General features: G+C 46.6%; 60 protein-coding genes and 1 tRNA gene (2 of these 61 cut by a window edge). 29 read left to right on the top strand and 32 right to left on the bottom strand.

Annotated elements, in window-relative coordinates; translation table 11 throughout:
- Positions 1-41, top strand: the end of a protein-coding gene (locus tag RE469_06880) for a threonine--tRNA ligase (protein WMT43926.1). Its footprint begins 1,978 nt before the window's first position; the window shows 41 of its 2,019 coding nt (coding positions 1,979-2,019); the start codon falls outside the window, past its left edge; the stop codon is at positions 39-41.
- Here RE469_06880 and RE469_06875 read toward each other — a convergent pair whose 3' ends face one another.
- From RE469_06875 to RE469_06855, 5 genes are all read right to left on the bottom strand, one after another.
- Positions 42-197, bottom strand: coding sequence for a hypothetical protein (locus tag RE469_06875; GenBank protein ID WMT43925.1), 156 nt, complete (start codon positions 195-197; stop codon positions 42-44).
- A gap of 106 nt (positions 198-303) precedes the next feature.
- Entirely contained in the window at positions 304-1,386 is a 1,083-nt protein-coding gene (locus RE469_06870) for an electron transfer flavoprotein subunit alpha/FixB family protein (GenBank protein ID WMT43924.1), read from the bottom strand.
- Positions 1,379-2,176, bottom strand: coding sequence for an electron transfer flavoprotein subunit beta/FixA family protein (locus RE469_06865; protein WMT43923.1), 798 nt, complete (start codon positions 2,174-2,176; stop codon positions 1,379-1,381). Before RE469_06865 ends, RE469_06870 begins: the two co-directional genes overlap by 8 nt.
- Positions 2,177-2,181: 5 nt before the next feature.
- Complete coding sequence (locus RE469_06860) at positions 2,182-2,454, bottom strand: ferredoxin family protein (GenBank protein WMT43922.1); 273 nt, start codon at positions 2,452-2,454, stop codon at positions 2,182-2,184.
- Entirely contained in the window at positions 2,455-3,747 is a 1,293-nt protein-coding gene (locus RE469_06855) for an FAD-dependent oxidoreductase (protein ID WMT43921.1), read from the bottom strand.
- A 146-nt stretch (positions 3,748-3,893) separates the two neighbouring features.
- On the opposite strand from RE469_06855, the gene RE469_06850 reads away from it, so the two are divergent.
- Positions 3,894-4,559 (top strand): endonuclease III domain-containing protein, encoded by a 666-nt coding sequence (locus RE469_06850; GenBank protein WMT43920.1) that lies wholly within the window; start codon positions 3,894-3,896, stop codon positions 4,557-4,559.
- Here the strand turns inward: RE469_06850 and eif2g are convergent.
- The 4 genes from eif2g to RE469_06830 all read right to left on the bottom strand — a co-directional run bounded on the left by eif2g (position 4,548) and on the right by RE469_06830 (position 10,478).
- The gene (gene eif2g / locus RE469_06845) at positions 4,548-5,777 is read right to left on the bottom strand and encodes a translation initiation factor IF-2 subunit gamma (GenBank protein WMT43919.1); all 1,230 of its coding nucleotides are present in this window, start codon (positions 5,775-5,777) and stop codon (positions 4,548-4,550) included. The two genes, RE469_06850 and eif2g, sit on opposite strands and share 12 nt — an antisense overlap.
- Before the next feature lies 1 nt (position 5,778).
- Positions 5,779-6,162 carry a 30S ribosomal protein S6e gene (locus RE469_06840; GenBank protein WMT43918.1) on the bottom strand — a complete coding sequence of 128 codons (384 nt, stop codon included), beginning with the start codon at positions 6,160-6,162 and terminating at the stop codon, positions 5,779-5,781.
- Positions 6,163-6,357: 195 nt separating this feature from the next.
- Positions 6,358-9,027, bottom strand: coding sequence for a formate dehydrogenase subunit alpha (gene fdhF, locus RE469_06835; GenBank protein ID WMT43917.1), 2,670 nt, complete (start codon positions 9,025-9,027; stop codon positions 6,358-6,360).
- Positions 9,015-10,478: an NADH-ubiquinone oxidoreductase-F iron-sulfur binding region domain-containing protein gene (locus RE469_06830; GenBank protein WMT43916.1), complete on the bottom strand. Its 1,464-nt coding sequence runs from the start codon at positions 10,476-10,478 to the stop codon at positions 9,015-9,017. Before RE469_06830 ends, fdhF begins: the two co-directional genes overlap by 13 nt.
- Before the next feature lie 224 nt (positions 10,479-10,702).
- Here RE469_06830 and RE469_06825 point away from each other — a divergent pair, with 224 nt between their 5' ends.
- Genes RE469_06825 through RE469_06815 form a run of 3 tightly spaced genes read left to right on the top strand, consistent with a single transcriptional unit; the run spans position 10,703 to position 13,297 of the window.
- Positions 10,703-12,301 (top strand): bifunctional N(6)-L-threonylcarbamoyladenine synthase/serine/threonine protein kinase, encoded by a 1,599-nt coding sequence (locus tag RE469_06825; GenBank protein ID WMT43915.1) that lies wholly within the window; start codon positions 10,703-10,705, stop codon positions 12,299-12,301.
- Entirely contained in the window at positions 12,298-12,864 is a 567-nt protein-coding gene (locus RE469_06820; protein WMT43914.1) for an XTP/dITP diphosphatase, read from the top strand. The genes RE469_06825 and RE469_06820 overlap by 4 nt, the downstream gene beginning before the upstream one ends.
- A gap of 58 nt (positions 12,865-12,922) precedes the next feature.
- Positions 12,923-13,297 carry a DUF3198 domain-containing protein gene (locus RE469_06815; GenBank protein WMT43913.1) on the top strand — a complete coding sequence of 125 codons (375 nt, stop codon included), beginning with the start codon at positions 12,923-12,925 and terminating at the stop codon, positions 13,295-13,297.
- 192 nt (positions 13,298-13,489) lie between these two features.
- Here RE469_06815 and speE read toward each other — a convergent pair whose 3' ends face one another.
- On the bottom strand, positions 13,490-14,314 hold the full coding sequence (gene speE, locus RE469_06810) for a polyamine aminopropyltransferase (GenBank protein WMT43912.1): 825 nt from the start codon (positions 14,312-14,314) through the stop codon (positions 13,490-13,492).
- A 301-nt stretch (positions 14,315-14,615) separates the two neighbouring features.
- Here speE and RE469_06805 point away from each other — a divergent pair, with 301 nt between their 5' ends.
- Positions 14,616-15,818, top strand: a complete 1,203-nt coding sequence (locus RE469_06805) for an MFS transporter (protein ID WMT43911.1) — start codon at positions 14,616-14,618, stop codon at positions 15,816-15,818.
- Between the two features lie 301 nt (positions 15,819-16,119).
- Entirely contained in the window at positions 16,120-16,392 is a 273-nt protein-coding gene (locus RE469_06800; protein WMT43910.1) for an HU family DNA-binding protein, read from the top strand.
- Between the two features lie 20 nt (positions 16,393-16,412).
- Here RE469_06800 and RE469_06795 read toward each other — a convergent pair whose 3' ends face one another.
- Both RE469_06795 and RE469_06790 read right to left on the bottom strand, forming a co-directional pair.
- Positions 16,413-16,706, bottom strand: coding sequence for a DUF5611 family protein (locus tag RE469_06795; protein WMT43909.1), 294 nt, complete (start codon positions 16,704-16,706; stop codon positions 16,413-16,415).
- A 10-nt stretch (positions 16,707-16,716) separates the two neighbouring features.
- Positions 16,717-17,739 (bottom strand): TIM barrel protein, encoded by a 1,023-nt coding sequence (locus RE469_06790; protein WMT43908.1) that lies wholly within the window; start codon positions 17,737-17,739, stop codon positions 16,717-16,719.
- A 196-nt stretch (positions 17,740-17,935) separates the two neighbouring features.
- On the opposite strand from RE469_06790, the gene dnaG reads away from it, so the two are divergent.
- Together dnaG and RE469_06780 are read left to right on the top strand one after the other, a co-directional pair.
- Positions 17,936-19,327 carry a DNA primase DnaG gene (dnaG, locus tag RE469_06785; protein ID WMT43907.1) on the top strand — a complete coding sequence of 464 codons (1,392 nt, stop codon included), beginning with the start codon at positions 17,936-17,938 and terminating at the stop codon, positions 19,325-19,327.
- Positions 19,309-20,808, top strand: a complete 1,500-nt coding sequence (locus tag RE469_06780) for an ATP-binding protein (protein ID WMT43906.1) — start codon at positions 19,309-19,311, stop codon at positions 20,806-20,808. The genes dnaG and RE469_06780 overlap by 19 nt, the downstream gene beginning before the upstream one ends.
- Before the next feature lie 374 nt (positions 20,809-21,182).
- Here RE469_06780 and RE469_06775 read toward each other — a convergent pair whose 3' ends face one another.
- Positions 21,183-22,829: an APC family permease gene (locus tag RE469_06775; protein ID WMT43905.1), complete on the bottom strand. Its 1,647-nt coding sequence runs from the start codon at positions 22,827-22,829 to the stop codon at positions 21,183-21,185.
- Between the two features lie 200 nt (positions 22,830-23,029).
- Positions 23,030-24,058, bottom strand: coding sequence for a proline racemase family protein (locus RE469_06770; protein WMT43904.1), 1,029 nt, complete (start codon positions 24,056-24,058; stop codon positions 23,030-23,032).
- A gap of 205 nt (positions 24,059-24,263) precedes the next feature.
- Here RE469_06770 and RE469_06765 point away from each other — a divergent pair, with 205 nt between their 5' ends.
- Together RE469_06765 and RE469_06760 are read left to right on the top strand one after the other, a co-directional pair.
- Positions 24,264-25,463 carry an FAD-binding oxidoreductase gene (locus RE469_06765; protein ID WMT43903.1) on the top strand — a complete coding sequence of 400 codons (1,200 nt, stop codon included), beginning with the start codon at positions 24,264-24,266 and terminating at the stop codon, positions 25,461-25,463.
- A gap of 99 nt (positions 25,464-25,562) precedes the next feature.
- Positions 25,563-25,841, top strand: coding sequence for a hypothetical protein (locus RE469_06760; GenBank protein ID WMT43902.1), 279 nt, complete (start codon positions 25,563-25,565; stop codon positions 25,839-25,841).
- A gap of 183 nt (positions 25,842-26,024) precedes the next feature.
- On the opposite strand, the gene RE469_06755 is transcribed toward RE469_06760, so the two are convergent.
- Positions 26,025-27,392 carry a hypothetical protein gene (locus tag RE469_06755; protein ID WMT43901.1) on the bottom strand — a complete coding sequence of 456 codons (1,368 nt, stop codon included), beginning with the start codon at positions 27,390-27,392 and terminating at the stop codon, positions 26,025-26,027.
- Between the two features lie 331 nt (positions 27,393-27,723).
- On the opposite strand from RE469_06755, the gene RE469_06750 reads away from it, so the two are divergent.
- From RE469_06750 to RE469_06730, 5 genes are all read left to right on the top strand, one after another.
- Positions 27,724-28,617, top strand: a complete 894-nt coding sequence (locus RE469_06750) for a heme o synthase (GenBank protein ID WMT43900.1) — start codon at positions 27,724-27,726, stop codon at positions 28,615-28,617.
- A gap of 143 nt (positions 28,618-28,760) precedes the next feature.
- Positions 28,761-30,530 carry a PDZ domain-containing protein gene (locus RE469_06745; GenBank protein ID WMT45649.1) on the top strand — a complete coding sequence of 590 codons (1,770 nt, stop codon included), beginning with the start codon at positions 28,761-28,763 and terminating at the stop codon, positions 30,528-30,530.
- 130 nt (positions 30,531-30,660) lie between these two features.
- Positions 30,661-31,260, top strand: coding sequence for a regulator (locus RE469_06740; GenBank protein WMT43899.1), 600 nt, complete (start codon positions 30,661-30,663; stop codon positions 31,258-31,260).
- Between the two features lie 83 nt (positions 31,261-31,343).
- A complete protein-coding gene (locus RE469_06735; protein ID WMT43898.1) occupies positions 31,344-32,294 on the top strand; it encodes a transcriptional regulator in 951 nt (316 codons plus the stop codon).
- Positions 32,294-32,959, top strand: coding sequence for a hypothetical protein (locus tag RE469_06730; protein WMT43897.1), 666 nt, complete (start codon positions 32,294-32,296; stop codon positions 32,957-32,959). Before RE469_06735 ends, RE469_06730 begins: the two co-directional genes overlap by 1 nt.
- Here RE469_06730 and RE469_06725 read toward each other — a convergent pair.
- A complete protein-coding gene (locus RE469_06725; protein ID WMT43896.1) occupies positions 32,947-33,555 on the bottom strand; it encodes an RlmE family RNA methyltransferase in 609 nt (202 codons plus the stop codon). The two genes, RE469_06730 and RE469_06725, sit on opposite strands and share 13 nt — an antisense overlap.
- The gene (gcvH, locus tag RE469_06720) at positions 33,545-33,919 is read right to left on the bottom strand and encodes a glycine cleavage system protein GcvH (GenBank protein ID WMT43895.1); all 375 of its coding nucleotides are present in this window, start codon (positions 33,917-33,919) and stop codon (positions 33,545-33,547) included. Before gcvH ends, RE469_06725 begins: the two co-directional genes overlap by 11 nt.
- 200 nt (positions 33,920-34,119) lie before the next feature.
- Between gcvH and RE469_06715 the strand changes: the two genes are divergently transcribed.
- The gene (locus RE469_06715; protein ID WMT43894.1) at positions 34,120-34,482 is read left to right on the top strand and encodes a hypothetical protein; all 363 of its coding nucleotides are present in this window, start codon (positions 34,120-34,122) and stop codon (positions 34,480-34,482) included.
- A gap of 25 nt (positions 34,483-34,507) precedes the next feature.
- Positions 34,508-35,029 carry an RNA 2',3'-cyclic phosphodiesterase gene (gene thpR / locus RE469_06710; protein ID WMT43893.1) on the top strand — a complete coding sequence of 174 codons (522 nt, stop codon included), beginning with the start codon at positions 34,508-34,510 and terminating at the stop codon, positions 35,027-35,029.
- Here the strand turns inward: thpR and RE469_06705 are convergent.
- The 3 genes from RE469_06705 to RE469_06695 all read right to left on the bottom strand — a co-directional run bounded on the left by RE469_06705 (position 35,017) and on the right by RE469_06695 (position 36,561).
- Positions 35,017-35,334, bottom strand: a complete 318-nt coding sequence (locus tag RE469_06705) for a hypothetical protein (GenBank protein WMT43892.1) — start codon at positions 35,332-35,334, stop codon at positions 35,017-35,019. The two genes, thpR and RE469_06705, sit on opposite strands and share 13 nt — an antisense overlap.
- Positions 35,335-35,373: 39 nt before the next feature.
- Entirely contained in the window at positions 35,374-35,826 is a 453-nt protein-coding gene (locus tag RE469_06700; protein ID WMT43891.1) for a helix-turn-helix domain-containing protein, read from the bottom strand.
- Between the two features lie 87 nt (positions 35,827-35,913).
- Positions 35,914-36,561 (bottom strand): MarC family protein, encoded by a 648-nt coding sequence (locus tag RE469_06695; protein WMT43890.1) that lies wholly within the window; start codon positions 36,559-36,561, stop codon positions 35,914-35,916.
- Between the two features lie 91 nt (positions 36,562-36,652).
- Between RE469_06695 and RE469_06690 the strand changes: the two genes are divergently transcribed.
- Positions 36,653-37,336 (top strand): DUF47 family protein, encoded by a 684-nt coding sequence (locus RE469_06690; GenBank protein ID WMT43889.1) that lies wholly within the window; start codon positions 36,653-36,655, stop codon positions 37,334-37,336.
- Between the two features lies 1 nt (position 37,337).
- Entirely contained in the window at positions 37,338-38,237 is a 900-nt protein-coding gene (locus RE469_06685) for an inorganic phosphate transporter (protein ID WMT43888.1), read from the top strand.
- Between the two features lie 17 nt (positions 38,238-38,254).
- Here the strand turns inward: RE469_06685 and RE469_06680 are convergent, their stop codons facing one another.
- Genes RE469_06680 through RE469_06670 form a run of 3 tightly spaced genes read right to left on the bottom strand, consistent with a single transcriptional unit; the run spans position 38,255 to position 40,336 of the window.
- Positions 38,255-39,046 carry a hypothetical protein gene (locus tag RE469_06680; GenBank protein ID WMT43887.1) on the bottom strand — a complete coding sequence of 264 codons (792 nt, stop codon included), beginning with the start codon at positions 39,044-39,046 and terminating at the stop codon, positions 38,255-38,257.
- Positions 39,039-39,860 carry a hypothetical protein gene (locus tag RE469_06675; GenBank protein ID WMT43886.1) on the bottom strand — a complete coding sequence of 274 codons (822 nt, stop codon included), beginning with the start codon at positions 39,858-39,860 and terminating at the stop codon, positions 39,039-39,041. The genes RE469_06680 and RE469_06675 overlap by 8 nt, the downstream gene beginning before the upstream one ends.
- Before the next feature lie 47 nt (positions 39,861-39,907).
- Entirely contained in the window at positions 39,908-40,336 is a 429-nt protein-coding gene (locus RE469_06670; GenBank protein ID WMT43885.1) for a hypothetical protein, read from the bottom strand.
- 122 nt (positions 40,337-40,458) lie between these two features.
- On the opposite strand from RE469_06670, the gene RE469_06665 reads away from it, so the two are divergent.
- Both RE469_06665 and RE469_06660 read left to right on the top strand, forming a co-directional pair.
- A complete protein-coding gene (locus RE469_06665; protein WMT43884.1) occupies positions 40,459-41,709 on the top strand; it encodes an Nre family DNA repair protein in 1,251 nt (416 codons plus the stop codon).
- Position 41,710: 1 nt separating this feature from the next.
- Positions 41,711-42,550: a radical SAM protein gene (locus tag RE469_06660; GenBank protein WMT43883.1), complete on the top strand. Its 840-nt coding sequence runs from the start codon at positions 41,711-41,713 to the stop codon at positions 42,548-42,550.
- A gap of 6 nt (positions 42,551-42,556) precedes the next feature.
- Here RE469_06660 and RE469_06655 read toward each other — a convergent pair whose 3' ends face one another.
- The gene (locus RE469_06655; protein WMT43882.1) at positions 42,557-43,246 is read right to left on the bottom strand and encodes a YfcE family phosphodiesterase; all 690 of its coding nucleotides are present in this window, start codon (positions 43,244-43,246) and stop codon (positions 42,557-42,559) included.
- Between the two features lie 222 nt (positions 43,247-43,468).
- Here RE469_06655 and RE469_06650 point away from each other — a divergent pair, with 222 nt between their 5' ends.
- Positions 43,469-44,248, top strand: a complete 780-nt coding sequence (locus RE469_06650; GenBank protein ID WMT43881.1) for an SDR family oxidoreductase — start codon at positions 43,469-43,471, stop codon at positions 44,246-44,248.
- Between the two features lie 61 nt (positions 44,249-44,309).
- On the top strand, positions 44,310-45,722 hold the full coding sequence (locus RE469_06645; GenBank protein WMT43880.1) for a hypothetical protein: 1,413 nt from the start codon (positions 44,310-44,312) through the stop codon (positions 45,720-45,722).
- Here the strand turns inward: RE469_06645 and RE469_06640 are convergent.
- The 3 genes from RE469_06640 to RE469_06630 are packed head-to-tail and all read right to left on the bottom strand — an operon-like array spanning position 45,715 to position 47,966.
- On the bottom strand, positions 45,715-46,458 hold the full coding sequence (locus tag RE469_06640; protein WMT43879.1) for a protein phosphatase 2C domain-containing protein: 744 nt from the start codon (positions 46,456-46,458) through the stop codon (positions 45,715-45,717). The two genes, RE469_06645 and RE469_06640, sit on opposite strands and share 8 nt — an antisense overlap.
- Positions 46,455-47,300 (bottom strand): VWA domain-containing protein, encoded by an 846-nt coding sequence (locus tag RE469_06635; GenBank protein WMT43878.1) that lies wholly within the window; start codon positions 47,298-47,300, stop codon positions 46,455-46,457. The genes RE469_06640 and RE469_06635 overlap by 4 nt, the downstream gene beginning before the upstream one ends.
- A gap of 33 nt (positions 47,301-47,333) precedes the next feature.
- Positions 47,334-47,966, bottom strand: a complete 633-nt coding sequence (locus RE469_06630) for a winged helix-turn-helix domain-containing protein (protein WMT43877.1) — start codon at positions 47,964-47,966, stop codon at positions 47,334-47,336.
- 51 nt (positions 47,967-48,017) lie between these two features.
- Between RE469_06630 and RE469_06625 the strand changes: the two genes are divergently transcribed.
- A complete protein-coding gene (locus RE469_06625; GenBank protein ID WMT43876.1) occupies positions 48,018-49,220 on the top strand; it encodes an MFS transporter in 1,203 nt (400 codons plus the stop codon).
- 36 nt (positions 49,221-49,256) lie between these two features.
- Here the strand turns inward: RE469_06625 and RE469_06620 are convergent, their stop codons facing one another.
- The gene (locus RE469_06620; protein ID WMT43875.1) at positions 49,257-50,396 is read right to left on the bottom strand and encodes an MFS transporter; all 1,140 of its coding nucleotides are present in this window, start codon (positions 50,394-50,396) and stop codon (positions 49,257-49,259) included.
- A 212-nt stretch (positions 50,397-50,608) separates the two neighbouring features.
- On the opposite strand from RE469_06620, the gene RE469_06615 reads away from it, so the two are divergent.
- A complete protein-coding gene (locus RE469_06615) occupies positions 50,609-52,072 on the top strand; it encodes an NADP-dependent isocitrate dehydrogenase (protein ID WMT43874.1) in 1,464 nt (487 codons plus the stop codon).
- 294 nt (positions 52,073-52,366) lie between these two features.
- Here the strand turns inward: RE469_06615 and RE469_06610 are convergent.
- Positions 52,367-52,508, bottom strand: a tRNA-Trp gene (locus RE469_06610).
- Between the two features lie 321 nt (positions 52,509-52,829).
- Between RE469_06610 and RE469_06605 the strand changes: the two genes are divergently transcribed.
- Positions 52,830-53,171, top strand: coding sequence for a nitrite reductase (locus tag RE469_06605; protein WMT43873.1), 342 nt, complete (start codon positions 52,830-52,832; stop codon positions 53,169-53,171).
- Between the two features lies 1 nt (position 53,172).
- Here the strand turns inward: RE469_06605 and RE469_06600 are convergent, their stop codons facing one another.
- Positions 53,173-54,591: a DNA-directed DNA polymerase II small subunit gene (locus tag RE469_06600; protein ID WMT43872.1), complete on the bottom strand. Its 1,419-nt coding sequence runs from the start codon at positions 54,589-54,591 to the stop codon at positions 53,173-53,175.
- Positions 54,592-54,687: 96 nt separating this feature from the next.
- On the opposite strand from RE469_06600, the gene RE469_06595 reads away from it, so the two are divergent.
- Both RE469_06595 and RE469_06590 read left to right on the top strand, forming a co-directional pair.
- Entirely contained in the window at positions 54,688-55,593 is a 906-nt protein-coding gene (locus RE469_06595) for a DMT family transporter (GenBank protein WMT43871.1), read from the top strand.
- 69 nt (positions 55,594-55,662) lie between these two features.
- The gene (locus RE469_06590; GenBank protein ID WMT43870.1) at positions 55,663-56,280 is read left to right on the top strand and encodes a uracil-DNA glycosylase; all 618 of its coding nucleotides are present in this window, start codon (positions 55,663-55,665) and stop codon (positions 56,278-56,280) included.
- A 93-nt stretch (positions 56,281-56,373) separates the two neighbouring features.
- On the opposite strand, the gene RE469_06585 is transcribed toward RE469_06590, so the two are convergent.
- Both RE469_06585 and guaB read right to left on the bottom strand, forming a co-directional pair.
- Positions 56,374-57,231, bottom strand: a complete 858-nt coding sequence (locus tag RE469_06585; protein WMT43869.1) for a hypothetical protein — start codon at positions 57,229-57,231, stop codon at positions 56,374-56,376.
- Positions 57,232-57,284: 53 nt separating this feature from the next.
- Positions 57,285-57,671 carry the end of an IMP dehydrogenase gene (gene guaB / locus RE469_06580; GenBank protein WMT43868.1) on the bottom strand. Its footprint extends 1,071 nt past the window's final position, so only the last 387 of its 1,458 coding nucleotides appear in the window; its start codon lies beyond the right edge, outside the window — the gene reads right to left on this strand; its stop codon occupies positions 57,285-57,287.

The raw sequence follows: 57,671 nt of genomic DNA, 5'->3' as shown, positions 1-57,671 counted from the left end.
TGAAGGAAATTGAGAAATGCAGCGTTGAACAGACCATCTGATCATTTCTTCACATAGCAGAGGGCAAACCTGTCCCCGTCGAAGAATATGTCCCTGGTTGGATGGGTGTCCCTGTAATCTTCCATGTAGCGCATGACCTGATGCAGCGTCAGTTTGGAGTCCTTTCCGAAACGCTGAACCACAACAGTTTTTGCCAATGGTATGTCATAATCACTGTAATTAAAATTATTTTGATTGAACGTGGTGGAAAAACAGAATGCAGTTATGAATAAAAGATTGGTAAAATGGTATGAAAATCTATAATTACTGTGCTGGTGTGCTGCTGGCTTCCTGAACCAGTGGTGGGGGCGACTTCTTCAGTTTCTTTATCTCCTCCAGAAGCACAGGGACAGCTTTATACAGATCCTCAGTTATGACATAATCCGAGTATTTTGTTATCTCCGCATTGGGATCTGTGTTTACGGAAACTATTGTCTCGCTGTTCTTCATGCCCATGATATGCTGAATCTTCCCTGATATGCCCACGGCAAGGTACAGTCTCGGCCTCACAGTCTGCCCCGTCTGGCCCACCTGGTGATCGCGTGTGATCCAGCCCATATCCACTGCCGGTCTGGTTGCACCAACAACACCATTCAACTCACTGGCAAGCTGGCCTATGAGTGAGAAACCCTGAGGTTTGCCAAGGCCCATGCCGCCGGATACAACGACTTTTGCCGCCGTGAGGTCCACAACTTCTTTTTTCCTGAATTCCAGCACTTCTTTCTTGAGCATTGATTTGTCAACAGTGACTTCCTTTATGCGTATCTCCCCCTTGTGGGATTTGATCTTTTCCGGTACAGGGAATATGCCTGGTCTTGCTGTGGCCATCTGCGGCCTGTGCTTCCTGCACAGTATCTCGGCCAGCATGCTCTCCCCATATGTTGGACGGTTGGCGCTCAGTATCCTTGTGTCCTGCTCTATGTCCAGTTCCGTGCAGTCGGCCGTTACTCCGGCCTGGCAGCTCACTGCAATGCGAGACGCCAGATCACGCCCGTTCCTTGTTGCTGGAATCAGGAATATGTTTGGCTTCTCCTGCCTGACAAAGTCAGCAATGATGTGGGAATACGGCAGCGTCCTGTATGTGCTCAGAACGGGAGATTCAGCACCAAGGACAATATCACAGCCGTATGAAACGGCCTCCTTTGCCTGATCCTTTATGTCGCCGCCAAGAAGAACACATACAAGCTTTTCATTCACCTTTTCGGCCATCCTCTTACCCACACCTATCATTTCAAGGGCGGGGCGCATGAGCCTGTCTTCCCTGGTCTCAAGGAAAACGAACACATTCTTGTATTCATTGAGGTCAGCAGCAGGTGCTGCAAACTTTATTCCAGCCACTTTATTCACTCTCCACCTTTATGACGCCTTTCTGGTAAAGTTCCTTCACAAGGTCAGGTATGCCGGCAATGTCGACTTTCTTGGCCGCCCGCTCCTTCTCCTTGATGGGCCTCATTTTCCTGACAATTGTTGGTGAACCGCGGACTCCCACCCATTCGGGCTGCAGACCCACCTTGTCGTGATCCCAGCTTTCAAAACCCTGCCTTATGGCATCGATCTTCCTTCTCAGGGTCTGCCTCCTTGGAACATTTGAGTTCAGGAGCACTGTGACGAGAACAGGCGTTGGCACTCTCACAACTTCAGTTCCGTCTTCCAGTTCCCTCTCTGCTGTGACAAATCCGTCCTTGTACTCAACTTTGCTGGCATATGTGATCTGGTCTATGTCCAGGAATTCCGCAACTCCCGGCCCAACATGCCCTGTACTGGAATCTGAGGTTTCCTCACCGGCGAATATTATGTCGAATTTTCCTATGGCCTTTATTGTTGCTGCAAGTGTGAGGCCCGTAGGATATGTATCAGCCCCACCGAAGAACCGGTCTGAAGCCAGTATGGCCCTGTCTGCACCCCTGGCCAGGCACTCTATCATGGTGGTTTCGGCCTGCGGCGGGCCCATTGAAACTACCGTGACATGCGCATCGGTCTTGTCCTTGATCTGAAGGGCGGCTTCCAGTGCGTTCTCGTCCGCCCTGTTTGTAACATTTCTCGTGAGGCTCCTGTTAAGGTTCATTGTTACTGGGTCTATGACGACCTCCTGGCTGTCCGGAACCTGTTTCACCATTACGATTATTTCCAATGCCAACCTGATCACCCGAATTTGTACTTTATTCCGTGCCCGTCCTTGGGGTTTGTCCACATAACACTGCCATGTGCACATGCCACATCGCATGTGCCGCATTCCACACAGTCCTCGTACTTGAAGTTGATTCTGCCTTCAATGAGCGTGTAGCACTTTGCCGGGCAGGCAAAGGTGCAGAAGTGGTCCGGGCATGTCTCGCAAATCTTCGGGTTGATTGTAATGTGCTCATATTCCGGATCTGTTTTGTAGTTCAGTAAAGCAAGCTTCTCTTCTATTTCCATTTACATCCTCCTCATCAGTCTGTATCCCTGTAGCATCAGGTCTTTGCTGCTCATTCCTGATGATTTCAGGCTTTTCATCATTATCTGGCTAAGGTGTTTCTTGGGGTTTCCACTCTCGTAGAGCATTGAATACAGGGAGGATTCCAGAAGTGCAGGCATGGCCCTGTGCACCATCGGACTCCACACCACATTGCTTATGCCCTGGAAATTCTTCTTGTCCAGCACCGCTGGCGAATTGTCCAGCTTTTTCTGGTATCTTGAAAGGGATTCTGCACTGAAGTCGTTATCCTTCCTGGCCTCTATGGCTGCTTCTCCTGCCAGGATTCCCGAACTGATTGCATAGTTCATCCCCTGCAGAATCATCCCATTGCTGAAGGAAAATCCAGCCGTGTCGCCTACCAGCATGTAGCCGTTTCCATATGCCCTTGGCATATCCTCGTATCCACCCTCGTATACAAAGTGGGCACTGTATTCCTGCAGCTGCCCGCCCTCAACAAGGCTTGAAATGAATGGGTGCTGGGCAAACTTCTCCATTATGTCGAAGGAGTGTGTATTGCCATTCTTTCTCAGGGTTGCCATGTTTATCACCACGCCCATTGATACCGTGTCCTTGTTTGTGTACAGAAAACCTCCGGCATAGACGTCCCCCTCAAGGAAACTGAGAACGTATTCGCCTGCAAATCCCGCGTTTCCCCTGAGGTTGAATCTCTCGTTTATGACATTCTCGCCAAGCTTGTAAACGTGCTTTACCCCGATTCCCACGGTCCTGTCATTGGGTTTGCCCACCAGGCCCGCAGCCATTGCAACCCGCGGATTCGGGCCTTCAGCCAGGATCACGCAGTCCGCCGTAATTGTCTCGCCCTCATTGACAACTCCGATGACGCGCCCATCCTTCATGGCCAGGCTGTCAACGGTAACGCCTGTGACAACCATGGCTCCAGCCTGGGCTGCTTTCCTTGCCAGGAAACTGTCAAGCCTGGTCCTTAATACGGAATATCCGGTCTTTTTCTCCTGGAATTTTTTTGTCTTGAAATCTATGGCTATCTCGGAATCAGTTGTGAGGAATGAGGTTACCTTCCTTTCAACGTAGCGTTCCAGGGGGGCGCTTTTCTCCCAGTCAGGTATTATGGAAGCCAGATCGTTTCCCCAGAGTATGCCTCCTGAGACGTTCTTGCTTCCCACAGGATCACCTCTTTCAACAAGCAGTACCTTGAGACCCTGAGATGCCATTTTAATGGCGGCAGATGAACCTGCAGGCCCTGCCCCAACAACAATAACGTCGAATTCGCTCATTGATCCAGAATTGAAGATCGATTAATAATGCTTTTCCAATATCAAATGATCCATATACATTTTTCTGCACACAATGTCGGTTTTCGTCACACTTGGATACACTGCCATACCCAACAGTAATATTTCTGTTAGTTTTCTGCCATGCCATGGTTACTGCAGAGAATCTGTATAAAATTCTTTACGCCAGGTACGGTACAACGGGATGGTGGCCGGCAGATTCTCCTGATGAGGTGATAGTTGGAACAATACTAACCCAGAACACCTCGTGGACCAATGTGGAGAAAGCAATACAGTCACTGAAGGAAGGTGGGCCTGTAAGCCTGAAGCGGATATGTTCAATGTCAACTGAAGATCTGGAAGTTGCCGTGAGAAGCTCAGGATTCTACCGCCAGAAGGCTGCAAGGCTGAAGGATCTGGCATGTGCAATTCTCCGAAAATATGGATCGGTGGAAGCAATGGCAATGGAGGCATATGATGAAACATCAAATTTCCTGAAGAACATCAAGGGAGTCGGGCAGGAGACCCTTGATTCCATTCTTCTGTATGCCCTCGGCAAACCGGTTTTTGTGGTGGACAAATATACCACCAGGATTTTCCAGAGGACGGGCATCATGGACAGGCCGGATCTGAAAAGCATAAAGTCAGCGGTTCACCTTTTCCTGGACGGCGATACGGAGGCCCTGAAGAATTTCCATGGAATGATTGTATATCTTGGCAAGGATTACTGCCGCACCAGGCCGCTTTGCAGAGATTGCCCGGTAAATAAAGTGTGTGCCTATGCGGTCAGCAATGCAGATCAATCAGCTCAGTGATACAATGTTTCCATAGCCGATGAGGCGCCATCTGTTGCTTATGCGCCTTCCGATTGCTATGCGTTCCCCTTCGTAGGCGGCAACAGGATATTTCAGTGCGATCTCAATTTTTGAATCTTTTGCCGTCGTGACAACCCCAACCGTGTTAGCTGTACCAACTGTAAGCATGAGGTTCTCCTTTGACCTTATGGGATCAACCTTCTGCTCTTCCTGGAAGCCTACAACACGCTTCAGGAGATTGGAATCAACAAGCATGCCGAATACTGTTGGAGGAACATTTCCCTTCTTACCCACAACCCTGCCTGTGAATGAATCTCCCTTGGTAAGGTACGGATCAAGTTCTGTTCCTACAGCGGCCAGCCCTCCCGGCCTTATGGATTCGTAGCTGTTCTTTCCTGCCATAAGGGTCGTTATGGTTGTAATTACATTCTCCCACGATTGCTTTCCACCACGGCTCACCTGAAGGCCGGGGACTATTTCGATCTCGTCCCCCACTGATAGCATTCCCTGAACAAGTGATCCACCCAGCACTCCTCCCTTGAGTTTCTGCGGCGGAGTACCTGGCTTGTTCACGTCAAAAGACCTTGCAACATACATCCTTGGAGCATCCTTCTCGGAAAACTTCGGGTCCGGGATGTAATCAATGATTGCCTTTAGCAGCACATCTATGTTTGAGTTATGGTATGCACTAACTGGAATCACCGGGGAATTCTCAGCCAGGCTGCCCTTCAGAAACTGCTTGATTTCCCTGTAGCTTTCCTCCGCCCTTTCCCTTGTTACAAGGTCAATCTTGTTCTGAACAACAATGATGTTTTTAATCCCCATGATCTCAAGGGCGATCAGGTGTTCCCTGGTCTGGGGCTGCGGACATTTCTCATTGGCTGCAATAACAAGGAGTGCGCCGTTCATTATGGATGATCCCGACAGCATTGTTGCCATGAGAGTTTCATGTCCAGGAGCGTCCACAAAGGAAATGACCTTCACGAGCTTAGCATCAGGGCATGATTCTTCCCTTGAATAGAAAATCTCACCATTCTGGTCTGTGCAGGAATAAACAGGCGTCTCGGCGTAACCCAGCTTTATTGATATTCCTCTCTTTATCTCCTCAGAATGAATGTCAGTTTTTGTGCCGGTGAGTGCCTTTGTAAGAGTGCTCTTTCCGTGATCTACGTGGCCCACCATGCCAATATTGACAGATGGCTGTGGAAGCTTTTCCATCTTACTCCTTCTTCTCTGTTTCCGGTTCCAGAGGGTTTGGTCCGTACTGGACAACCTTCAGGTTGAGCTGGGCAACATCAGGCCCGATTATTGCTCCCCTGTAGGTAACTCTCTTTCTGTATCCGATCTTGGATCTCTTTCCCTGGCTGTATGTCCTGAGGATCTTTTTCTTACCGCTGATCTGAAGATCCTGCTTCATGGGAAAACCATCGTTTGTGCTGCCGCCTGTGATTTTAAGCTTATACCCGGGCAGCTCGAAAAAGACACCGTCCACCTCGTCGCCAATCTTCCTGCCGGTAAGCGAGTTCAGGTTCTCTGGACTTACTTCCCTCTTGTACGTCTTTCCGTTTTTTGAGTCAGCTATTATTGCAACTGAATTTGCCATATATTACCCCTTATGAATTCTTGAAGACCTTTAGGTCCTTTAAGGTTCTACTTTATGATAAACTCATTTATAATATCTTTGGGGCACCAACATTACCAGATACGGTGCCTTTGCTGGTGCTGAGCATGGCACATGGGCAACCGGCAGATTCACTGGCCCCTTATTTACAGACCGCGGTTCATAACGGCTGCGGGGTCAGATTTTATCAATTCTCACCGCAGTCACCTTGTATTCAGGAGTATGCTGAAGATTGTCTCTCTGGTCCCCGGTTATGCGGTTCAGCTCTGTCTCCGGCCTGTTGAATGTGGCAAATGCTGTCCCGGGCACAATACCCTCATCGATTGATGCCCTTATCCTGGAACTACCGTATGCGCTCACAACCTGAACCTCCTCTCCCTGGGAAATTGCCAGCTTTTTCGCATCTGCTGGCGATATCTGGATGATATCTGCATCCCTCAGACGATCATTTCCGGACCTGCCCGTCATTGTTGCCGCGTTGAACTGGAACAGTGATCTGCCAGTGCTCAGGAGAATAGGATAATCCTGTGAGACCTTCTCCGGCGTGGGACGATAGCTTATGGGCCTTATCCTGGTGGTTCTGCCAAGTGAGAAAGCATCCACATGGAGCACCTGTGTTCCCGGGGAATCTTCACTGTAGCACGGCCACTGGATTCCACCACTCTCCATCCGGGGATAGGATATTCCGCTGCCGGCATCCCATACTTTGCGGATTTCGTTCCAGATATCCTCTGGAGTTCCGTAATCAAACAGTCTTCCCTTTCCCATTCTTCCAGCCAGATCCCTTATGATTTCCCAGTCAGCTCTGGAGTTACCCCTGGGATTCAATGCCTTCCTGACGCGCTGCACCCTTCTTTCTGAATTCATGAATGTACCGTCCTTTTCGTAGGATGAAACAGCAGGCAGAAACACATTGCCGAATTTCCTGGCTGTCTCATTCATGAACAGATCCTGGATCACCACGAACTCCAGGTTTGAGAACGCCCTTGCTGTGGTGTTCATGTCGGGATTTGTCATGTACACATCCCAGCCTATGACCCACAGCGATTTCACTGTTCCTGCAAGTGAAGCGTCAATGAGTTCCATTTCATCCTTACCTCTGGTGGTTGGAATTTCCGCTCCCCATACTTCCTGGAATTTTTCCCTCCCGGCATCCAGCGTTACGTATCCCGTAAGCTTTGACGGTTCCACGCCCATGTGGGCGGAGCCCTGGACATTGTTCTGCCCTCTCAGGGGATTCACGCCCGATCCCCTTTTTCCAATGTTTCCTGTCAGGAGTGCCAGATCAACCAGCGACATCACTCCCTCTGTTCCCTGAACATGCTCGGTGATTCCGAGACCGTGGAACATCATGGCAGGTCCGCCAGTTGCATACAGCAATGCTGCTTCCCTTATGGTGTGAGCATCCACGCCACAGACCTCGGCAGCCTTCTCCGGTGTCCATCTGGATATTTCTGCCAGATAATCCTCAGAGCCAGAAACACGATGGTTCAGAAAATCCTGATCCATTGCTTTCGCCTCCACTATGGCGTTTGCCATGGCATTGATCAGCGGTATGTCAGTGCCTGGCCTGATCTGCAGGTGATAGTCGGCCATTGATGCAAGTTCGGTCTTTCTTGGATCTATAACTATGAGTTTTGAGCCTGAGAGAACCTGCTGCTTAATCCTGGCTCCCACTATTGGATGGTTTTCAGTGGGATTGGCGCCAACTATGAGGAATGTGCTGGCCATCTCGATGTCATCGAAAGAGTTGGTAGCAGCGCCCGTACCCAGAAGTGCTCCCATTCCGCCTGCGGTGGGAGCATGGCAGACCCGTGCACATCCATCAACGTTGTTTGTTCCTATGACTGTCCTGGCGAATTTCTGGGTCAGGTAGTTCTCCTCGTTTGTTGCTCTTGATGACCCCAGGATTCCTATGCTGTCAGGACCTGATTCCTTCAGTATTCGTGAGAATTCAGACGCAACCAGCTCCAGAGCCTCATCCCATGTGGCTTTCTGCCAGATGCCGTTCCTCCTGATCATGGGGTCGGTTACCCTGTCTGGTGAATCCACGAATCCAAATGAGTACCTGCCCTTAACGCAGAGATGCCCCTTGCTCACAGGGGAGTCAAGGACAGGCAGGATTTCCACAATCCTGTCATCCCGTGTGCCTATGCTGATCTCGCAGCCTGTCCCACAGTAGGGGCAGACGCTCCGTGTATATTTTTCCGGGTATCCATGCATTATGACCGACACGTCCTCAATTGCTCCTGTAGGGCATGTGTCAGAACAGGCTCCACAGCTGACACAGGAGCTTTCCAGAAGGCTGTTGCCCACATCGGGGCGGATTTCGACCTGGTGCCCCCTGTTCCACTTGCGCCATACAAACTGCCCCTGAACCTCATCGCAGATTCTCACGCACCGGTAGCAGTCAATGCACTTTGTCATGTCCACTGATATGAATGGGTGCCCAGTTGAATCCCGTGCTGGGGTCATATCTGCTCTGGAATCGTCACGCACAACACCGTAATCCACAAGGTACCTGTAGAAATCCTTCCTGGTGTCCAGCCCACCGGTATCCATGCCTTTTTCCTGAACCATCATTTCAAGGAGATTCCTGCGTGTCTCCCTTATGGATTCTGTGGAAGTGCTGATCTTCATGCCATCAGTTATGGTTGTGGTGCAAGAAGCATCAGGCCGCCCGTGGCCCTCCACCTGAACCAGGCAGAGCCTGCAGCCACCGTATGCTTCCAGCCTCTGATCATAACAAAGTGAGGGTATCTCAATTCCCGCTGTTCTGGCGGCCTCCAGTATTGACAGTGGTTTCTCGAATTCAAGATCCTTCCCATCAATCTTTACATGAAACATGATTTCACCTCATAACTGAACTTTATCTTGGCACTTCTTGCAAATTCTGCCATTCCGGTCCCAAGGCCACACAGGCTTCCGGTCGCAAGTGATTCCACATCTCTCTCGAACCTTGCGTAATCAAGACTGCTGCCGGAATCTTTTCGGAACATCCGGCTCAATTCAGCAGTCCCAAGACGGCAGGGCGTGCATTTTCCGCATGATTCATCTGCGGCAAATGTGGCCACATGTTCAAGGAGATCGCCTATTCCTGTGGCTTCATCGAAAGCGATTATTCCGCCATGTCCCAGGGAAGCCCCAGCCTTCCTTATCTCCTCATAGTCAAGTCTTGTCTTGAACTCATCCGGAACCATTATTCCGGACAGAGGACCGCCAACCATTACTCCCTTGATGGAGCCGTGCTTCATTCCTCCGCCGATCTCATAGAATATTGTCTCCAGTGGAGTGCCAAACTCCACCTCGTAAATTCCCGGATTAACAAATAGTGAGTTGAGGGAAAGAAGCTTCGTCCCCCTGCTCTTTCCGTATCCCAGTTCGCTGTATGCCTGGTGGCCATTCCGGATTATCCATGGAATATTTGCCAGTGTTTCAACGTTATCTATGACTGTAGGGTTTCCAAACAGTCCTTTCTCAGTGGGATACGGAGGCCTTACGGAAACTTCCGGCCTCAGGCCCTCTATGGATCTCATAAGGGCGGTTTCCTCTCCACATATGTAGCTGCCTTTTCCCTGCACAACTTCGAGATCAAATTGGAAACCGGAACCCATCACATCTCTGCCCAGAAATCCTGCAGAGGCCATTTCCCTTGCAGCACTGACAAATTTTCTTATGGCTTCAGGGTACTCAGCCCTGATGTATGCGTACCCCACTGAAGCACCAACTGCATAGCCGCAGATTATCATTGATTCAATCAGCGCATATGGGTTATACTCCATCAGGAACCTGTCGATATAGGATCCCGGATCTCCTTCGTCCCCGTTCATCACCACATACTTTTTTCCGGCCTTCTCCTTTGCCACTGATCTCCATTTTATCCCTGTAGGAAAACCGGCGCCGCCTCTGCCACGCAGTCCTGATTTCTCAACCTCGCTGATCACTGAATCCTGATCCATTGATAAGGCCACTTTCAGGCCGGACATCCCACTTTCACTGGTGTATTGATCCAGGGATTCGTAAGGATGTTTCATGAGTGGTTCCACCAGGACCGATTTCCTTGAGAAATTTGCAATTCTGGGAGCACCGGAATCCTCTGTTGAAGCTGGGGCACTGAAGCACTTTCCCAGGCAGTAAATTCTTTCATGCCCGCTGCCCTTATGGGGAAGCGGGATACCCATGGATTTGCTGGCCACAAAGCATGCAGTACCGGAACATTCTGCTTTCTGAGGAAGACCATCATTCAGCGTATAAAACGATCTTATCTCCTCACTGGATCTGGTTTGCAGGTGCATCATGGGTATAAATGCACGGGTCCATACTTAAAGAGTTAACTTAACATTTTAGGGTATCCTATCTTGATGTGAGGTATTGACGTTTACGCCTTCCAGTAAGATGGTGATGCGACCATAGAAATGGTGCTCAGTTTTGGGTTAAGTTCCGGCATGACCGCGGTTCTCAGGATAGACAGGCACAGTTTTTGCGAAACCTAATTACTCATGAGAAAATCCCTGCCAGAAGGATGATTGTTCTCGGAATAGAAGGAACTGCCCACACAATAAGCTGTGGCATTGTTGACCAGAAAGGAATACTTGCAAATTCTTCAAGAACCTATAAGAATCCCAATGGCGGGATACATCCGAGAGAGGCTGCCATCCATCATGCTGAGCATGTTTCTGAAGTAATATCTGAAGCTCTTTCCATGTCCGGTCTTTCCCTGAAAGACCTTGATCTCATTGCCTATTCAAGAGGACCCGGGCTGGGGCCATGCCTCAGGATTGCAGCAACTGCTGCAAGAACTCTTGCCATAAAATCCGGTAAGCCCATCATCGGTGTGAATCATCCCCTCGGTCACGTGGAGATCGGCCGAAAACTCACCGGATCGGAAGACCCCATGCTGCTGTACGTTTCAGGTGGAAATACCCAGATAATTGCCCATGTCAATGGAAGATACAGGGTTCTTGGTGAAACCATGGATATAGGGCTTGGCAATCTGCTTGACAAGATTGCAAGGGACATGGGGCATCCCTTTCCGGGAGGGCCTGTTATAGAGCGGCTTGCTCTCCACGGTAAAAGGCTTCTCCAACTTCCATATTCAGTCAAGGGAATGGACACATCATTCTCGGGAATGTACACTGCGGCCTTACATTATCTGAAGGAGGGGGAATCTCCTGAGAATGTATCGTTCAGCATACAGGAACATGCTTTTGCAATGCTTTTGGAGGTCCTTGAAAGAGGTCTCTACCAGACTGACAAGCAGGAGATCCTTCTGGCCGGAGGCGTCGCACGCAACCTTCGACTGAGGGGGATGATAGAGGAACTGGCCAGGGATCTTGGAATCAGAGCATTTCTAACCGACAGCCAGTACTGCATGGACAATGGAGCCATGATTGCCCAGGCAGGGATGCAGATGTTTCTCAACGGTTATTCCACCACCCTTGAAAATTCCACGGTTGATCAGAGGTTCAGGATTGACCAGGTTGAGGCTCCATGGATAAAACCTTCAGCGGTATTGCACCGGACCAACATGGGTGCTGAATCTCTCATAGAAATAGGCGACTACATGGGCAGAAAGGCTGTATTCAAGCACAGGATACCAAAGACCTACAGGAATCCTGAACTGGATTCGCAGATCAGATTGAGCAGAATGAGAAACGAAGCTACCATGATGATACATCTCAACGACCTTGGAATAGCTGTGCCAATGATATATGACATTGACTTTCCTGCCTCCCTTATTGTTTATGAGTATGTGGATGGTATACTTCTCAGGGAGAGGCTCCTGATGGAAGGAGCTATCAGTACGATGGAGTCCATCGCTGAAACCGCTACGAAAATGCACACTGGAGGACTTTCACATGGTGATTTCACTGCAGGCAATATAATAATGAAGAGCGATTCCAGCCCTTACATTCTTGATGCAAGCCTTGGAAAAACTGACGCCAGACCCGAAGACATGGCTGTTGATCTTTACCTGTTCATGGAATCACTGAGAACACATGTCCCGGATTCTGATGCATATTTCAAACGGTTCATTGATAGATACCGGGATGGCATGGATATCTTCCCGGAAATAATGGAAAGCTTCCGTGACCTTGAGAAAAGGAGGAGATATGTTTGATTTTTGTCACAAGCAACCAGCACAAGTATGATGAGATAAGCAGCATAATGGAGAAAGGCGGATTCAAAGTTCAGTGGAGGAAGATGAAGTACCAGGAGATACAGGCTGATACCACAGAGGAGGTATCTCTTGACAGCGCAAAGAAGCTGGCGCCGCTTCTTGGAGAGGAATTTTTCCTTGAGGATACCGGCCTCTATATTGCTGCCCTGAACGGTTTCCCCGGGCCCTATTCCTCATATGTGCAGGATACCATAGGCAATCCGGGGATTCTGCGGCTTATTGACGGCCTGAACCGGAAGGCTTTCTTCCTCACGGTGATAACATTTTACGACGGCACAGGCTTCCACCAGTTTTCCGGCCGCCTTGACGGTTCATTAGCTCGGGAAATTGCAGGAAAAGGTGGTTTCGGGTACGATCCCATTTTCATTCCCGAAGGTGAATCCCTGACTCTCGGCCAGCTTCCGGTATCCACAAAGAATTCAATATCACACAGACGGAGAGCTGTAACCGCCTTCATGGAATTCCTGTCGGAATCCGGACGCATTGATTCCGCAGATGATTGATCCATATGGCGAATGCCGTGCATGAAATTATATAATAACGTTCTATTTGATGAACTGCATGCAAGATACTTGGAAAAATTACCAGTTTTACCTTTACGTTGTCCTGTTCGCCATCGGCGCTGTATTCCTTCTTATCACCGTGAATGACCTTGTGACCAGGAATGATGCCATCATAAAGTCAGGACTATCACTGCTTTCCACCGGCAACTGGGAATACTGGATCTTTGCCGTGAGCCTTGTTGTTGCCTTCACTTTCTTTTACCTGTCTCTGAAGATTGCAACGCAGACAAAGCGTTTCGAGGACCTTATCTCCAGCGACAGCAAATACACCTTTGTCAAGAATATTAAAGAACTCCAGAAGCTTGCTCGCGATCTTGGACCAAGGTACGGCCAGCAGCTCAACCAGGCAATGGAGAAATGGAAGATCAGGTAAATATTCCCTGATAGAATAGTATTATCATATTGAACGGTTCATTTGCTTCTACAGCATGCTGATGCCATTGTCTATTTTGCTATCAGAAATATTATGAGTATTTCAGTCAAATGACCGGTAAATTCATTCTGGTCCTGATGAAATAAAGAAAAGAAGATTCTGGAATTTTATGCCAGTGATCTTTAGATTACTCTACTTAATAAGTTCCTTTACAAACTCGGGCAATGAAAACGCCCCCATGAGGACATCAGAATTGAAGTATTTCCCGGGATTTATGTTCTCAAGGCGTCCTTTGCAATCATAATCTGAAGCCATGGTAAATGACCAGAATCCGCTCGGGTAGGTAGGAATAAATGCAGTATACGTTCTGACATATCCAAAAACCTCACTCATGCCAGAATGTGCCATCTGAAGTGCCTTTGGCTGGTAGAAAGGAGAGCCTGACTGGGTCACCACTATCCCGCTGTCAGTCAGAATGTTCTTTATTGAAGCGTAGAAGTCCTTCATGAACAGGCCTTCGGCTGGGCCAACCGGATCTGTGGAATCCACTATGACCAGGTCAAATTTCCGGTCTGTCTTCCTTATGTACTTCACGCCGTCGTCAATGATAAGCTCAACTTTTTTGTCGGTCAGCGGCCTGTAGAGGTCAGGGAAATATTTCTTTGACACCTCCACCACCTGTGTGTCTATCTCCACATTGACAACGCTATGGAATCCCAGTTTAAGGAGTTGCCCGGCAGTACCGCCATCTCCCCCACCTATGATCAATGCCTTCTGGGGCTTTCGGGATGCCAGATAGTAGGGCACCATGGTTATCATCTCGTGGTAGACAAATTCATCCCTTTCTGTCAGTTGCACCGTTCCATCAATTGTAAGCAGTTTCCCGAAGTCATAGGTTTCAAAAACATCGATCCTCTGATAATCTGTCTTTACAGAGAGCAGCTGATCCTGAACCCTGAAGGATAGTTGCAGATTGTCTGAATACCTTTCCGAGAACCAGTTTTCTATCAGTTTCACGCCTCTTCAATGCGAAGTTTCTATTTAACATATGCGAGCACGTGTTCCACTCCCTGTCAGGGCAAACCATACTGGACTGCTCAGGAGTTTCCCTGAAAATCGAGGGAGATCTTGAGTTATGGGCTTTTGCCAGTAGAATGAAAAGCTGCCCGGGGCGTGAACTTCTGGCCGTGGCACAGAAACCGGCGTTCGGCTGCAGTCTCCAGCATTGCTGTGCGGATGCCAGCCATTCCGGGAAGAAAGCCACTAATACTGCCTGTACAATACGGAATGCTTTAGCATGCGGAACAGCAAATCACATATGCCCCGGTCTCTCCTTGCCATATCTTTTGCCGATCTGATCCGGGGTTTCACCAGATACCCTCTGTGGATACTTCTTTCAATATACCTTCTACAGTCCAGAAGACTCAGCTATATAGATATCGGGATTTTTTTCCTTCTCCAGTCAATCATAACTGTCCCATTTTCCCTCGTGTTTGGAAAGCACATGGATTTGCACGGCAGACGAAGACTTGCAATATTGCTGCCCGCAATTCTTTCCCTTGCCTTTGTGGGACTCTATTTGTGTGTAAGCATGAATCTACCCGTATTCATGCTGTTTGCTGCCATGGTGTCAACAACAATCCTCAGCCAGATACAGTATAATCTCTACAACGCAATACTCACAGATCTCTCCACTGAATCCGCGAGAGTTGGATTTTTCAGCACAGTACGGGTATTCTCCAATGCCGGAATTGGAATTGGGCTGATATTCTCTGGCCTTACGTCACTGGTGAACCCTTCTCTTTATTTTATTGCACCAATCATAGGATCACTTGCCGAAGTCTTCATAGTTTTCAAGTACATACCGGAAACTTTTCACAGTGATCACGGAAAGGCGGCAGTGCATGAGCGTCAGACTGGGATCAGCAATGTCAGGATTCTTTTTGTGGTTTCAATGGTTCTGGCTCTTTCAGCACTGGTATCAAACATTTATGAGAGCCCAATGCTTCCACTTTACCTGGCCTCTCGCTACCATTACAGCACTTTCCTCATAACGGGCCTTTATGCTGTTAATACCGTCATTGTAATACTTTTCCAGTTCAGGATAAACGCACTTGGCAAAAGATTTGGGGAGGTGACTGCCTATTCCATAGGACTTCTCCTCTATGCCCTCTCTGATATAGTCTTTGGCCTGACAGGAGCCTTTGCGCTCCTTGTTCTCAATGTGGTACTTCTCACAATTGGCGAGAACATGACCGCACAGTTTTCCCAGGTATTCATTTCACGATTGGCTCCTGAGGAAATGAGGGGAAGATATTTTGGATTCAGTTCTGCGGTGTTCAGCTTTATATTCCCACTGTCACCATTCCTTGGAACAGGCCTTCTTGAATTGTTTCACGGCACGCCCCTTCTCCTGTGGGGAATTATTGCCGGAATGTGTTTCCTGATGGCAATCATTTCAAGATTTCTTGGAAAGCTCATCCCTGCACCGGGAGTATCAACAGATGGGAACAATTCATAAGAATTTATTTGCGTGCAAGATGATATGTAAACATGAATACACGCTTCAAGATTTTTATGATTTCATAAACATACGATTTTTTGCCTGATTTAAGGTCAGACAAGTGTCATGTTAGTGTGAAAAAGCGGCTGGCTAAGCTAATCATGGAAACATTGAAATATTTAAAATAGGCTTTATAAAATTCAATTATATTTATTATAATTTTGATATAACTCACGAACCCATAGTTTCGGATTTCCGGAAAAAACACAACACAAATATTTTAATATAACTAATTATATTATCTTACTGGAGGGATGACATGGTAGGAATAAGTGAGCTCTCTAAGACAGTTGCTAAGAAGACCAACACGACACAGAAGGTTGCGAGAAATGTGATCAAGACCTTCCTGGACACCGTTGTCTCTGAGGCCGACAGGTCAAACACCAAGATCAACCTGGCAGGCTTTGGCATCTTCGAGAGGAAAACCCAGCAGGCTAGAAAGGCAAGGAACCCCCAGACCAGAAAGATAATAGAGGTTCCATCCAAGAAGAAATTTGTCTTCAGAGCCTCAAGCAAAATAAAATACAAGTAACCTTTTTTGCAGGGTTAGATCTAAATTTTAGACATTTTCTTTTTTCTTTCTTTTGACGATAGTCCAGTTATATTCTCTATGAGCCTGTTATATATTCGTACTGTTTCCAGGGGGTCCTGAGGCTTTTCATCGTTGACGGTTTCCACCATAAGCTCCTTGCCTTCGATCCACATGTCTATGGATTTTATGCCTGGAATAGCGCACATAACATGGTCTCCAGAAACTTTCACATTCTGGGCTGTTTCTGTTGCTTTTTCCAGTATATATTCAGTTGAGAGTTTTATTCCCTTCTTGACCGGATAATTCCTTCCCATCCATCTTCACCTACGCAGTAGCCCTCTTCATTGGGGTCTTCTTCTGGAACTTCTTGGAAAGCGCCCTAAGATATATGAGCTGCATGTACTGTGCATCATGCTCCAGCAGGGGCGAGCATGAAATAACTGTCATATCGCTGTCAAGATCGATCATGGTCTCGGCAAGTGTCTCAAACTTGAGGTCCCCGTGCTTGATTGCAGTGAGCTTTGTCTCATTGTTCCCTTCGTACTCCACCCCCGCAAATTCCGTGTAAATGTCAGTCTTGCTGTATTTTTTGAATTCGCTGATAACTGCATCGAAATCCTTTATCTCTATTAGAGAACCTCCGGTGATGGAGTGTACGTGGGGGAAGTTGAGTATGGGCTCAATATTCTTCACCTTCTTGGAGAGAGACATAAGGTCCGGTACAGTTCCAAAAATCTCTGTTTTACCAGATGATTCAACTCCGATATACGGATAACCGGCGTCATGAGAATACTTTGTGCTTATCTCTTCATAAACCTCTACTGCTTTCTTCAGGCTTTCTTTCTTGTTCCCGTGGTAAAATCCGGTATGTGTTATAACTCTGCCTGCCTTCATTGCCCTCCCTATCATTAGGGTCCACTTCAGGTGGTTGTAGGATCTCTCGCCCATTTCCTCCGGATTTAAAAGGTCCATGTAGTATGGCGCATGCATTGAGAGCCTGACATCAAGTTCACGTGCAAGATTGCCTCCGTCAGTGAGATCGTCGAAATTTCTTGCCATGTTCCAGAAAAGCTCCTGAACGATGTCGTCTTCTTCAATTTCTGTCTCAATTCCGACTCCCACATAATTGCCCTCCTCATCCTGCCTCAGCACGTCAACAATGATGGAAGAATCTATGTCTCTTGGATGCATGCCTGCATAATCCAGGGCAGGCCTTTCCTCGACATTTACACGAAGCATCTGAACCTCGAGAGCATTCAGCCCAAGGTTATGTGCGTCCTCAACTGATTCTATAAAAGTTCTCCCTTTGCTGGTTAGAGGAATCCCAGCTATTCCAAACCTGATCATAATGCGACTACACTATATCCAAACCATATTTAAGTTTATCAACTGGGCTCATGAATGGTTATGCAATTTACGTTTTCGCAAAAAAGATCGCAGCGAATATGTTATATATTATCAAAACATCTGAACGCGATGGTGATTAATAGGAAAAGGGACGTTTCCGTGATTAATTCCATTATGCGTTATTCAGGTGATCATAATGAATGTAGATCCAAATTTAACAAAATATCTGATCAAAGCCAAGATTTTTACGGATGGGGTGGTTGAGAAACCCGACGTAGTCGGGGCCATATTCGGCCAGACCGAAGGACTTCTTGGCGAGGAACTAGATTTAAGAGACTTGCAGAAAAGTGGAAAAATAGGAAGAATCGAAGTAGAGATAGATAGCAAGAAAGGCCGGACAGAGGGTTTTGCACTCATACCCTCAGGACTCGACCAGGTCGAAAGCTCCATATTAGCAGCGTCCCTGGAGACAATAGACCGCATAGGCCCATGCAAGGCCAAGGTTGAGATTGAGAGTATAGAGGATGTAAGGATCCAGAAGAGGCAGAAGATCGTTGAACGTGCCGAAGCCCTTTATAAGAAAATGAGTGAAAGCGGCAAAAGTGTCAGCGAAAGCATCGTTGCCTCGGTGCGAGAAGAAGTCGAGAAAGGCGAAATACTCACATATGGCGATGAACACCTTCCAGCCGGGCCAGCCATCAAGGATTCCGATTCAATAATCGTAGTTGAGGGAAGAAGCGATGTTCTGAACCTGCTCAGGTACGGCATCAAGAACACAATCGCCGTCCAGGGGACGAACATTCCTAAAACCGTACAGAAACTCTCCAGAGAGAGGACGGTTACCGTATTCCTCGATGGAGACAGGGGTGGAGATCTGATCCTGAAGGAGATGCTTCAGGTGGCTGAAATTGATTTTGTGGCCAGAGCACCCCCTGGAACAGAAGTTGAAGAGCTGACATACAAGCAAATAGTCAAGGCACTCAGGTACAAGACTCCCATTGAACAGTACCTGTCCATGAGGGGAATGGCCGAGGAGCTGAAGGAACTCACTGAGAAGAATTCCACGGAGAACCATACGAAATCTCAGCAGAAACGCGGATACGAGGAGGCAAAATCACTGACTGAGATAAAGAACGCCAGGGTTGTCATAGAGGAAGTTAAAGAAGAGCGCCCCCAGAAAGAGAGAAGGCAACCGAGACAGGTTGTGGAGGAACCTCAGCCACAGGCTGTGGAAAGTGAAGCACCGCCGGAACCGAAATCAGAACCAGAACCTGAAAAGGAGGAAGAGTTCAGCCTGAGCAATCCCAGATCTGTCGAGAAGCACGGAAACGAACTTACCAGGGACAAGCTCACAGAGATATATGACGCCGAGGGCAAGATCATTGCTTCCTATCCGGTTTCTGAAGCTGTTGACAGGATGGAGGAGCTTGATTCGGGTGATACAATAATCACGGGCGGAGTTATATCCCAGAGGCTTATCGACGTGGCTTTCAAGAAAGGCGTGAAGAACATATATGGCGCCAAGTTGGGCCACATCACGAAGAAGCCCATGGAGGTAAAGGTAGTTTCATGGGAACGTCATATTTGAATTCAGATATGGGAGAGTATTCAGATACCTCCCAGATACCTATCCCGTCGAATCCTCTCGACAGGGTGATAGGACAGGATGAGGCCGTCAAGATGGCCCAGATAGCTGCAAAGCAGAGGAGACACCTTCTTCTGGTTGGTCCTCCAGGTGTGGGAAAATCAATGATTGCCCAGGCAATCTCATTCTATCTCCCAAGGCCGAAAGAAGAAATCAGGGTGGTGCACAATCCGCAGTATCCAGAAAGACCATTTGTTGAGGTCAAGACCGGAATCCAGATCAAGCAGGAAAAGGATGAGATGAACATGGTTGAGGGTGAGGTTATAGATCCACGGGATGCACCAGCATCCGTAGCCGAAAGGCTTGGATACAGGTGCCCAAGGTGCGGGTTCTTCTCCCTTCCAACTGATGCGGTCTGTCCTAACTGCAATAATCCCAAGGTACAGGCGCAAACCCAGGGGCCATTTGGAGACGTATTCAACGTGATAGGCGCCGCATTTGGCGTCCAGAACAACACAGAAAAAGTCACTTCCACCAGGAGAGTTGGTGAACGCGAGGAAGTCATTGTCTACGAGAGATTTGGAGATCGTATACGGATACTTGATGAGAAGACCCTTGAACGCAGAAGGAAAATGGAGAAGAAGAGCCCCAGCAAGATCATAGTTCCCATAGATCGCAATCCATTTGTGCTGGCAACTGGAGCCAGTGAGACTGAACTACTGGGTGACGTCAGGCACGATCCTTACGGTGGCCATCCACAGCTGGGCACACTTCCATATGAAAGAGTAATTCCAGGATCTGTGCATGAATCCCATGAAGGCGTACTGTTCATAGATGAGATTACACATCTAGGAAACCTCCAGAGGTTCATTCTGACAGCAATGCAGGAAAAAAGTTTTCCAATAACAGGGCGCAATCCACAGAGTGCAGGAGCAAGTGTCAGGGTGGATCACGTGCCTGCTGACTTTATTCTGGTAGCGGCGTGCAACATACAGGATCTCCAGTACATACTGAGCCCCCTGAGGTCCAGGATAGTCGGAAATGGCTATGAGATATTGATGGAAATAGCAATGCCGGATACTCCTGTCAATCGCATGAAATACCTTCAGTTCATAGCTCAGGAGATAATAATGGACGGGAAAATACCGCACATGACGCTTGAAGCCGCCAGCGTAATTGTGGAAGAAGGCGCTAGGAGGGCAAAACAGGTTGATGGTAAGGATCATTCTCTGACACTCAGATTGAGGGAACTTGGTGGTCTTATCAGGGCAGCTGGAGACATAGCTGTGTCCAAGGAACAGCCACTGGTGGAGAAAAGAGATGTTCTTGAGGCGCTCAAGCTTTATCTTCCTGTTGAAGAGAAGATCAAGAAATATTATGGGACAATGGGCTCTGCAGTTTCCTCTGAGTCAACCATTGCACAGAGAGGGGAAGAGTACCTGATGAATTTCCATAATTACAGGGAAGACCGATCCTACGACTAAATAAAATCCAGTTTTTTCTTGAAGAATAAAGAACAAACCATTATGATTCGTCTCTTTTTTATATAGTTATATTTTATTGGTATGGCATGGAGTGAGAAATACTATAGTGAATGCTTAATCCATTGGAACGTAATTTTGAATTTCAATTCCTCATCATTGAGTGAACTCAATGGCCCAATACAACTGCAAGGCTTGTCACTATGTTTCGCAGAAACTTCTAAATTCGAATACTTTCACAATAAATAGAATTTTTTTATGCGGGCCAACGTCCGTGCCCTTTGATGATATCTTTTATTTTGGCATTCCTTTGTTTCATAATGAAAAATGTTGATGAATAAAAAAATACTTTCTCAAGTTAATTTATTTCGGCTCCATTATGGGATTCCTTCCTGTTCCTCTTTTGGTGCATTCTCTACCAGCTTTTGCAAATCTGCGACAGGGACTTTTGGTGCCACGACTTGGGATACAACCCAAAAAATTATTCCGTAGATGATTACTGCAAAGTCATCCACTGGGAACTTGAGGATTCCTATGCCCCCAGTCGCTGGCCCGCCTATATAAGAAAAGATGAGGAGACCGATTATGTAAATTGGTATCCATATGGAATTTTTGAGATTGAGGTCTTTCCATTTTGATTTATATGCCTGATAGAGAAATACTACACTACCCAGAAGAGTTGCACTTAGTGCATACAGCGTTGTTGGATAGGTGGCCCAATATACTAGTATGCTGGCTATAACAAATGCAATTAATGACCAAGTCCTTGAGAACGGCACCTTGAATGGCCTATCTATCCCAGGATGTAATTTCCTTATTACGGGCAACGAAGCTGCAACTATAGCAAAATTAACTACTGCAGCTACCACAACAAAATCGACCAGAGATTCCCAACTTGGAAGTGGAATTAAGAAGAGATCGCCTATCACTGCTACGATAATAATTGTATATATTGGAACGCCTCTCTTGTCTGTTTTGCCTATTTCCTTTGGCAGCGCCCCTTCTCTGGAGAAGCCAAAAACTATTCTTGAACTTGCAGTGAGATAAACACCGAATGTTCCTAGTGGCGAGAATATCGCGAACAAAAGTGCAAGTAGGATAAGACCGGATATCATGACCGCTGGGTCACCGGTTAGAACCGAAAGATTTCCTTTCATTAAATCTGCCAAGGGTGAGGAAAGGGAAGAAACTGCACTCCAGTTCCCAGGTGCTACTCCAAGTGAGTTCCAATTTACAGCCCCGACTATGACTATGGACATAGCTATATAAAAAATGCTTTGAACAGCTAGAGTAAGTCCAATTGCAATAGGCAGATTCTTTTTGGCATTCTTTATTTCTCCTGCCATATCAGCAACCTGCCGATATCCTCCAAATGAAAAGAGTATTCCTGTTGCAGGTATTGCTATAAATATTCCGCTCCATCCTGACTTTGGAATAAATGAGGGTACTGTAAAATTGCTTGGATGAAAAATGATCAGTGGAACTATTATGAGGAGCGCAATTACACTTGCAATTTTGAGCCACGTAATTCCGGTGTTGAATTTCCCAACTCTTGAGATCCCGGCTAGGTTAATGAATACAAATATTACGGTAATTAGAATGGAGAGACCAATTCCATAAGGTGTAAGTGCGTTGTTTTTATAAAGCTGTGGGATATAATAAGCCGCATATTCTGATACTGCAACCGCTTCTATTGGTGGGATCATAACAGCCCACAAAAATAAAGACCATCCAGATATAAAGCCACCGTATTTTCCATAGGCATAATAAGAAATTCTGGCACTTATACCACCTCTTGGAGCCATAGAGGAAAATTCAGCGTAAGGTATTGTTACAATTACTATCATTATCGCTGCAATTATCCATGATATGATCACTGCAGGTCCTGCATAGAATGTACCATAAGCGGCGGCAAAGAGAATGCCTGAACCTACAGCACCTCCTATACCAAAAAGTGCAGCGTCAGCCAGCGTAAATTTTCTCCTTAAAACTGATCCCTGTTCAATATCTACTTCTTCATTCATTTAAAATGTTACGTAAATGTATCATATAAGAATTTCGCAAAGTCATTAATTGATAGTTCTTTCTCTTATGAATTTCCATATCGCATGCACTATGGCAAATATTTGAGCAGAAATATATTTTATATGTGCTGGTTTTTTGGAAAAATCGCGTGGACCAGGGCTATTATCGTTATTTTAGTTTAAAGATCTCTTTAAGGAATCTATCGCAACGGTAGAAAACCTTCACCCAGAGAATCGTCAGGGTCCACAATCCATGTTGCAAAACCAGTCAGATGATATCCCTTGTCTTCTGTTTTAATTTCCGGAACTATTGCATCATAATTTCCAACTTTTACAATCCCCTGAATTCTACCAATGAACTTGGTATCTATTGCACTAAGGAATTCCACATCCATTTGAGTATCTATTTTACCTAGATTGTAAAGGTAAGCTAGGTGAGCAGATGAACTGGTTCCTGATGGCGATCTGTCTATGAGGGAGCGCTCAGGCGAACCGAATATCAGGATTCCATAATATTGCGGTGGGTTTTGGGAAACTTTTTGAGAGAATCTAATACCGTAGAGGCCTTTTAAATGTATATCTAGAGGATGGATGGGCTGTTCATTTTTAAAATTGTTCCATATCTCTTTAGTAATTTCAATTAGTTCTGGAAGAACTTCAGGTTTCCATTTAAGATGCAGGTCATCCATGTCTACGATCCCATAGAAGTCTCCCCCGAAAGCTATAGTTACATTGATGTTGCCATATTTTCTTAAATTAGTTATTTTTGTTTTCGTAACGAAGGAAGGGACGTTGATCATATGCATTTGTTTAACAGATCCATTATCTAAATCCGCAGAAAGATGCACGATCCCGGCAGGTGTATCTAATACTACTTCGGGCCTATCTTCAGCAACATTTATCAACTTATGCTCAAGAGCGTAACTGGCGAATCCTATCGAGGCATGTCCACACATATCATGCCACCCTGCTGCATCCATGTAAAGAACACCGAAATCTGCGAAATCTACGGAGGGAGAGGTTACTAGGATCCCGTAATAGTTACTTCCTCCCCTAGGCTCAAAAATAAGCATTTTACGAATCCAGTCATAATTTTCCTCACAGAATTCCTTCTTTTCAACCATATTCTTCCCAGGTATATTTGGCATTATCAAGATTCTAACCGGCATTCCTGCATTATGTAATTCTATGGTAGATAACTCTTTTTTTGAGGTTCTAAACTTACTCATGAAATACTTAAATTCACCATACTTATAAATTATTCCAACACAGTATTCTTCCCGGATTTTTTTAAAACACTCATATGAATGAAATTAAAATTTTAAGACGTATTAGTATATTGATTTATACGTCTCATGAATGTATACATAAGTTTAGTCATATTAGAAATGAGTAAATTTATACTATGATAATTAATGAGTTCTTGGGTGAATCATGGGAGATCAAGAAAATTACCTCATAGTAGGTGCAGGGAGCACTGGCACCAGCATTGCATATCACCTTGCATCAGCGGGCCAGGAAGTGACAGTGATCGAGGAAAATGCTGTGGCTGCTGGAAACACTGGAAAATCAAGTGCGCTTGTTCGAACTCATTACAGTAACCGTATAATTGCAGAGATGTCGCTGTACTCACTGAAATTCTTTGAAAATTTCAACTCCATCGGTTATTCGGGATTCACAAAGACTGGCATGATTTTCCCATTCGATGAGAAATATGCGGACGTCGCCAGAGACAATGTTGCAATGCTCAGGGATATTGGGGTAAACGAGCAGGAAATTGCCCCTGCGGACATAAGAAAGTTCTATCCTGACGTGAATCTGGATGGCTACGATTACGTCACATACGAGCCGGACAGTGGCTATGCTGACCCGGTGTCAACAGCAAATTCATTCATGTCCAGGGCTAAAGAACTCGGTGCGAACCTTATCCTCAAGAAGAGTGTCCGGTCTGTTGAATCCACCGGGAGTGGCCCCAAAGTGGAACTCAGCGACGGGACAAAAATAAGAGGAAAGAAAATAATTCTCGCTACAAATGTCTGGACCAACGATATCCTGGCTCGCTCAGGGATTTCTCCTCAGAAACTTTTACCCATAACTGCATCGATGCATTCCATAATCTACCTGAGAAGACCTGAGGAGTACCGTGGACCTAAACCCACTCTCTGGGACCCGCATCAGCTTGCTTATTACAAGATGGAGGGGTCCAGTATTACCGCTGTGGGGAGTCTGGACCCTGCAGTTGATGAGCAATCCGTGGATATCCATTCCAATCTTCCGGAGACAGCAGACCAGAACTATATTGAAGAGTACCTGCCAAGAATCGCCAAAAGGCTTCCCTCAATGGGGAAAGCAACCCTGATATCCACACTTAATGGACTGTATGACATGAGTCCTGATGGACAGGTTATATGTGATGAACTGTCATCTGAAGGGCTTGATTCAGTGTATGTATTTGCCGGCCTCAGTGGACACGGATTCAAGCTGAGTCCCGCCTATGGTAGAATGGTTGCGGATATGCTCATGGAAAGGGAGCCGGAAGAATGTGAGTTTGACTGGCGGCCTTTCGGCAGGGAGCGATTCAGGACAGGCAAGCTGATAACTTCCCGTTATTCCGAGATAGGAACCATATACTGATTTGCCGAATCTACCTTGGTTTTAGTCTAAATTTTCTTCCAGAGTTTTGAGTTTTCATTGGATGTGAAAGTATAATAAGTAGGTCTGGGTCATAAAAACATGGATTCCAGAAGGGCAAAAATAAGGGAACTTAAGAGGGAACTTCATGCCATGAAAATGGCAGCAAGATCGGGGTCAGGTGAAACGGATTCCATCTCGCGGAATGAACGGGAGAACGAGATAAGGCATCTCATAAAATCCCTGAAGGATGACCTGAAGGAAAATAACGTTAGAGGATACAATGACATGACAAATCGCATGAACGCCATAAGGTCATCATATAAGGCTGGTGGTCTGAACCTAGGACAGTACGAGCACGATGATGATGACGATAAGTAGAGGGATAGCAGAGGATTGTGGCCATAATGCACCCTTTTTTTCATAGCCTCTGTGATGCAGGAACGGATTTGATTATTAACCTGAACCAGAATAGATTGCCTTTCATTTACGTTAAAGGAAGATAAAATTCTGAAAATGTTTTGAAAAATTAAAAAAGGAGGTATGGAACTTTGACTCGTGTTGTTACTGAGATTTTGCACCACTTGATGCAGGTGCAAATGTTCTTGCTGCTTTATTCCCAGCAAAGTATGCTACAGTTACCATTAGAATGGATATGACAAGCAGTGCAAGGCCTATGGCTTCAGGCAGCCAGAACAGATTTATGGTGTACACGAGAACTCCAAAACCACCAAGGATTATACCGGCAAATATGAAGTAGAGAATCATCCTCCTTCCAAGTTCCATTCCTGAAACATATTTCAGGAATACTAGCAGAATTCCCGCCATAAGTGGCATCATGAAGAAAGCAAAGAGCAGGTGGCCATTGGTAAATGCCATATCATACAGGTATCCAGGACCTCCTGTGGGAGGTGTTCCTGGCGAACCGAAACCGTAGTAGGCTTCATTGAATTCCATGGTGTATCCAACTCCAATCATGACAGCCATTGTGGCTATCCAGGTCAGAAGTTCTGCCATCTGCACAAGCCTCTGGGTCCTGTTTGAAGATAATAAGTAGTATAGGCCAATTATGGCAAGAAGGGCTCCCCAGCCGACTATTCCAGTCTGACTGTCATCCAGTGCCAGCCCGTTCATGCCTCCCGGGCCGAATGGTGCAATGGCAGGAATCACATATGTCCCGAATGATGATATGAGATAGAGGTATGTCATGGATATTGTTCCCGCAACAGCAATGATCATTCCTGCGTTCACGATATGTCTCTTCCATCCCTGAAGCTTATCATAGCCCATGGTAACAGCTGCAACTGCAACTATGCCGCCCATGACTGCAGGAAGCATTTCATGGGAGTGGGACGTCACAAGGTTTCCAAGAAATGTTTGCAGGCCTCCCCAGGCAGTGACATAACTGTTGAATGCCGGAAGTGAAGCATACCCGAATAGGTTACCGTATTCGTACACCATTCCCATAACACCTGCAATCCCAGCTGATATAGTTGCTATGACAATTAGAGTATATGCGCCCCATATTGCCTTGAACTTCTGGGTGTTTTTAAAAGGCATTATGATAAGATAAACAAGGAATATGAGGGCAATTACGATCATCCAAACATCCCTTATGGCCTGGAATACATAATCGGCAGTCTGTGCAGAAGTGGAATAAAAGAATGCCATCCCCAGGATTGTGAAGAAGAGAATTGGAATCGTACTTATGTTGATGCTCTTCCTGGCAAGGGAACCAAGATCGAGCAATTCAGAGGTATACAGTATAAGAAGGAAGGCAAACGGTATCATGATGGTATGATAGAAGTTCACCATGTCCAGAGTGAAGTCACCAAGCTTGAACCACGTGACACCGGGAAGCAGTGGACTGATTATGAGAAAGAATGTGATAAACGCCAGCACCAGTCCCATATTCATCTTCGGGTTAAGCAAAAATTCTAATGCGCTCGAATTTCCATATTTTTGAGGCATAGCACTTCAACCGCAAGACCATTTAATAAAATAATACCTAATTTGAAAGGCATGGTAATTATATAGTTACATAAATGAAAAAATAATGGCGAATTCATTCATGACGCTACCTCTTGAAGGATAATTATTGTTATCCTATGACGAAAACAGACTATATTCATGCCAATCGAGATACAAATTTTTCATGAACATTCACCTGTTAGATTCTAGGCTATAAAAACCAGGGAAAATCTGAATTCGCACGCATAATCACAGGCAAAGGCGTATAACTGATAAGGTTCCCATTTTATTAATGCAAAACAAATTCTATGGTATGGGCACGATGGAAAAAGCCATGGTTTATGTTAGGTTTACAAAGCCAAAAGTCTGGGGTCTCCTGGTCTTTGTAGGAGCCATGTCTGCCATTATTGCCATCCCCACCTTCAATTTTGGGTATCTGTCGCTGCTGACTGCCGTTATAGTTGCACTTGCTGCCGGCTCAGCCGGAGCCGAGTCCCTGACAAACTATCTGGATCGGGACATAGATTCAAGAATGCTGAGAACAAACCGCAGGCCCATGGTAACAGGTGCTGTGACACCCACTTCAGCACTGGTTAATGGCTCGGAGCTTATAGCAATTTCAATTGCCATACCCCTGGCCATGAACAGATTCATTGCAGCTGGCTTCATGGCTGCCGGGGTGGCAGATAATGTGCTCGTTTACAGTTATCTTCTCAAACGGAAGACCCCGTGGAGCGTAATATTAGGAGGATTCTCCGGAGGCATACCTGTACTGGTAGGATGGTACATGATCTCCACTGTTTCTTCGTTCATTCCCTGGTTCCTCTTCTCACTGGTGATTGTATGGATACCTATCCATATCTGGAGTCTTGCATACATGTACCGTGACGATTACGCCCGTGCCGGTGTGCCAATGCTTCCTGTTGTTTACTCAGACCGTGTTTCTGCTGACTGCATTTCGTTCTCGGCAATCCTGCTTGTATTGTTTTCCTTTATCCCTGTCTTGTTTGGAGGAGCGAAATTACTTTACATAATCCTGATTGGCATTCCGGCAGTCCCAGTGCTGATCTACATTGTCCGATTCCTGAGAAAACCTGACAGGAAAAGTTCATTCTCACTATTCAAGTATTCCAGCCCATATCTGACAGTGGTGTTCATAATATTCGCATTACTGAGATTTCTTTGATGGCAGCATTATACTGAAAAATCACACCATTATTCTTTTTCTGTTTACTAGATCGGAGGCAACAGTTCACTCCAAACCGTCTCATTATATTTGATGTACAAAGATTTAACTAAAGTTAGCTCTTGCAAACTTTGGTCACACAAATGAAGCTTCAGTATCTGTTGGAAATGGATAAACCCCAGACTCATTTTTACGGCGTAACCATGAGCATTGATGACTTCAGTGAGGATAACATGCTCCTGACAATGCCAGCCTGGGCTCCGGGGTCTTATGAGATCTACGATTTCGCCAGATTTGTTCGCAACCTTCGGGCATATTCGGGATCAGATCAGCTGGATGTGCAGAAGAAAGATAAATCCACGTGGAAGGTTAACACCAAGGATATCCATTCCATAAAGATTACCTATGAAGTTTATGCAAATGAATTGAGCGTTCATACCAGCCATGTGGATTCCACTCATGCTTTTCTGAATGGAACAAGCGTCTTTCTTTATGTGGAGGGTTACAAGGACCAGTCGCTTGAACTGGTAATTAAGCCCTTTGGTAACTGGAAAGTCTCAACCGGACTGGAGAAACTGTCCGACAACAGATACCGTGCAGTTACGTACGACATACTGGCCGACTGCCCCATAGAGATAGGAGAACATCGAAGCCTCTTCTTCACCGTGGATGGTAAAGAACATGAAATCGTCCTCTATGGCCGGGGAAACGAGGATGAGGAGAAATTATCTTCAGATGTCAGAAAAATAGTGGAACAGTATGCAAAAATCTTCGGGCACCTTCCATACAAAAGATATGTTTTCATCTATCACCTGGTTTCAGAAGAAGACCAGTCTGGCGGACTGGAGCATCTGAATTCAACCACCATAGATATAGACCGGTTCACGTTCTCTCCCTTCGATAAGTACAAGCATTTTCTTTCTGTCACATCCCACGAATTCTTCCATCTGTGGAACGTAAAGAGGATAAGACCCATTGAGCTGGGGCCCTTCAACTACAAGGAAGAGAACTATACAACAATGCTGTGGATAGCTGAAGGCTTCACCAACTTCTATGGATACCATGTCCTGATGCGGGCCGGACTTGTTGACCAGAAGGAATACTTCAGGTATCTGGCGGAAAATATGAGATACCATGATTTTCTTCCGGGATCAAGAAACACATCAGCATCCGAATCCTCGTTTGATGCCTGGATCAAGCTTTACCGGCCGACCCCAAATAATATAAACAGTTACATCTCATATTACCTGAAGGGGGAGCTTCTTGGCTTTGTACTGGATTCCATGATCATCGATGCAACTCATGGTGCAAAGTCGCTTGACGACATGTACCGGTCCCTTATGGAAAAATACAACAAGGACGGAAAGGGATATACTGAAAAGGACATAATCACAACACTCAAGGATGTTACCGGCAGGGATTTCTCTGAATTCTTCGCTAAATATGTGCGGGAGCCTGGAAAACTTGAATTCCAGGACTACCTGAAGCCCTTTGGCTATTCTCTGAGGAAGGGCTACCGGAAAGTGGATGGTGTTGAACCGTCAAATAAAGCTTACCTTGGGATTATAGTGAGAACAAATGGAGGCAGGTACGTCGTTGATTCCGTTGTGGAAGGGAGTCCTGCATATGAGGCTGGGATCAATCCGAAAGATGAAATTCTGGCTGTGGATAACTTCAGGTTCACAGACGTTTTCCTGAAGGAAATGAAGGAAGAGGTAAAGCGCCTTAAGGTGGACAATCTTGCAGCATTCCATCCTGGACAGAACGTTACCGTTACCTTCTTCAGGCGCGGGCTTATATACACTGTTCCGGTGAAACTATCTGATGCCCCGTATGAATATTATGAGATTACTGAGAGCGAGCAGATCCCTGCAGGATCTGAAACGCTGCGAGGAAAATTTCTGACAGGGTGATCACAGGCCAGAATTGAAATCTATATAGGGGGTGGGCTTCTGGTCACCAACCCATTCATGGCATTACATATCTAGAAGACCATCCATATTAGCTACATACTTTTTATATAGGGATGGAATGGTAGCAATCATGCTGTTAATCCTTGAGGAATATTTCAAAGATCACCCCATCAAGAGGAAAGTTGTGGAAGGCGTCTTTAACCGTGGTATTTCCATCAGGGACGGTAAATTTTACGTTGACGGGATCGAGGTTTCAATAAGTGAAGTTGCCAAGACCCTTGGGGTCAACCGCCGCACCGTATACGATACCATAAAAATCATTGAATCCAAACCGGAGATCAAGGAGCTTATGGGTAGATTGAGGCCCATACCGGACATGGGAAGCATTGCGCCGCTTATGGGACACCAGACCGTCATTTTGAGAATAGCACCAGGCTATTTTGGCACCGTTTTACCAGAATTCCTTTCCACAGTAAAAAAATACGGCTGCTACCTGAAAGAGATTGAGGGAAGAAATTTCGAGAAGGAGGACATATACATAAGGGCAATCATCTATCATACAGTTCCTCCCCGGACCTTTGCTGCTCTTTCGGAGATAGACGGTGTCAGGAAGGTCACAGTGGAAACATCGGAAGATCTTGATCTTGAGCCAATCTGCAGCAAGTGCGAAGTCAAGGTCTGCACAACCAAGCTTTCCACCAGTCTGTTTGTTGATGAAACTGAGGAATGAGTTCTTTCCTGGAGATTGTTCCGGACTGAAACCTCTTAACCACTATTCGCAATGTTTATATACGATTTTTAATAATTGTTTTCGTGGATGATCGCAGGGCAGCAGTCTTGAGAAAAGTTTTCCAGATTTTGCTAAGGGAGGGTTTCAACGTCTCCGATCCAAATCTGGGTAACCTCCTGAGTTTCGATCTCATCGCTAAGAGAGACAGGCTCAGGCTTATCATTAAGATCCTGCAGAACATTGACACATTCAAGAGCCCCAATGCCCTTGAGATGATACGAATATCAAAACTGACTGACGGCACTCCCCTGGTAATTGGGGAGAAGGCAGGATCAGGTGCCCTTGAGAGAGGAGTCATATACTACCGCCACAGCATTCCCATACTGTCTGCTGAGAGTTTCAGTGACTATGTGGATGGAGACCAACCGTGCATATCTTCAGGTCCCGGTGGCTTCTATGTGTCCATAGATGGTGAACTGCTTCACAGAAGGCGTGAGGAACTGGGTTACTCCATTGGGTATCTTTCCAACAAAATCGGGGTTTCAAGGAGGTCCATATCGCTTTATGAAAGTGGAAGTGCAGTGACTGTGGATGTTTTCCTGAAGCTTGAAGAGATACTCAGGGAAGACCTCAGGAAGTCCATAAATCTTATGGAGATATCAGATTCTCTGCAGATGCCCTCCGAGGATGGCGAAATCACAAACGAGTTCCTTCGGGAGGTTCTTGAGATAATGATAGGAAACGGCTTCGACTTCCATGCAATGAGGAGGGCGCCTTTTGATGCAATCACAAGGGAATCCATGAGGGAGTTTCTTCTTGTTGGTCTTCTTGAAACCCTTAACGGCAAGAGGGACCGCATTGAAGCACTTAGAAACGTCAGTGCAATATTCGAGAATGATGCTTTCCTGGTAAGCAGAATGAGCACTGAACGTGAGAACATAGCCGGATGCCCTGTCATAAGCGTCAATGAACTCAGGGGCATTTCTGAGAAGGAACAACTGCAGAGAATTATTGAGAAAAGGAAAACTTCCTGATGTACAGGGAATTCAGGAATCCGGAAAACAACAGGAATATCAGGGTCTATTCCGGAGTGAAGGGGCTCATATCCCATGGTGATGACTTAAAATCAGTTCTGAACACAATGAACCCCGAAATCATACTTGTTACCATAGCTCCGTCGGAGGTGAACGGCCTGAGGGAATTTCTCAAGGACCCATTTGAGATGAATCTGTCTGATTACGAGATAATTTACGGTATCAGGCTCAGGAAATATGGGGAGGTAATGACGCCCCCACCCATATACATTGAAGTGATCAATTATTCCGAAAAAAGCGGAAGCCGCGTCACTGGCATTGACATGGATGATGAAACATACAACACAGCATACACCCAGAACATCAGGTCTTTTGACCTCCTCAGGGATTCCATGAGAAAGAAGAGAGTGCTAAATGCAGACTACCACGATACCAATGAATATGAATTTGCGGAGGCATGGGCCGAGAAACAGAAAGCCATCAGGGGAAGGAGAAAGCTTGAACAGATGCGCATGAGCTATATAGCCGGAAAGGTCAGGGAATTTGTAACCCAGGATTATGTTGAGAACCACATCATAGTATGTGATCACGAGTTTTACAAAGGCATAAGGGATGTGCTTATCTCAATGGGTTATGCCCAAGCAGATCCTGATCAGGCAACATAACCTTCAAAGATGATGTAAATTTCGCTGCTGGAATCTCTGGAAGCAGAAACTTTCGTTGTTCTTGAGTTCCTGAAATGTTTCTTCCACTGGTTTACAAACTGGACTGTCAGGTCTCCCTGAAACTGCTTGAGAAGCACAAAGCCACCGTCTTCCAGAAATCTGCCCACCAGATTCATCACGGACTGGCACAGTAGATATGAAGAAGCGTGGTCCCTGTCATGTATGCCGCTGGTGTGAATCATGGCATCTGAAACAATCCCCTGAAAATGCTTTATGCCAGCACCCTGCATTATTTCCCCAATTCTGTCAACAGTCCTCGGGTCCTCAATTTTCCCCCTAACAAATATCACATTATCCAGTGGTTCCATCTGGTTGATATCCACTGAGATAACAGGATTTCTCGTTATGCTGGTGATTATCTGGGACCACCCCCCTGGTGATGATCCCACTTCCAGAACGTATTGCCCAGGCCTGAGAAGATCAAACTTTGTCTGGATCTCCATGAGCTTGAAGGCAGCACGGCTTCTGTACCGCTCCTTTTTTGCAAGATAATAATATTTATCCCTGTGATCGGGCATGCCGGGATTATTCTCCAATAAACTTCCTGTACTGGGCGGCATCCATGGAATCGACCTGCTTACCGGTCACCTTCATCTTGACCATCCAGTTTGCGTAGCAGTCCTTGTTCACTGCTTCTGGTGAATCTGCAAGAGCTGAATTCACATCAATGACCTCCCCGTCTGCCGGGCTGTAAACGTCCTCCGCAGACTTCACGGATTCTATTGTCAGAAGTGCTTCCCCTGCCTTCCTTTTGGTTCCCTTGGACGGCAGATCTATGTACACTATATCAGTGAGCTGATTCTGTGCATAGTCGCTTATCCCCATTGTCAGCGTATCTCCCTCTATCCTATACCACTCGTGTGTCTTTGTGTACTTCAGGCCATCGGGAATCTTTGTCATGCCCCCATGATCACGGTGAAATATATAATCCATGGCTCATCATCCTCAGTTCACCTGTTTTTATTGATGATATCAATTCTGGGTAACTGTGAATTTATAAAGTAAAATAATATCATCCATATTATTATGCTCAGACCACATAATACGCTTTTTTTGCTCAATAACAAAACCTATATACTTTTGATTCATTATAAATTGAGGTGAGAGAATTGAGGATTCTCTGTGACAAATGTGGGGGTTCAGGCTGGATCAGGGACGAAAATGGCGTTCTTGATGTCTGCAATAATTGCTGGGGACTGGGCTATGTGGAAACCTCATCTGAAAACGGGCTGGATGCTCAGCTGCATGTAGCCATGAGCAGGAATTCCATAATCTCAATACTGGCCGGAATGGGAATATACTATGCAATCGTATTTTTCCTCACAAGGAATCTCAAGCTTAATTTCATCTACACCTTTCTGCTCATATTCTTCGGCTACTATGCTGGGATCATAGCTAACGGCATATACCTGCACCTTCATGAGAGACATCTCAGGAGCGAAAAACACTCCCGATCCTCTTAGGAACGGGGAGGATGTGAATGACCTCATGAGAGTTTTTGTTGGTTCAAAGATAACCAGATTTGATGGTCTTGGGGAACTTTTCCAGGATATCAGGCGCATCCCCGTATCAAAACCCGTGAATACTCCTGACCTCCACCTCACCTTTGTTTTTCTTGGGGAGGTTGACGCCGCCTCTGTTGATCGCATTTCAAGCCGGATCCGTTCGCTGGAACTTCGCCGTTTCACCGTTAAGATCAGAGGCCTTTCGGCTTTCCCGTCTCCCGCATCTGCAGGAGTTCTTTACCTAAACCTTGAAGATTCCGCTGAAATCAGATACAATCATATGGTACTGGATTCCGCCCTTACCGGTTTCACCCGTGAAAGCAGGAAATTTGTTCCACACATAACAATTTCAAGGTTCCGTGACCCTGTCAACGTACAGGATCTTGAGAAAAAATATGCGAGCATTCAGTGGATAGAGGAAATCAGAAGTATTTTTCTTTATAGAAGCGTACTCAGGCCCGAAGGCCCGGTATACGATCCCCTGGAAGAATTTCAGTTGAAATAGGTGGTTTTGTCAGAGTCGTCAGTTTTCTTACCGGCCGTGAGCAATTCCTCGTCGCCAAATTCTATTGCAATAAGTCCTGAAACCGGTATGAGCCTGAGTACATTCTTCCCATTTTCAGCCTCGATCCTGAAACATACAGCGCCCTCTTCTCCAAGCAGCGTGTAGCCAACAAATTCACCCATTGTCTCCATGGGTTCATCCTTTCCGCTATTTGAAATGACCCTGTACTTGCCTCCCTTTTTAATTTCTATCATATCCATATTCATCAACAACTCTGCAATCCGGGAAAGATTTGTTTTCGCCACGTTCCCCTCGCCGCGCAATTTAGCACTCAGTAAAAAACTTTATGTTTTGCCGCGGCCGGTTTCCGCTCTGGAGAGGCGCCAGATGTGTTCCACCGTTTTCCTGTAATTTTCCAGTGCCATCTTAACGTTGACCTCGACCCAGTTCCACGCCTTCATGATGTCCCCGGATCGCATCCTGTACTTCTTTGTCTTGCCTTCCTGTATCTCCTCAAGTATGTCCATGGACTTGAGCTTGTTCAGATGCCTGTAAAGAGTTGTGCGGCTTGTCTTGAGGTACGTGAGAAGGTCCTCGCCTGTCCAGTATCTCTCAGGATTCATCAGGAAACATTCCTTGAAAAGCCTGAAATATGCAGACTGAGAAATAGCCTGGAAATCCGTGCCCGGATTCAGCCGGGGTATGTAACCGATATCCGACAGGAAATACGCTATGTTCTTGTCTATATTCTCATCCATAACCCTGGTTGGAGTTGATACCACTGTCATCTTGAACATTTTAACAAAGGGCCAAATGTTTTGAACTAATAAATTTATAGCTGGGATCAACCATGATGGGATCCACAAGCCTGGCCTCATTGAAATTCAAAGCGTATGTATTATGGTGAACAGCCCGCTTGTGATGAATTCTATTGCTATTGATGCCAGCAGAAGACCCATTATCCTGGAAATAATGAGAGCCCCGGTTTTTCCCAGGCGGTTGAAAAGCGGATTTGACAGCCTGAGAACTATGTACGATATCAACAGCACGGTGATGACCGCAAGTATAACGGCTATCCTTTCGGATATGAAATACTGTGGGGAGTTGAAATATATCATTGCCGTGGTTATTGTTCCTGGGCCAGCCAGGAGCGGAGTGCCTATTGGGACAATTCCCACAGCCTCTCTGTCAATGCTTTCCTGAGTTTCCTGGGGGGTCAGTTTGGTGTTTGATACTTTTCCCTGGAGCATGTCGAATGCAACTTTAAAGAGGAGAATACCTCCTGCGACCTTAAAGTCAGAGATATCTATGCCAAGAACCAGGAATATGTAAATTCCCAAAAACATGAAGCCAAGAATCATGCCGGAGGCCACCATGATGCTCTTGAATATGACCCTCTTCTTTTCACTGGCGGTATATCCATCGGTGAGAACCATGAGTGTTGGTACAGCACCTATGGGGTTCAGGATTGCGAATACTGTAGCCACAATTGACAGGTAGAATACTATGAGGTTCAGCAATAGAAGCGTCATAGCAAATTCCTGTTAAATGTTTTTATCCATGCTGGTGAAAGCAGAACTATTGCATGACATTATATTAATACCTGATAAATATGGGAGCAGAATGGTCAATGCCAATTTCCTGAAGAAAATCATGGTTGTGGGCGAAAGGAACCAGCTGCAGAATCTCACTCAGTATGTGGATCTGGCTGAGAAATCCTCAAAGACACTCATTGAGATGCTCAGCATAGAGGATGGCAAGAAAGTCCAGCTGAACGCCATAATCAGGGACATTGAGAAGAAGGGAGACGATATAACAATTTCAATGAAGGACCAGATAACCGGTGGCGCAATCAGCTCAAACCTCATGGACAATCTCATCACCCTGGTGGAGACATGCGATGACCTGCTGGACAAGTCATATTTCGTCAGCAGGGAGATTAAAAGAGTTCATGAAAACACCCACCGTTTTGATGACTGGACAAGGGATTTTCTCAGGAGAGGGTATGATGTATGCATCCGCATTCTTCAGAACAATCTGGAGGCACTTGACCAGGTGCGCCATCTCCTTGAGGCCAAGGATTTCCAGGAAATGGGTGAGGCAAGGACCTTGATACAGAAGCTTGAGGAGAAGGTAGATGACCTGAAGGACAACCTCATAGACGAAATCTACAACTCAGCAGACAGCCTGCCATACATAATTTTTGTGCATCTCACGGAGCTGGTGCACAAACTTGATGACATGCTTGATGACTGTGAGGACATAGGGGATCTTGTGCACACCATCAGTGTGTCAATAACAAGATAAAATGTTCTACTCAGTAATCATACTGGTACTTGCCACAACCCTGACAGCTCTTGTGGCGGGCAACAACATGTCCGCTGCCGTGGGTACGCTCATAGGGTCAAGGATTCTTTCCAGGATTGGCGGCTTGATGATTGGCATGGCCGGATTCAGTGCCGGGCTTCTGATCCAGGGGCACAGCCTGAGCATGACCGCATTCCGGTTGATTCCCAGGGTGCATGAGATCATTGCCTTTTCGCTGGGTATAGCCCTTGTAATATTCCTGCTTGCAGCATTTCTCAGGGTTCCCCTATCTCTGACAATGGCCCTTGTGGGCATTTCTCTTGGACTCTCCATTCACTACGGATTTTCCGTTGATGTGCCTCTGGTCACACTCATAATTATTACATGGGTTCTGGCACCCATTATGTCCATAGCTTTCGCCTTCATCCTCAACCGTAAGCTTGCATCTGCCCAGCCAAGGAACGTCTGGAACTTTGCCCTGTCCCTGAAAATCGCCCTAATAGTTGTGTCATTCCTCACGGCGTTCACGCTTGGTGCAAACACACTTGGATTCATAGAGCAGGTAGCCGGCATAAGCGGCTTCAATGTTCTCTTCATGATAGTGGGAATAGTCCTGGGATCGCTGTTTCTCAGCAGAGGAATCATCAAGAGGGTTGGCCAGGAGATGTACATGATGCGTTACACCAATGCTTTCGTGTCACTTGTGATCTCGTCAGCACTGGTGGAGGGGGCAACATTCCTTGGCTTACCTCTCAGCAACACACAGACACTGACTTCCAGCGTATTTGGCAGCGGACTTTCATACAGGAACAAAGCAATGGCCTCAAAACCATTCCTCATCACAGTAGCAACATGGGTTATATCACCCCTGCTTGGGATGATCTTTGGGCTGATCATATGATGCGTAAGGAATTGCCTCTATGCTTCAGGAACAAAATCAAATATTGTCCGCCTGGAAATCTTCGCTGAATATTCCATGAAATTCCTTGCAAATTTCCTTCTGAACTCATCGCTGTCCTGGGAATAATAGACGAAATTTCCTCTTTTCACCAGCGTCCTTGATTTCACCAGCCCTGTGATGACCGACTGCAGATCCTTCCTTATGGCTTCGCGTGAGAACCCAGAGGATCTTGAAAAAGCGAACTCCACCGATCCGGCAACAAGCCTCTGGAGTTCCACAGGGGACTTCAGCGAAAGATTTCTGGTGATCAGCAGAGCCTTCATGTACTCAGGCATTTCGGCATTGTACAGTGGTACTGGAATAAGGGGGAGACGTTTCAAATTGTCCAGTACAGTGGTCATTCCGGTGAGGCCTGAATCCTGGTATGCTATGCCTGAATTGCCCGGCTGAATTATTATGGCCGGGAACTTTCCTGGGTATGGGTTCCCGCCGGACTGAATCACTGCCACTGGTGCCGGGGTTTTCACGCCCATTGACGCGAATTCATCGGTAACCTCGGAAATTATACGACCGGCCTTCGCGGATGTCTCGCGGTCACCGCTGAAAATGAGGTAATCCGGGACCCATGTGTCCAGGGATTTGCGTCCAACTGCGGACATCCATAAGCCATTCCTCTGGAAGAATGACAGGGGTACCAGTCCGGTTGATTTCCAGTTAATGCGGAAGGCATCCACAATGAATGAGATGCCCAGAAAAGATTCGGCCTGAGACCTGAGCAGCATGTTTCTCGCCCTGATGCCTTCAGTCATCTTTCCATCCTCCCGGAACGTCCATGACATGGAGAACATCTATGAGGGTAAGTGAAGGGTCCGGCAGAACCGCAATGCCTCCGCCGTCTTCCATGACTTCACAAACCCCGGAGCCGGTGCTTACAACAATTCCACGGTCAGATTCCCGGGTCACTGATAGCCTCTCCTGGTTTCCGGGCTTACCCCTGAATTTTGTCATGCCCACGGGCAGTGTAATCGGCTCCTGGAGGCAGAACTCCACGTCGTTCCTCTTCTTTCCAAGGGATTCCATGATCATCTGGTACAGATCCCTCTGGACGGCGGCCTTTTCCACCAGGGCAAGAATGAGTTCCGGAGTGCCTGCGTGTGGATTTGAGATACGGATTTCCATATCCCTCCTTATTTTTATGGAAGTTTCACCCCTGCTCAGGGATATCTCAGAAAATTCAATTTCCCTGTCATCCTTGAGCAGATTCCAGAATTTTCCGGCGTGCCCGGGCTGAGATATATCCATCACTGTTCTTCCATGGTTCTCAGCCTTGAAGCCGGTCATCACGTATCCCAAGCCTTCCAGCAGTCCTGGAATTGAACGGAAGTCTTCCTGCAGGAGTATGAACCTCTGCCCCATTGCCGGAGGAAGACTAACCTCCGGGTGCCTTGACATTGAAATCCTGAAATTCTGGTCATAGGGAAGGACAAATATCTTGCCAGGGATTATATCAGAAAGTGGTACGTCCTTCATGCTGGGTAAAAATACCATACCGAAAAAGAGCACCCCGGATCTTGGGGCACCTATGTGCTGGGAAATTATTTCCAGGAACTCCTCCTTTCTCAATGCTGTGATCAGCTCCAAATCGATATATTAGTTTATCTGTACGCCTTTCAGAGGTCACCGTTTGCCAGGAAATCTTTTATGTCGTCAGCCGTGTAAGGGCCCTCTACTGCAACCGGGAGAAGGACCGCTTCATCGTCATCGCCCTCACGGTCATCATCCTCCGAGACGTCCTCTATCTTAACCTCGAATGTTTCGGTGGCCTGATCATGTGGCTCTTTCTCATCCTCATCATCTTCCGCATATGCGTATATTTCGTCAAACCAGATGATATAGCTGTACCCGCCATAACTGAAAACCTTGTGCGTACCGGAATCCAGCGTCATGACGCTTGAGGGATTTTCAGTCAGGAGACCGTATATGTATCCAACCAGAATGGCCTCCTGGAACGTTCCCTGCCCTCCATATTCCTCATCACCCAGGGTATGGAACTCCGACATTATTTCATAGAGCAATCTTGCGTCAAGTTTCAGTGTCATTATCTCCCCCGTATTGCTATTATGGAATTTAACTTTACATGGCTGTAGGCCCGTAAAGTTTATGCCACGTGGTATCGACTGCGAAAAAATATAACTTAAATATCAGTTGCCAATCTGTTCATATGCAGGTTAAGGCCACAATGAAGATACCGGCATCCCTGTGCCTCAATTGCAGGGGAGCCAGGATGTTGTGTGGCCTGACTTTCTGCCCAATTTCCGTAAAGTACATGGTGCAGCCCAGAGTATCCAGTGTACGTGGTAATTCCATTTCCGGATCATCACCTCCAAGTGTTTTTGTTGGAAGATACGGATATCCCCGCATCAAGATTTATCCATCAACGCCACCTGAGCACGGAGATACATCCGTTTACGAGGATACGCCATCATGGCTTGGAATGCCCATGGAGGAATTTCTCTCAATGAGGCTTTCCCTCATAAGGGGAGGGATGGACGTGAAGACAGACGACGCTGCCTCACCGGATCGGGTATTCCAGGAGATCCAGCTCATGGCACTCTCCCAGAAATCCGTGGAAGTTGACATGGTGTTTGACCGAAATCTGGTGTCCTCAGATATTGTTCTTGATGAGCATCTGCCTCCCATGGGGCCTTCCGCTCCTGTGCGAAGGATAGAAGTTTCAGGAGCCTCACCGGGGAAGGATGTTGAGAAGGTTTACGGAGACACTGATCTGAAGGCAAACCAGGCAATGAAATATCTCTATTCAAGTGGAGTGGATGTTTCGAGAATATCAAAAATACTCAGTGTTGGTGCTGTTGGCATAGGGAAGGCCAGGAAGGTTGTTCCCACCAGGTGGTCAATCACTGCCGTTGACAAGAACCTATCTGATGATCTGGTGGAGAAGGCCAAGGATCTACCCCAGATTGACAAGTTTCTTGCCTTTGTAAGGCCGACTCCGGGCAATCTTTTCATGGCGATTCTCACTCCTTCAAGCTGGATGTACGAATGGGGTGAATCATGGTTTCCTGGCAGCACATGGAACCAGTGGGGCGAAGATGCTTTCGTGGAAATAGATGACGAGGGCTACAACGGGAGGAAAGACTACCCTGGCATCGGTGGGTGCTATTATTCGGCAAGGCTGGCTGTAGCTGAGAAATTCTCAGGCATGAGGAGATCAGGAGGCGCCATAACCTGGCGTGAAATATATCCCGGCTTCAACCTCCCGGTGGGCGTATGGTATGTCAGGGAGAACATGAGGGAACTCTTCAGATCACAGCCGGTGCAGTTCGACACCCTGGATGAGGCTATTGCTTACATCTCTAAATTCATGAAGGTGGAGCCATCACGATGGACGGGCAGATCAAAGGTCGTCCCCGCCCTGAAATACAACAACCTTGACAGGTACTTCAGGATTTGACATGAGAGTTGTAGAATACAGGGCCAAAACTGCCATATCCAAATCTGGAATGGCTGAGCTGGATTACGCGCTGAACCCTTATTCAGGATGCCTTCACGGCTGCAAATACTGTTATGCAGTTGACTTTACCCGCATAGCGGATGCAGCAGAGAACTGGGGGGAAGTCGTTTACGTCAAGACCAACCTTATGGATCTCCTGAAGGCGGAGATAAAAGGCATGAAGAGGGGGATTGTTGGCATTTCAACTGTCACAGATCCGTACCAGCCGGTTGAGGCAAAGTACGGCCTCAGCGGTGCTTCAGCTGATCTTCTCCTGAGATCTGGATTCAGGGTAACGGTCCAGACTAAGTCGCCACTTGTCAGGAGGGATGCAGAAATATATGCAGCACACAGGAATTCCAGCGATGTTGGGATCACCATCACAACACTTGATGACAGGAAAGCCAGGATAATTGAGCCCCATGCCCCATCACCCAGATCCCGCGGAGATGCCCTGATGTATCTTTCAGACTCGGGTGTTAAGACATGGATATTCCTTGGGCCCATAATACGTGGATTCAATGATGAACCTGATGAGATGGATGCAATATTTTCTCTTGCATCACGTAGCGGCTCAAGGGTGATTTTCGATACCTATGTCCCATATGTTGCAGCCAACCGCCTTATGAACTCCACTGTTCCAGGATTTGTTGCAGAGAGATCATACCACGTGGATAAGGCATGGCACCTGAACCTTGTGAAAAACATAGAATCCATGGCAGAAAGATATGGTGTCAGGTGCAACAGCCAGCAGGAAGAATGGCTGGAGGAGAAGAAATCTGACTTCGGTACACTGTTCTGATTCTTCTCAGAAATAGAATTTTCTGAGCTGATCCAGATATGGTGACCCCTCCTGAACTACTTCCCTGATCTGCCTCCAGGTCTCGTTATTGTCATACCTGAACCTTTTGTACGTGATATCCCCTGATTCTGTATCCAGGACAGCATACATGGGACGCCAGTCCCCGTCACGGGGCTGCCCGGCGCTTCCAGGGTTGATTATCCTGCCACGGTACAGCATTGGAAAATGCGTGTGCCCAACCAGTATAAGATCGTATGAGGAATACCGCTTATCCTTCCAGACCATTTCTGCCTCAGTTGCGAAAAGATAGCCGAAGAGGTGGTTGTTTGGAGATGCGTGAGTCATGAAAATCTTCCTGCCATCTATCTCGGCCTCAATGGTTTCCTTCAGTGCGCCAAGTTTCCCCAGGTCTTCCTTTGACAGATTGGGGAGTGTAACCTCTGTTCTTGAAAATTCACTGAGATCATGCATTTCGGGTGCGCATTTGCAGTCTTCGCCCGTAACGGCCGCATAGTCGTGGTTCCCCATCACACCATAATCCATGTTCTCCATTATCAGGTCCAGGGTTTCGGCAGGTTTTGGACCATAATCAACTGCGTCGCCAAGGAAAATTGAACTGTCAAATTTTTCCCTCTTCAGGATTTCCTTCATTGCCTCCAGATTTGAGTGAATATCGGAATATATGAGAACTTTCATGCCTTATCATGGTATATTAGTATAAAAGAATATTCTCTATATTCTCAATAATCAGAAATTGCAGAGATGATGGCCAGGCATATGCCGATCCTGATTCACAGGAAAGATGGATTTGTGCCCAACCATGCACTGGAACTGGCATGAATCACTTTCGGATAATCGGTGCATCATGTTTCATTACCATGGAAACTAAGATTACTGCGGAAAGGCATGTGTGATACCATGAATCAGAAGAGACTCAGTGAACGAAAAGTGCTCATAACCGCTGCAAGTTCAGGAATTGGGTTTGCCATTGCCTCTGTGCTTGCGGAAAAGGGAGCGACAATTTTCATGACATCGGGAAGCAGCAGGATTGAGGCTTCCGCAGGTTTGCTTCGAAAAAGAGGGCTCCGAGTGGAATCATCAGTCTTCAACATGGTCACAGAGGATCCGGCCGACATTGTTGAGAAAGCTTCCAAATCCATGGGTGGTATTGATACGCTTGTTGTTAACTATGGCGATCCCAAGCTTGCCCCTTTCATGGATATAGGAGACGAAGACTGGAGCCGTTACATCTCAATGTTCGTCAGGGCAACCGTAGGACTTGTGAGAGAAACTGTAAAGATCATTGGGTCGGAGGGGCGGATCATATTCATAACATCAATGACCACCAGGGAGGCCTATGAGGGATTTGCCATCTCAGGTTCACTGCGGGCTGCAGTTGTGAATCTGGGCAAGATTCTCAGCCTAGAACTTGGAAGAAAGGGAATGACTGTGAATTCCATCTCCCAGGGATATTTTCTTACAGAAAGGCTCGGCGCAGTCATAGAACGGAATTCCCGCCTGAACATGACTTCCGTTGAGGAAGAGAAGAGGAAGATAATCTCAAGCATACCTGTTGGAAGGATTGGGGAACCTGATGAAATTGGCCACCTGGTAAGCTTCCTCTGCAGCCCTGAGGCGTCGTACATAAACGGAGCAAATATCCCAATAGATGGTGGGCTCACAAGATATCCCTATTGAGAACTGAATCTACCAGACAATGCCAACCCTTAAGAACTCATGGGTGAATATGGACTGAGAAATGGCCCAGAACGAGAGATCCACAATTTTCAAGGGGACTTCGGCCTCCCTTGATGGACAGAAAGGATCGCTCATCCTCTCTGCGGGAGGCATTTCCTTCATCCCTGATGATGGGGGAAAAGGAATCCAGATACCCCTGGAGAAGATGTACGCGGCTTCCATTGAGGGTAGGATACTGAAGAAACTCTGCATAGTTGACAATGCTGGGAAGAGGATACTTTTCTCTGTACCGGACATGGATGAATGGAGAGGCGTCCTGGAGATGGCCATACGCATATATGATGCGCTCAATGCAAAAACACAACCTGTTGTGGCAAAGAAGGTGCCGTCATCACAGCCTGCCTCAGCTCCGTCGGTAACCTCAGTTCCTGCTTCCAATCCGGTTGTCACTCCGTCAGCGCCCCCGCCGCAGCAATCAGGATCCACCAGAGGAAGCGGCATCACACAGACCGTGACAAGGATAATCCAGAAAGTTCCACCGGTATACAACGGGCAGTGGCCTTCCGGGCAGGATTATGAGCAGTCCTTCCAGACACTCAAACTTAACCTGAGCCCGTCCATTGGCAAAACTGATACCTGGGAAGCCGTAAGGAATCCTAAGAACCCGTCCTGGTATGTCCATGCTTCCGGCAATTACGGCTCCATTTACAAAATATCAACGGGAGACGGAAAATTCTATGCCCTCAAATGCTTCACCAAGAAATCTCTGAGCATAAACCAGAGATACAGCACCATCAGTTCATACCTTAACAGCCTGCAAAATGCGCCAGACTGCCTGACGCATTTCGTATATTACCCGGAGGGTATCAAGACGCGGAAGGTTAACGGCGTTTACTTCCCAATGCTCCGGATGGAATGGATAGAGGGGACAACTCTGAATCAGTTCATATCGGCACACATCTCGGAACCTAGAATCCTTAAGACAACTGGAAATCGCATTGTTGAGGCTGCTATGGCTCTTCAGTCAGCAGGGATAGCCCATGGTGACCTTTCAGGTGACAACATAATCATAGACTCAAAGGGGAAGATAAAATTCGTGGACTACGACGGAATGTTCATCCCTGCTTTCAAGGGAGAGAGAGCAACAGAGCTTGGCCATGCTGATTTCCAGCATCCCGGAAGGAAGGCTGACACATACAGCGAAAAGCTTGACACCTTCTCTGTGGTTGTAATACAGCTAGCTATGCAGGCACTGACCATAAAGCCTGAACTGTGGGAGAAATTCAACGGCGACGATCCAGACTGCCTTATACTCAGGAAGCCTGACTACCTGAAACCGTCAGAATCCGCAGTTTTCTCTGAACTCAGGAAAACCAGGAGCAGGAATATAAAGAAAATCATTGATCTTCTTCTCCAGTTCCTGTCTAAGGATCCGTTGTGGGATGGCTTTTCCCTTGACCAGATCATCACGTGATGCGTATGGCTACGATTGCCGTGTCGTCGTTGCGCATCCTTCTGGCGTTGATCTCCCTGCTTATGAATCCTTTCATGGCGTGATCATTTCCCATAACTTCCAGGATTTCCTGCGGTTTCCCATGCTCCAGAATCCATTTTGAGACAGCATCTGTTGCCAGTATCACAGTGCTGCCTGGGGCAATTGTCCCGGATACTGCAGAGTATTTTGGAAGAGCCATCCTGACATTTGCCGATATGGGGCTTCCTTTTCCGCTCCATACCAGTGACGGAGTGTTCCCGAAATCAGAATACTGCTTCAGTGGAAAAGAATCCTCGACCTTCTGGCCCTTCAGGACAAACATGCAGGTGTCTCCAACGGCAACAGCAGAATAACGGTACGATGAAGCAAGAGGCCATGCCTGCATCAGAAGGAGAGTTGAATGGGATCCAGATACGGATTTGTTGCGAAGGAACCACGGCAGCCCGGCCCACTGTATACTGCCATACCAGTTCTTCCTGGCGGCTTTCATCACGCTTAAAAGGAGGGAATCTGGACTGTCATCCAGGGAGAGATTGACATCCATAGCAGCCTGTGTAAGGGATCGGGCCCAGATATCAGAAAATATGGATGAACTGGCACCATCTGCCATGGCAAACTTCATCCTGGCAAGATCCCAGCTGTAGAAATCCTCACAGTCCGTGGACCTGTTGCCAAGCTTGCTCATCCTGAAGCCCAGGACCTGAATGCCGCTCATTGAAGATTTTCTGTTGGGGCCCTTGTTCCTATGTCAAGCAGTTCCAGCAGTTCGTCAAGTCCCGCATTGAATACATATGCGCGGGAGTTGCTGTTCACATCAAGCGACCGCTCCTGCGCAATGCTCAGGAAGCTGTCAGGAAGGACACTTGACATGTCGAAGAGCTGCTGTGCAAACTTGTCATCCCTTGGAAGGACAGCTTGATCGGATGGAAACGCCAGCGGCCTTGCCCCCTTAAGCTCAGAAAGATGGCAGTTCCAGAGAAGCACCTTGCCATCCGAAGTGCTCATTTCCATGATTTCCCTGGCAATTTTCATGGGATCTCCGTCGGTTGCTGCGCCATCAGAGATATTTATGACCACAGGCGGGTAAGAATCCCTGTGCTCCGCGGACCAGTCATCGATCCATTCCTTTGCAAGCTGGAATGCCTTCACCATTGGTGTGTTGGAGTTTGCGACTGGTTCAAACCACACCGGAAATTCGAATTCTGTTTCAACCTCACTTCCGTCCGGATCGGTAACTTTCTCAGTTCTCTTTTCCATTCTCAGAGGGCTGGCAGCCAGCTTCGAAATTGGAACTATGTCAGCTTCCTTAAGCAATGATGCAGCAGTATCTGCAGCGGCGCCATAGCCTATTATACCAATATCAAAATAGTCCCTGACGCCATCTGTTTTCGTGCACCTGTATATGAGCTCATAAATCTGCCTGTTTATGGCATCAGCAGCCTCCTGTGATTTTGATCTCAGTGTGCCGCCAAGTTTGTGGCTCATGGATCTGGACTGATCAACCATGAAAATGAACAGTCCTGGGTTTCGCCTGCTTATTTCAGATGTGTATGACATGATCAGACGAAGCCTTTCTTCTAATAAATTTTGTCATTCCCTCCTCTTTGCTTTACTGCGGCCGGATTTTTCAGGTTCCCCGAAGTCCATCAGACCCGGAATTCCCAGAATCACGTATGTATTATCGCCGTCATCGTCCGGATTCTCCTGAAAGATCTTTATAAGCGATTTCTCGTGATCAAGAAATTTGCTATATGTTGCATCGGATGTTCTGCCATAACTCATGAATATCCTGTCACCCTTCAGCAACTCCTTAATTTTTGGCGAGCTTCTTTCGGGATACATTTGAATTTCCTGAGCTATGATCTGCAGATTCATTGACTGGGACAGAAGAAATGATACCACGATCTCCCTTGACTGATCCTCTGAGAGCGACTGCAACCTCCTGTTCCACACCTCGGAGTCAAGTTCCTGGAACAGGGGTTCATTCAATGTGTAGTATTTCTCCACGTAATTCCTGTTTACCACTGCCTCCGGCTCATTTATGATTCCGCTGCTTACGAGGTCCCCTATGGTCTGGTAGAGGTTTGAGCGTGTAGTGCCGATGAGTTTTGACATCTGCGTCACCGTCATCCGCTTTCGGCGAACCAGCAGGGTGATAATGGAAAGTTTTGTCCTGTTGGATATGGCTGATAATAGTGTTTCAATCCTTTGATTCTGATCCATGAATGGACAAGTTTATCTATAAGCATAAACATTACGTATAAGTGTACTTATATGACTGACAATAACTTACACCTGGAAGTAAACAGGCGCATATTCTACAGATTTCTTATTGCAAGGAATCTGGCAAAGGCAAGCACTTTCCTGTTCTATGTCTACTTCATCTGGGAACTTGTAGCGAAATTTCATTCCGTTTTCCTGGCTGGCCTTGTTCCCGCTTTCTCTCTGCTGGGCTACCTCCTCATAGTAATTCCAGAGGGGCATCTGCTGGACAGGAGGAACAGGAGCAGGGTTTTTTTCATAGCAGATGGAATCCTTGTGCTGGCTTACTCACTTCTCTTCTTGGGAGACACCATTCTCATCATAATGGTTGTTGACCTCATATCATCGCTTCTGGCCTGGGTGGCTTCCGATTCACTGCAGGGCATGATAAAGAGCATCATGCCGGAGGATCAATATGGAAAAGCAGTATCCATGAATCAGACCGGAACTGCAATTTCAGAAATACTTGGGATAATTGGGGGAGGGGCAATGATCTATCTTGGCATGTCTTACCTCAGGATCTTTCTTGTGGCCTTAGCTTTCCTTTCTGCAGCCCTCAGTTTTCCAATTGTCATGGAAAGAGCCGATACTCACGGGAAGAACTATGGCGAGGTGTTTGTTTTCATCCGCAAGATGGCTTTCCTGCTGGTCTTGAGCCTGATTCTCAATGGACTCTTCATCTCGCTTGATGTTTATGGATCAGGGCTCATAAGGATAGTTCTGCATGCCCCTGCTTATTACTATACACTTTTCCTGCTGGGATTTCCTGTTGGTTCAGTTCTTGGGGGATTGCTTATCTCCATGGGAAAGATTTCTTCAAAGCTTTCTCTAATACTTGTCACCGTAGAGGTGCTGTTTATCGGCATCCTGCTGCTTGCGGTAGCCATTGATCCTGATGTCTTCATTGAGCCATTCCTGACTTTAGCCATGGGCGTTGATGTTATAATCATAAACGTGCAGCTTTCGGCTTTCTCGCTCAAAGTCATACCAAATGATCTCACCGGAAGGTACAATTCAATATCGGTTCTGTTTTCGGCAGGTGCCTCACCCGTAATGGCATTGCTGTTTTCTGCACTATCCAGATTTATCTATTTTCCCCTTGTGCTTGAAGGAGCTGCAATAATTGCCATAGCAGTTGCACCCCTCACCTATTTTGCCATGAGATCAATGATGCGTGCATTCGGGGTAAAAACGGAGGAGAGCACTACAACCTAATCAATTCCTCCAGGAGTTACACTTCTCGGATGCCCATCACCTTTTTGCTGAGGCACTGACCGGCATAATAGTTCTTGAATGCACTGTACTTATAAGGAACGTTGCAATGGAAAGTATTCCCAGGAACATTATGAAATACATGGCGTTGCCTATTCCATATGATGTGTCTATTATGGTGAAAATGAATACGCCTGCAATTCCGGCAACTGCTTTTCCAGAGTAGAGTATTCCGTTGTTGGCCGTGGAATATTTTGAACCGTACAGATCGCTGACGTGTGAAGAATACAGGGTGAAAAGTGATCCCCCGAATAGCGCAATAAGAATGGAAGCAGCAAGTATTGATATTTCAGTTCCTAGATAAGCCAGAACAGACCCAACCAGTATGAATATGAGAATGAATATTATGGCTCTCGTCCTGCCGATACTGTCCGATATCTTTCCGATAAAGGGGCGCCCTATGCCGCTTATGAGCGGGAATATTATGGTCACCAGCACCAGGTATGATATGCCGAATTTCAGAGAAAGAAACAGCAGGAAAAAGGAAAACAGCTGGAGTGGTGATCCTGCAAAGGAATAGGACGAAAAGATCAGCCACCAGCGGCCCTCTCTTATGACGCTGGCAGGTGATCTGCCGCTCTTCAAAACAGGATAATCCACAAATCTTGAGAGAGCCAACAGCACAGCCAGCATCAGTATCCCGATAATGAGCATGGGTAGCCGGAAGTTTTTGAAAATGAAAATGAAGGGATTTGCAAACACGGCACCAATTCCAAATCCCATGCCAACAAATCCAGATGCAAAGCCCCTGTTTCCCTCATTCCACTTCAGGGCCATGTTCACAGAAATTCCGTAAAGAGAACCCTCTCCAACGGAACCAACAAGCCAGAAGAGGGCAAATTCTGATACGTTCCTGGACTGGCTTGAAAGCACCAGCCCTGCTCCTGAAATTATCAGTGAGACAATGTAAACTTTCCTTGGACCAATGTAATCTGCAAAAATGCCTGAGAAGATCTGTGATACCGATGATATGATTATGAACAGTGTGAAGACCAGGCTCAGGGTATATTTGTCAATGCCTGAAACAATGGGCAGAGTGAGCTCAAATGCATTCCATGAGTACTGGAACACAGATGCGAACATCATTGTGATGAGACCTGTAGTCAGGTATCTGTTCATTTATGACACTATATTTCTTAATCAATAATTAAACAATTGATGAAAATGTACAGGTTTGCCCAGACTATCAGGTATATTGTGAATTGAAATAACGGAAAGTCCTATCTGAAACCGTTCCAGCCGGGGAGCAGGTGAAACCTTTAGTTGCCATGTTCACCAGTATTGCCCTGTGATCCGAAGTTTGAAGTATTGGCAATTTTATCAGGGTATTGATGCAATCTGATGAACACGATAATCCTGCAACGCCAATTACCGTTGCTTATGGAGACGGAATAGGCCCGGAAATTATGGAGGCAACACTATCAATAATAATGGCTGGGGGAGCCAGACTGAAGATTGAACCCATTCAGATAGGCGAATCCGTCTATCTGAAGGGTATCACCTCAGGTATAGAGCCTTCGGCATGGGAATCACTGAGGAGAACCAGAGTTTTTTTGAAGGCACCAATCACCACGCCTGAAGGAGGGGGTTTCAAGAGCTTGAACGTTACCATCAGGAAAACTCTCGGGCTTTATGCAAATGTCAGGCAGTGCCCCTCCTATGCGCCATTTGTCTTCACCAAGCATCCGAACATGGACGTGGTAATAATCAGGGAAAATGAAGAGGATCTATATGGAGGTATTGAGCACAGGCAGACGGATGAAGTTGTACAATGCCTCAAGCTCATATCGAGACCCGGATCTGAGAGACTTATCAGGTATGCCTTTGAATACGCCAGAAGATACGGGCGGCATAAGGTAACCTGCTTCACCAAGGATAACATAATGAAAATGACCGATGGCTTATTCCACAAAGTCTTTGACGAGGTATCGAAGGAATACCCGGACATTAAGAGCGAACACTGGATAGTTGACATCGGCGCGGCAAAGTTGGCTGACACTCCCGAAGATTTTGATGTACTGGTTCTTCCAAATCTTTATGGAGATATTCTTTCTGATGTGGCTGCGCAGATAGCAGGATCGGTTGGGCTCGCCGGAAGCGCCAATGTGGGGGACGGCATTGCAATGTTTGAAGCCATACACGGATCAGCTCCACGGAGAGCCGGGCAGAATGTTGCGAATCCATCGGGTCTGCTTCTTGCGGCGGTTCAGATGCTGGTGCACATAGGGCAGGGTAAGGTGGCTGAACGCGTGCATAATGCGTGGCTTAAGACCATCGAGGACGGAATTCACACCTACGACATATATGATCCTGAAGTTTCAACTGAAAAGGTTGGAACCAGAGAGTTTGCCGAAGCTGTTATAAGCAGATTGGGGCAGAAGCCAACAAAGCTGAAGGCAGTCAGCTATCCGGATAAGCTTCCACCCATTCAGATCACGCTTACACCAGGGAAGAGGCCCGATAAAAAACTTGTTGGTATTGACGTATTTCTTGACTGGCAGGGGAATCCGGAAACACTTGGGAAGAGTCTTGAAAAAGTTGCGGGACCTGAGTTCTCACTAACAATGATCACAAACAGGGGAACCAAGGTATATCCGGGCGGAATGCCAGAAACTTTTTGCGTTGATCACTGGCGCTGCCGGTTCCAACCCCCCGGATCGGCAGAGACTGTATCAGATGAGGATGTACTTGCACTGTTGACCCGACTTGTCAGGTCAGGGTATCCTCCTGTGAAAACTGAAGGTCTATTCACATTTGATGGGAAACCCGGGTTCTCTCTCGGACAGGGGCAGTGAACCTTTTCAAATCCCTTTGATCTCAGACACATCCACCTGTTTTTCTTATTTTTAATAAAAGTACTCTAAGGGATGTGGAACCCCAACAGGCATCCAAAATGATCAATTGCATAAACCATTTCTTGAAGTGATAAAACCCATGTGATGCAAAGATTCAATGCTGCAAAGTACGAAGAGATCATGGAATTATGTAATGCATATCAAAGCGTGAAGTGGGTTTTTCCTTTGAAAGAAAAGCCGCAGAACAGTGGAAAAACTTGACTTTATATTGAGAAAAAATGTGCGTGTGGCTAGTGGGAGCACTGGGATTCGAACCCAGATCTACGGGTCTCTTCCTGGTTCATAGTTCCAGTCACTCATCACAAATTCAGGTGACCCATAGTTAATCATAACCTGACTGGAGCCCGCTAGGATGGCCTGATTACCCCATGCTCCCGTTACTCTCTGTTTGCCTTCCGTTCTCTCTTCAGTCTTCGAATTCTCTTTTTTCTCCATTTCCAGCGCATTTTACCGCGCTTTTTCCAGTCTCTTGAGCTTCTCTTCAATGTTACACCTCTGAAATTTCTGCAATCCAGTAGTCACTGAACCTAGATTGAAAGGCAGTGAGTTCTTCCATATCCAATGGTTTTATTTATCTTTAACCATCCACTGCGTATTTTCTGTGCCCGGAATCTTTGAACGTGCTTGTTCCGTAATGGTGACCTGTAAAAAACGGACCGGATAACAGAATTTATTTACAAAGATTGCCTGATGATCTGTGGCAGAAGACATTGAAAGATACCTTAGCAACTTCTTCAAGGCAATGCCCTCGGAAGACCTGTATTTTGAGGCTCTTCATGAGATTATCAAGGACCTTGTGAAGGAATATCTTAAGAGGAAGATAAACCAGAATGAAGAGATTAAGAACGAGATAATGAGTATACTTGAAAAGTTCATGGAAAGCAAATTCAAGGAATATGATGCCATGGCAAGGATGGCAAAGGTCACTGCGGAGATAGGACTCCTCAGCACACCCAGTTCCATAAAGGATGAGGCTGTATCGGATTTTGTAGGCACATTCAGGAAAGAAATCGAAGAGATCATTAAGAAAACTTTCTGATTTATGGACTAGGGTTTTCAAAATTTTTTATTATTGTAGATCGTGAGTGAAGATCGAACATTGTCATTATTGAAGGGTTCGGCGAGAAATTCATCATCTTCTGGTAATCTGTCTGTGACTGCCAGGTTGATGAGTTCACATACCTCACTCCCCTGTAATTCCCCAGATAGTGCGAATGTATGTGGCCAGTTATGAAAATATCCGGAACTTCCTCAATAACATGATAATCATTGGGCGACGGGATCAGGGGTGTCTTTCCACCATACTTAGGGGCAAGATGCCTTCTCTTCAGCATTTCTTCTATGGCCTTGCCTATGGATGTGTAATTGGCGCCGGGGACAAGCTCTATCATGTCGTTCAGGGACATACCATGATAAAGCAGAACGTTCTTGCCCTCCAGCTTCAGGTTGAAAGGGTTTGGAAGCATGACGGCATTCTCCGGAAATATTTCCTTCAGCTTTCCGGTGAAATTCGGCTGAGGCTCAGCAAGCCTGACCACATCGTGATTTCCCGGCATGACGAATATCTGTATGTCCTCCGGGATCTCGCTAAGGTACTCGCCTAGTTTCCCGTATTGTTCAGAGGGGTTAATGAGTTCCAGATCATCCTCCTGTCCGGGGTAGACACCAATACCATCAACCACGTCACCGCTGAGAATGAGATATTTCAGGTTTGCTGCTTCCTTGTCTGAGGACTTTATCCAGTTCAGCAGCCTGCGGAAATCATCCTTCCTGAATGTTTTGGAACCTACATGAATGTCGGATAGTGATGCGACATATACCGGTTCCTTCCCAGTATCCTCCATGACACGATACGGTATGTCCGGCCTGACAATCTCGTTTGGAAACAGGACAGGTTCTCCTGGCCCCCTGCTGACAGACCCAATCACCCCGATGACTTCGTCCTGGATGATGAGTTCGTTGGACAGCCCCTTGTCCTTCATTATTATTGCCTGGATGCTGTCGTCCATGTCTTCAAGCAGTACACGCTTGTGGCCGTTCCTGGTGACATCCACGGATGACACCATGCCAACAATTTTTACCTCGCCGTATGTCTTCTTTGCCGTCCTTATGTCCATGGACCCGCGCATTGTCCCAGAAAGTGATACGATTTTCCTCAATTTCTCGTACCTGCTCACGAACATCTTCCGGAAGTCCTCAACTGAGCTGTTCACCCTTATGTCCGGCAGGTTGACTTCATAATCCATTCTCTCCGTTTTCTGTTCACCGCGAATCAGCTTTCTAACAGCCTTGTCATCAATATATCCTGCTGATTCAACCTCCTGCGACAGGAGCCTTGGTATGAGCGATCCCATGCTCCTTTCCAGTATGATGTTAAGTGCCTGCGGTGAGACAAGAATTCCGTGCTTGTGGAAATACTCCAGGATCGAAACTCTGTCGCTGAAAAGCTGATCCGGCATGATTGCCAAATAGCCCTAGTTTACTTAACCCTTTAGTGTAATTCCGTTACCCAGTGAACACAATAAGGATTTATTTTTTAAGTGAATGCACATACTGTGTCAAAAGCAGAGGATACCGCGGGCTTCATAGCAATGGCCTCATTCTGGGCCCTGAACTACCCGCTCGTTAAATTCGCCATTGTTTACCAATCCTCATTATCACTGCTGTTTTTCCGAATATTCTTCGCAGCCATAGCATCCTTCATAATCTTCAGGAAAGGAATCCACTTCCCACGTGATCTGGCCACGAACCTGAAGATTCTGGTATTCTCCATTCTTAACCTCATATTTTTCATGGGCTTCTGGTTTGTTGGAGAATCAACGGAAAGTTCAGCACTTTCATCCATCATAATTTATTCATATCCTGTGATCACCATTGCACTATCGGCATTGCTGCTGGGAGAGAAGCTCTCACGGGCAAGGGTAGCCGGAACTGCTGTGGGCTTTGCCGGGCTCATTTTTATCTTCATCCAGCAGCTCTTCATAAGACCCGGACTGGGGCTTGTGCTTCTTATTCTGGCTGCCATCAGCTGGTCGCTGGCAACAGTATTCTTCCGCAAGTACCTCCTTGAGGTGGGAAGCATGACAGTGAACTCACTGCAGTTTCTATATGCACTCCCCATTGTTGCGGCAGTGGTTTTTCCATTTCACCTTGTGAACTTTGCGAGGCTGACACCCCAGTTCCTTATCATCATGATATACATGGGGGCCCTGAGCACGTCCGTGGCTTACTGGATTTACATGAGGCTCTACACAAAGTATTCCGTGTCGGAAATCTCGGCCTTTTTCTTCACGGTTCCAGCCCTGTCAATAGTTTTCAGCTATTTCATCCTGAAGGAAAATAACACCCTGTTCACGTATGGTGGGTTTGCGCTCATTGGTGCCGGGATATTCCTGAGTTCCTGGAAGAGCAGGTCTGCCCGCGATGAAAAAATATTGGAAGCCCCCGGCGAAGAGGTCTGATTCTGGACAGCTACAAACAGAGTTGTGCGCTGAATAGTTTTATAGGTTCCTCCCCATGAAGTCCTGAAGATGCAGGAACTACGTGATCTTTGCTCTGAAATATCAATGTGCAAGAAATGTGATCTGTACCTCTCCAGGAAAAATGCTGTATGCGGTTTTGGCAGCGATTCACCACGCATAATGATAATTGGTGAAGCACCTGGGGCAAAGGAGGATGAGGTGGGAAAACCGTTCGTCGGCAGAAGTGGACAGCTCTTGAACAGGGCACTTGAATATGCCGGGATTCTTCCCCATGATCTGTATATAACAAATTCTGTGAGATGCAGACCGATGATAGGAAAATCTCCAAAGATGGGCGAAATAAGGCAGTGTTCTGACTATCTGAAAAAGGAGATTGCTGCACTCAGGCCTCGCATCATGGTTCCAATGGGCAATGCTGCCCTAAAATCAGTATCTCTAATTTTGGGGTCAAACCTGGGGAAGGTCTCAGAGGTTGAGGGGCGCTTCATGTATCTTTCAGGACATATACTTGCCCCGCAGTACCACCCCGCAGCCATATTGCGGAATCCCAAAAGGATGGAAAGATTCAAGGACAATTTCGTAAGGATTTTCCGCCTCATGAATGACATACAGGACGGCATAAGCAACAGTGTTCTTGAACTGCATTCCGTGAAGGTGTTTTACTGAACAGTCAGTGGGTGTAGTCCTGCCAGTTAGTCGCCCCCATTAACTGATATCATCTGGCTCCAGCATATTATGCCATGAAGAATTTGAGAAGGATCAGCGCCTTCTCCTTGCGAAATAGAATGATACCGCTGCACCGATTACGAGAATGGTGGCAATGACGTAGTAAGCTGCTGGAGATGACCTTGGAGGGGAAGTGACATTAACGTTATTGGAGGACACGACGGCATATCCTGGAGTTGAGATTGTATAGGATGGATCAATGAGCAGTGACACGTTAACATTTCCTCCACTGAGGCTCCAGGAATAATTGCCAGTTGTTCCTGCGTTGTAACTGAAGGTCGTGGTATTTGTGGCTGCATCATATGTTCTGTTCCACTTTGTCAGGGAGACCTGAAAGGCAGACAGGTTGAACACGTTCACGCCGGAATTGTTGACCTTGACGATTCCGCTGTAGCTGCCTCCCAGACTCAGACCACTTGTAACCTGGAATGATCTCCATGAGAGGTTGGCGCTGTGGTTGCTGAAAATCCCGCTGATATTCATTGCCAGTTCTGCAGAAGTCTGGATGACCATTACCTTATATCCGTCTGTAGTTGAGTTGGAAACGCTGCTGACTAAGCTGTATGATAGATTCTGAAGCACAGCTTTACTGTCCCTTTCCTGAATGGAAGCATTTACCGCTTTGAAAGCCGTTGAATTATCTGAAATATATCCATTATATGAGGAATTCTCCGGCAAAATTCCTGATACAACAGCCAGCAGGGATGATAATAAAGTGGATGATTCTGAAACATTTACTGTCAGTGTTGAATTGAAATAGGCGTTCACAGTTGCGCTATCATTATCTGGATTCAACATAACTGTAACGGAAGTTGCGTTGACTGCAGGCACCAGAAGGATTGCCACGGCAATCACGGCAAGTGCAGCAATAGCCACGGGTTTTTTCATCATTCCATGCTAATTGAATTCTGGAATATAAACAGATGGAAAGGGATTTTTTCCCTCTACACCTGATAAATCTGGTAATTTGGAGGCTCACTGACTATCCTTATGTCATGTGGATGGCTCTCCCTCAGGCCACTGGATGTTATCTTGACAAACCTTGATTTTGTCTTGAGTTCGCTGATATCCCGCGCTCCAACATACCCCATTCCTGACTTCATTCCTCCCGTAAGCTGGAAAAGAACCTCGTCAACTCTTCCCTTGAATGGAACTGCTCCCTCGACGCCCTCTGCTACAAACTTGTTTGATCCAATCTTTCCGTACCGATCGGAAATTCCAGTCTGTATGGCGCCCAGTGAACCCATTCCCCTGTAAGCCTTGTATTTCCTGCCGTTCATTATCATCTCGGATCCGGGGCTCTCCTCTGTTCCGGCGAATATTGACCCAAG

It is taken from the genome of Cuniculiplasma divulgatum (assembly GCA_031200235.1).
In the GTDB taxonomy this organism is placed as follows: domain Archaea; phylum Thermoplasmatota; class Thermoplasmata; order Thermoplasmatales; family Thermoplasmataceae; genus UBA509.
The sequence above is the reverse complement of the archived record's forward strand: the minus strand, read 5'-3'. Positions and strand labels throughout refer to the sequence as shown.

Bases quoted from the DNA above. Each gene is read 5' to 3' on its own strand.
- RE469_06760 (WMT43902.1), top strand. From the start codon at position 25,563: ATGGATTCCAGAAGGGCAAAAATAAGGGAACTTAAGAGGGAACTTCAT.
- RE469_06635 (WMT43878.1), bottom strand. From the start codon at position 47,300: ATGTCATACACATCTGAAATAAGCAGGCGAAACCCAGGACTGTTCATT.
- RE469_06745 (WMT45649.1), top strand. From the start codon at position 28,761: ATGAAGCTTCAGTATCTGTTGGAAATGGATAAACCCCAGACTCATTTT.
- RE469_06600 (WMT43872.1), bottom strand. From the start codon at position 54,591: ATGCCGGATCAGCTTTTCAGCGACAGAGTTTCGATCCTGGAGTATTTC.
- RE469_06645 (WMT43880.1), top strand. From the start codon at position 44,310: ATGGCCCAGAACGAGAGATCCACAATTTTCAAGGGGACTTCGGCCTCC.
- RE469_06800 (WMT43910.1), top strand. From the start codon at position 16,120: ATGGTAGGAATAAGTGAGCTCTCTAAGACAGTTGCTAAGAAGACCAAC.
- RE469_06615 (WMT43874.1), top strand. From the start codon at position 50,609: ATGCAATCTGATGAACACGATAATCCTGCAACGCCAATTACCGTTGCT.
- RE469_06630 (WMT43877.1), bottom strand. From the start codon at position 47,966: ATGGATCAGAATCAAAGGATTGAAACACTATTATCAGCCATATCCAAC.
- RE469_06795 (WMT43909.1), bottom strand. From the start codon at position 16,706: ATGGGAAGGAATTATCCGGTCAAGAAGGGAATAAAACTCTCAACTGAA.
- RE469_06815 (WMT43913.1), top strand. From the start codon at position 12,923: ATGCAAGATACTTGGAAAAATTACCAGTTTTACCTTTACGTTGTCCTG.
- RE469_06855 (WMT43921.1), bottom strand. From the start codon at position 3,747: ATGAGCGAATTCGACGTTATTGTTGTTGGGGCAGGGCCTGCAGGTTCA.
- RE469_06770 (WMT43904.1), bottom strand. From the start codon at position 24,058: ATGAGTAAGTTTAGAACCTCAAAAAAAGAGTTATCTACCATAGAATTA.
- gcvH (WMT43895.1), bottom strand. From the start codon at position 33,919: ATGACAAAGATTCCCGATGGCCTGAAGTACACAAAGACACACGAGTGG.
- RE469_06665 (WMT43884.1), top strand. From the start codon at position 40,459: ATGCAGGTTAAGGCCACAATGAAGATACCGGCATCCCTGTGCCTCAAT.
- RE469_06740 (WMT43899.1), top strand. From the start codon at position 30,661: ATGCTGTTAATCCTTGAGGAATATTTCAAAGATCACCCCATCAAGAGG.
- eif2g (WMT43919.1), bottom strand. From the start codon at position 5,777: ATGGAAAAGCTTCCACAGCCATCTGTCAATATTGGCATGGTGGGCCAC.
- RE469_06765 (WMT43903.1), top strand. From the start codon at position 24,264: ATGGGAGATCAAGAAAATTACCTCATAGTAGGTGCAGGGAGCACTGGC.
- RE469_06775 (WMT43905.1), bottom strand. From the start codon at position 22,829: ATGAATGAAGAAGTAGATATTGAACAGGGATCAGTTTTAAGGAGAAAA.
- RE469_06840 (WMT43918.1), bottom strand. From the start codon at position 6,162: ATGGCAAATTCAGTTGCAATAATAGCTGACTCAAAAAACGGAAAGACG.
- RE469_06685 (WMT43888.1), top strand. From the start codon at position 37,338: ATGTTCTACTCAGTAATCATACTGGTACTTGCCACAACCCTGACAGCT.
- RE469_06590 (WMT43870.1), top strand. From the start codon at position 55,663: ATGCAGGAACTACGTGATCTTTGCTCTGAAATATCAATGTGCAAGAAA.
- RE469_06690 (WMT43889.1), top strand. From the start codon at position 36,653: ATGGTCAATGCCAATTTCCTGAAGAAAATCATGGTTGTGGGCGAAAGG.
- RE469_06670 (WMT43885.1), bottom strand. From the start codon at position 40,336: ATGACACTGAAACTTGACGCAAGATTGCTCTATGAAATAATGTCGGAG.
- RE469_06790 (WMT43908.1), bottom strand. From the start codon at position 17,739: ATGATCAGGTTTGGAATAGCTGGGATTCCTCTAACCAGCAAAGGGAGA.
- dnaG (WMT43907.1), top strand. From the start codon at position 17,936: ATGAATGTAGATCCAAATTTAACAAAATATCTGATCAAAGCCAAGATT.
- RE469_06640 (WMT43879.1), bottom strand. From the start codon at position 46,458: ATGAGCGGCATTCAGGTCCTGGGCTTCAGGATGAGCAAGCTTGGCAAC.
- RE469_06780 (WMT43906.1), top strand. From the start codon at position 19,309: ATGGGAACGTCATATTTGAATTCAGATATGGGAGAGTATTCAGATACC.
- RE469_06850 (WMT43920.1), top strand. From the start codon at position 3,894: ATGGTTACTGCAGAGAATCTGTATAAAATTCTTTACGCCAGGTACGGT.
- RE469_06825 (WMT43915.1), top strand. From the start codon at position 10,703: ATGATTGTTCTCGGAATAGAAGGAACTGCCCACACAATAAGCTGTGGC.
- RE469_06650 (WMT43881.1), top strand. From the start codon at position 43,469: ATGAATCAGAAGAGACTCAGTGAACGAAAAGTGCTCATAACCGCTGCA.
- RE469_06680 (WMT43887.1), bottom strand. From the start codon at position 39,046: ATGACTGAAGGCATCAGGGCGAGAAACATGCTGCTCAGGTCTCAGGCC.
- RE469_06695 (WMT43890.1), bottom strand. From the start codon at position 36,561: ATGACGCTTCTATTGCTGAACCTCATAGTATTCTACCTGTCAATTGTG.
- RE469_06805 (WMT43911.1), top strand. From the start codon at position 14,616: ATGCCCCGGTCTCTCCTTGCCATATCTTTTGCCGATCTGATCCGGGGT.
- RE469_06700 (WMT43891.1), bottom strand. From the start codon at position 35,826: ATGTTCAAGATGACAGTGGTATCAACTCCAACCAGGGTTATGGATGAG.
- RE469_06620 (WMT43875.1), bottom strand. From the start codon at position 50,396: ATGAACAGATACCTGACTACAGGTCTCATCACAATGATGTTCGCATCT.
- RE469_06660 (WMT43883.1), top strand. From the start codon at position 41,711: ATGAGAGTTGTAGAATACAGGGCCAAAACTGCCATATCCAAATCTGGA.
- RE469_06750 (WMT43900.1), top strand. From the start codon at position 27,724: ATGCAAAACAAATTCTATGGTATGGGCACGATGGAAAAAGCCATGGTT.
- RE469_06830 (WMT43916.1), bottom strand. From the start codon at position 10,478: ATGATGCACCTGCAAACCAGATCCAGTGAGGAGATAAGATCGTTTTAT.
- RE469_06730 (WMT43897.1), top strand. From the start codon at position 32,294: ATGTACAGGGAATTCAGGAATCCGGAAAACAACAGGAATATCAGGGTC.
- RE469_06625 (WMT43876.1), top strand. From the start codon at position 48,018: ATGACTGACAATAACTTACACCTGGAAGTAAACAGGCGCATATTCTAC.
- RE469_06585 (WMT43869.1), bottom strand. From the start codon at position 57,231: ATGATGAAAAAACCCGTGGCTATTGCTGCACTTGCCGTGATTGCCGTG.
- fdhF (WMT43917.1), bottom strand. From the start codon at position 9,027: ATGTTTCATGTAAAGATTGATGGGAAGGATCTTGAATTCGAGAAACCA.
- RE469_06860 (WMT43922.1), bottom strand. From the start codon at position 2,454: ATGGAAATAGAAGAGAAGCTTGCTTTACTGAACTACAAAACAGATCCG.
- RE469_06655 (WMT43882.1), bottom strand. From the start codon at position 43,246: ATGAAAGTTCTCATATATTCCGATATTCACTCAAATCTGGAGGCAATG.
- thpR (WMT43893.1), top strand. From the start codon at position 34,508: ATGAGAGTTTTTGTTGGTTCAAAGATAACCAGATTTGATGGTCTTGGG.